We start from the raw sequence: 57,671 nt of genomic DNA, 5'->3' as shown, positions 1-57,671 counted from the left end.
CGACAATGCAAAACCCATGGTAATTGCAACAGCATAGGGAACCCCTCGCTGTTGAATATCATGTTTGTTAATAAATAAACATATTATCATTACCACGCCACCCATAATGGCGGTATAGATAATGAAATCTAGTGATTGTTCTGCGGTGAGTGCCAGCAGCAGGGCAGTAATGAGTTTTACATCGCCACCGCCGATAAGTTTAAAATGAAATATTATATAACCCATTAGTAAGGAAAAAAGTGGAATGGTGATGTTAACCGTGCTGTTTGTTGTATACCCCCATGCTATTGAGCTGAATATAATAGAAATAATAAATTTATTACTAATAATTCGATTACATATATCGCTATAACAAACGAGCAGTAGCTGTAATGCTAGCAGTATTATTAAGGATAATTTTATTATATCCATCATTTTTCCTAAAACAAAAACATGGCAACGATAAGTTGCCATGTGAAAATCCTGATAAATATTAAAATGACGGTGCGACGCTGTTACGCTTTCTTGTCCGCGTCTGCGGCCGCGCCCTCTGCTGCTGATACTGCTGATTTGGTACTAGCAACGGTATCTTTCACTAACTCGGTTAGGGTTGGCTTTGCCAAACCAATAAATACGCCCGCTAATGCAATCACCATAACGTACTCAATAATAGAACCACGGGTATCTTTTAGAAATCCGCGGGTTTTAAGTAGAGTAGCAACGCAACCTTTAGTGATTAAATCCATCATGTTAATTTTCCTTTTAAATGATAAGGGAGTATTCCCGATTTTTAAATATAAAGAATGACTTCTCTTTATTTGGCTACTATCCGACTTGACCCGAATTGATATAATCAGCCTTGCTGGTAGTGACAACTATTTAACTGTTTTTTTGGCTGGCTGGCCTTTTTTCACCATCATTTAATCTTTTTAAATTACCCTCATCTTATTATCACTATCAGAAGTGCGGTCTATCCCCATTAAATAAGATAATAATAATTAGCGTTGAGAGAAATGAGAGCCAGCAGAAAGAGAAAAAGGCCAGCAGGGAAATCAGTTTTTTCCAACGGTAACTGTGTAAAAAACTTTGTTGTGCCACGACAGGCGATATTTTGCTAGCCTCCCGCTTGAATGGTTGAGTTACTGGCGCAACCTGCTCCTTATTAGGCACTGCGATAATATTGGGATCAGCCTGCATTTGCTTTTCAGCTTCATCATTGATGACAATCTGACTAACAGAACCTGTATAACGGACACCTTTACGTGGAATGGTATGAATCAGAGATTCTTTCAGCCCAACCTGAAGAAATGCTTTTCGCAGCATATAGAGCTGCCCATAGTAGCTACTTTCACTTACAGCTCCGCGCTGTTCTTTCCAGACCTGATTAATAATCTGCTCTTTTTCTGTCACACCATTAAGTAGCAGTTGTAAAAACCTAAGATTATTTTCAGTTAATATTACCACCGTGCCGTCAGGGCCATTTAAGCAACGTTGTGTAGGGGAAAATAACACCGTTCCTTCTAATTTAAACATAATCTCATTTTTCTCCATACTAATGCTTACCTATCCTATATAAGACGTTATGTGTTTTTTCATTAATCTGATGATTATTAATAATCCCATGTTTGTCTCTATTTTAATTCTTAATCTTCTTTGACGACTATTTGTGCGTATTTTTGCATCTGATAATTATTCTTAACAAGCAGTTAATTAATTTGGTTTTGGTGTTGTTTATTATGTTTCATTATATATTCTTACCTTAATTTCATTTTCTATTTTATTTAAATGACTAAATAAATTTAGTTGCCTAGTATTCTTCTGTTTTTTCTTTTAGTCTTTCATTTTTATAATTTTACTCTATTAAATATAATATTTGTTTTTATTGGTTACGAAAGTAAATAGACGATAATTTAACAGTATAAATCTCTCTGTCGGCGCGATAACCACTGGGCTAGTCGATATGATTTGATCGCAAGTGATGGCGTGTGGGGTGAAGAGTAAACTGTTAAAGTCTTAATCGCTAAACAGTGATAACTACAATAGGTACCTTTATGACCATGGATTTATTTGATCAGTTGCCTCATGATCCCTGGATTGAAACGTTAGCGCCCGGCGCGGTTGTTTTACATCATTATGCACGGCAGCAGGCCGCATTATTATTTGCTGATGTTATTGCTATCACCACTGCCGCGCCTTTTCGCCATCTGATTACCCCTGGGGGCTACAGGATGTCGGTCGCCATGAGTAATTGTGGCCAGGTTGGTTGGGTGAGTGATAAGCAAGGTTATCGCTATAGCTCGATTGATCCTTTGACTGAGAAAAGCTGGCCCGCCATTCCGGCAAGGTTGATGACATTAGCTGTCGATGCCGCGCAACAAGCGGGCTTCTCTCAATTTGAGCCAGATGCCTGCTTGATAAATCGCTACGAGGCAGGGGCTAAATTATCATTACATCAGGATAAAGATGAGCTGGATCTGCGTCAGCCAATAGTCTCGGTATCGCTGGGGCTAGCTGCGGTATTTCAATTTGGTGGGCTGGCACGCGAGGCTAAATGCCTGAGAGTCTTATTAACAGAAGGGGATGTTGTGGTCTGGGGTGGGCCTTCCCGTTTGAACTACCACGGCGTACTGCCACTGAAAGCCGGTTTTTCCGCTACGACCGGCGCTTATCGAATTAACTTAACCTTCCGTCGCACCCGCTGATTTGAGAAGTTATAAGAAAGCGTGAGAATGCCCTCAATCTTATCTGGCAAGAGTGAGGGCGATGAGAATTTTATTGCTGTTGACGATCTTTTTTATGTAGCAACATATACACCGCAGGAATAACCAGCATCGAAAGCAGTGGTGCACTCACCATCCCGCCAATCATCGGTGCAGCAATACGTTGCATGACCTCTGCCCCTGTTCCGCCCCCCCACATAATGGGAAGCAAGCCGGCCATAATAGTAGCGACAGTCATGGCTTTTGGCCGCACCCGTAGCACCGCGCCTTCATGAATAGCTGCACTCATCTGGCTGGCCGTCATGGCAATGCCGGGTTGCTGATGTTTTTTCACCGCTTGATTGAGATACAGCACCATTATTACGCCAAATTCTGCGGCCACACCGGCCAGGGCGATAAAGCCCACCGCGGCGGCAACGGAAAAGTTATATCCCAACCCATACAGCAGCCACACCCCGCCAATCAGTGCGAAGGGAAGTGTCGCCATGATTAAAGCGGCGTCGCGGATACTGCTGAACGTGACATACAACAAGACAAAAATGATCATCAGGGTCACCGGTAGCACAATTTTCAGTTTTGCCGTTGCCCGTTCCAGATATTCAAACTGCCCAGACCAGCTAAGAGAGACGCCTTCCGGCAGTTTCACTTGTTGTGCCACCGCTTGCTGCATTTCAGTCACGGCTGATTTCAAATCTCGGCCACGTAGATCAACATAGACCCAGTCAGATAAGCGCGCATTTTCACTTTTCAGCATCGGTGGGCCTTCTGTTACCTTGATATCGGCCAGTTCCGACAGTGCAACTTGCCCACCACCGGCAGTCACTACCGGCAAATCACGCAATTTTTGCAGTGAATCACGTATTTCCCGTGGGTAGCGCAGGTTGATTGGATAACGTTCGCGCCCTTCAATGGTTTCACCGATGTTTTGCCCGCCAATCACGGTTGCCACCAGTGATTGCAGCTCTTTTACTGAAACGCCATAGCGAGCGGCCCGTTGACGGTCAATGTTAATATCCACATAGCGGCCCCCTGCTAGTCGTTCCGAGAGGGCCGAGGTCACACCTGGCACGTTGCGCACCACTTGTTCGATTTGCTGTGCCACCTGCTCAATTTGGTGCACATTTTTGCCATTCACTTTGATCCCAACCGGGCTTTTGATGCCGGTAGAGAGCATATCCAGCCGATTGCGGATCGGTGGCACCCACAGATTGGCAATACCGGGAACCTTAACGGTAGCGTCCAGTTCCTCGATCAATTTGTCCATGGTCATACCGGGCCGCCATTGATCCTTTGGTTTAAAACGAATGGTGGTTTCGATCATGGTAAGAGGGGCTGGATCTGTTGCCGTCTCTGCTCTCCCGGCTTTACCAAATACTGTCGCCACTTCCGGTATGGTTTTGATCAAGCGATCGGTTTGTTGCAGTAAATGGCTGGCTTCGCGTACCGAAATCCCCGGCAGTGTAGAAGGCATATACAGTAAATCACCTTCATCCAACGCGGGCATAAACTCGCTCCCCAAACGGCTTAATGGATACAGGGTTGCCAGCAGTAATATACCTGCGATAGCCAATGTGGTTTTTGGTCGCGCCAGTACGGCGGTTAACACCGGATGATAAAGGGCGATTAGCCCACGGTTAATGGGGTTGGCATTCTCATCAGGGATTTTACCGCGAATAAAATAGCCCATTAATACCGGTACTAACGTAATGGCTAACCCTGCCGAAACGGCCATGGCATAGGTTTTGGTAAAAGCCAGCGGAGAGAACATCCGCCCCTCTTGCGCTTGTAACGTAAAGACCGGAATAAACGATAAGGTGATGATCAGTAAACTGCAAAACAGTGCCGGACCGACTTCAATGGCCGCCTGTTCTGAAATGCGCCAGTAATCCTGACTGACAGGTGTTTTCCCCGGATTATCTCGCCGCCATTGCTCCAACACTTTGTGCATATTTTCGATCATCACGATCGCCGCATCCACCATAGCGCCGATGGCGATGGCGATCCCGCCCAGCGACATAATATTGGCATTGACCCCCTGATAGTGCATGACGATAAACGCGCCAAGAATCCCCAAGGGCAGGGTGATGATCGCCACCAGTGCTGAGCGGAAGTGGAACAAAAACAGTGAGCAGATCACCGCCACCACTAAAAACTCTTCCAGCAATTTGAATGACAAGCTGTCGATGGCTTGAGTAATCAGGTGTGAACGATCATATACCGGTACGATTTCCACCCCAGCCGGTAAGCTGCGCTGAATCTGTTGCAGCTTCTCTTTCACGCCGTTAATGGTTTCCAGTGCATTTTTGCCATAGCGCATCACAATGATGCCGCCGGCAACTTCCCCTTCACCATTAAGCTCTGCCACGCCACGGCGCATTTCTGGCCCCATCCGCACGGTAGCGACATCGGACAGTAAAATGGGGATACCTTCACGAGCAGTTATCACGATATTCCTGAAATCATCCAGTGTTTTCAGGTAACCGCTGGCGCGCACCATATATTCTGCCGCCCCCATTTCCAGCACCGAACCACCGCCTTCCTGATTGCTATCAGTAATGGCGCTGGCAATTTGTTGATGGGATAGATTCAGCGCTCGCATCCGTTCCGGGTCGAGAACAACTTGATATTGGCGCACCATGCCCCCGACACTGGCCACTTCAGAGACATTGGGCACTGTTTTCAACTCAAATTTTAGTGTCCAATCCTGCAAGGCACGCAGATCAGCCAGGCTGTGTTTGCCGGTTCTGTCGATTAAGGCATATTCATAGACCCAACCTACCCCTGTGGCATCTGGCCCCAACGAGGCTTTGGCTTCAGCCGGTAAGGTAGCTTGCACCTGACTGAGATACTCCAACACCCGTGAACGTGCCCAATAAGGATCAGTGCCATCATCAAATAGCACATAGACATAGGCGTCGCCGAACATCGAGAAACCGCGTACGGTTTTAGCACCAGGGACTGATAACATGGTGGTTGTCAGCGGGTAAGTCACCTGATCCTCGACCACTTGCGGAGCTTTACCAGGATAACTGACACGGATGATCACTTGCGTGTCTGACAAGTCTGGCAGCGCATCCAGCGGGGTTTGTTGCAGTGACCAAATGCCCCATGCGGCCATCATCACCGCGCCAAGCAGTACCAACAGCCGATTACGCAGTGACCAGCGGATAATGGCGGCAATCATAGGTGGCTCCTGTGGGTATCGGTGCTGCTATTGCTTGTTACCGGCTGGATGTGGCGGATCTGTGCCCCTTGTTCATTGAGGGTGAAAGTGAAATTAACCTGGCTACCGACGACGATTTCCGGCGATAACGGCTCTGCGGGCAGCAGGAAGTCCATCGTCATCGCCCCCCATTTCAACGCCGCGATCGGGCCATGGGATAAGGTGATTGTTGAGCCGTTGATAGCGGTGACTGTTCCCTGCACCGAGTAGATATCAACAGGTGTTGCGGCAGTGTTATTCGCTGTTGGCGTGGTATTCTCAGTTAAGGCGGGAGTATCTTCCATTTGTGGCAGAGCGCTTTGCAGACTGGCTTCTGAATCAATCAGGAATTGACCTGAGGTCACCACCAACTGACCGGCGTTAAGCCCGGATTTTATCTCTGTCCAACCGTCCTGAGTTTGCCCCGTACTGACGTCCACCGGCTTAAAGTGACCATTGCCTTCAGCCAGCAGCACTCGGTTACTATTGCCTGACATCAGCAAGGCTTCTTGTGGGATAGCCAATACCGGTTTTAGATTGTCTGCTGGCGCGGATTGTACATTCAGGTACATGCCCGGTTTCAGCTTTTGCTGCGGGTTTTCCAGGACGATACGCGCTTTTAAGGTGCGGGTAGCGAGATCCATATTGGGTAATAGCTCGCTGACGGTGCCGTGGAAGGTTTCACCCGGCCAACTGGCGGTTGTGGCGGCAATCGTACTGCCGATAGTGACTAAACTGGCTTGTGATTGCGGATAGTCCACCACTATCCATACCGGATCCAGGCTGGCTAATTCAAACAGTGATTGTGTCGCAGTCACTTGTGAACCGGCCCGAATATCCAACTTATTCACATACCCCTCAGACGGGGATCGTAAGGTGACCCGTGTTTGCGGCTGGCCGCTTTTTTCGACACTGCGAATTACCTCTTCTGGCATAAATTGCAGTTGTAGCCGTTGGCGAGCGGCGGCCGTCAGTTGGCTATCACCCAAGGTGCGGATTGCCAGATACTCTTGTTGCGCGGCACTCCAATCGGGAACCCATAGCTGCGCCAATGGCTGATTTTTACTGACCGGTTGCTGATTGGCGCGTACATACAATTGTTCAATAATGCCGTTGGCCCGCGCCGCGATAACCTGCACGCTGCGCTCATCGGTTGCCACTGTGCCATAACCGGCAAGACGATAGTTGAGTGATCGCATTTCCGCCGGGGCAGTGCGCACGCCTAAATTCTGCTGTTGGCGGGGGCTGATGCTAACGCCGCCCTGCGCTACGGCTTCATCGGCATAGCGCGGCACTAACTCCATATCCATAAATGGCGATTTGCCAGGTTTGTCGAAACGCTGACCGGGGGACATAGGATCATACCAATACAGCACCTTCCGGCTATTTTCTGCTGGGGTATTTTCAGCCACAGCGCTAGCCGTGGTGGGGTGTTCTGAGGCGGGTTTAGCCAACAGATAACCGGCAACGCCACTGATTACGGCGACGGCCACCAGCGTCAAACTAGATAGCTTTTTCATCGCATGCTCTCCTGCGGGGTCAGATAACGGATGGCAGCCCAGGTACGGGCTAATTCTCTGGCGGCATTACTGGTATTGAGCTGGCTATCGAGCAGGGCACGCCGTGCTTCCAGCACACTGCTTAAATCGCTTTTATTGGCCTGATACTGCGCCATAACCAATTTAACTCGCTGTTTTTGCAGTGGTATAACCTCATCGGTCTGGCGCTGCCATAATTGCTGTGTGGCCTGATATTGCGCCAGCAGAGTATCGAGTTGCGCCCGGTGGTCGCGGGTGAGTAACGTAAGCTGGTCGTTGGCTTCCATTGAACGCGATACATCGGCGGCATAGTCTTTATCCTGACGTTGTGAGCGGAATAGTGGCAAATCGACGGTGATCATAACGCCTGCCATATCGTCATACTCGTCTGCCCGTTTAGCGTAATAGACCTCGATCCCAACGTCCGGTGTGGCGGCAATAGCCGATTGTGCGGAGCGGGCTTTGGCAACGTCAGCTTCACGGCTGGCAAGCAACACTTCAGGGTGCTGTTGGATAGCATCATGCAATACAGTGATATCCGCCGGTAGGCGGGCGAACAGTGGTAACGGGCCGCTGATATGCTTGACCTCAATACCGGTCAACTGAGTCAACTGGGTTTGTGCCAAGGCAACGTCACGTTGTGCGGTGGTCAATCTGTCTTGCATGGCAGATAACGTCAGGCGCGCATCTAAAACACTGCTGGGTAATGCGCCACCACTGGCAACGCCGGCCCGTTGCAGTGCGAGCTGTTTTTCGCTTTCTTGTACCAGCACTTGCGCCGCACTCACCGCCTGTTCAGTTAGCGCGAGATCAAGCCACGCCTGCGCCGTCTCTTTTTGCAGCCGGGTACGGATAGTTTCACTGCCTGCTGCCGTTTTTCGCGCTTCGGCACTCAGGGTATCGGCCTTTCTTTGTCGCTTATCACTACTGATATAGTCCTGCATGATACCGACCCGCTGCATAGTCATGCCCTCGCGGGTGAAGCGGCGGGCATTACTGCCGCCGACAGGAAGGTTTTCAATACCAAATTTCAATTTTGGATCAGGCAGTTGCGTGGCTGAACTGGCCATATTTTCCAGCGCATTGACCTGATGCTGATTGGCTGACAGCTCGGCTGAGTAGCGTTCAGCGGAGACCAACGCCTGTTCCAGTGTGATATCTGCCGCGTAGCCCACTGCTGGCAGAGTGAAAAGTGCCGCCATCAACAGCGCGGCAAGACTTAATGGCAGCGCAGCCGTGGGGCGCACCTGCTGTGGGTGATTCAATAAAGGGTTCATCATTATCCCGCCTTATGGCTGCTGTGCTGAAATAGCCGTTAGCTGATAGCCTTGTTCGGTCTGGCGGAAACTGAATGTCACAGATGTACCTGCGGGTAATGGCTGTGCAGCCAGGCTCTCCGGCAGGTCAAATGTCATGGTCATCGGTGGCCAACTCAGCGCCGGAATGGCGGAATGAGCGATAGATACGCGGGTGGCATGCCAGGTTTTTATCTGGCCCTGGGAGTGATAGCTTTCTGCTGGTGCAGAATCCGCCATTATTGTATGACTACCATGAGACATCGGGCTACTTTCACTCATGGCCGGATTGGCGGCGAACAGCGGGGAAGAGAGCAATAATACAGCAGATACAGCGCTAAATAAGATACGCATAGTAATAACTCCAAAACATAGAATAAGCACAACACACCACGGTTAAGTGGCCTGAAGAAAACGGTTATTTATGTCTGGATCTATTCTCTAAAACGGCAGAAAGCAATTTCGGTGGGGGGGCCGACAATGGGGGGCGTATGCCAGTCAACGCGTTGGACGCGCGGTGTTTGCTGCCTATCAGCCAATACTAACTCCGTATTGGTAGGTAAGGCGGCCAGCACCAACATGCCGCTGTCCGACTGGACGGAGTCAGGGATGCAATGTTTTTCACATAAGGAGTTTTGCGCCTGACCATGAGACATATCCATCATTGATGGCATGTCGTGCATTTGGTTTTCTGTTGCTAAAGGGTCAGGCTGTATATGCCCTTGATGCTGGGTAAATACCGGCGAGGCAGAAGGGGCAATATCACACTGATGGCCGGCGATGGCCAACTGCGCGTTGAGAATCAGCCAGCAGGCAACCAGCAGCATACCGCACATGCGCATTTTACTGGCGCGCATCCGGTGCATAAGCTGTGGTACTCCCATAAATGCTGGCATGTTTAACCTGAATGAGTGGTGATATTAAATAATGCTGCCAGCGAGTATAGGGCTATCTCTCTGTTTTTAGAATGGTTTCATTGGGTTGCACTGAATGAAATAAAAGGTTGCTAAAACGTTAGCCTGCTGAATTTATTCTATTTATTTCGATATCTGAAGCCGCAATGGGGTTGATTAGCTGAAATATTTACTTTTCTTTAAGCTATTTTCATCGTATTTATATAAATAATAATACATATCAATACTATTTGTATTTAACTAATGCTCTTATATTAAGCTTTATATCCATTTGTAATCGCGCGCAGTAGTCGCGCTAGCAATGAATAAAAACGTAATCATAAATAGACCGTGACCGGTGTGATGACATAACGAGGGCAGCGTGTGAGAGTGGCGAGCGAATATCCAGAGAGTCAGCAGTTATTACAGGATCCTTCGGCGGGCAGTGAATCATGGTGGCAGCGCATCGCACAATGGGGAACGCCTCTGACTGAACCGGCAGCAGCCGGCAAAGTAAAGCTAACTTTCCTGTGGCGCGACCAACAAGGAAAGGCGCGCGACTCGGTATATAGCTGTGTGTATATCGATGTTAACGGCGTGACAGATCACCACAGCGTCAATCCTGAGTCGCTCACTCGGCTGGGCCAAACGGATGTTTGGTATTGGCAGGCAGAGGTAGAGTCTGATTTTCGTGGCAGTTACAGCTTTATTCCTGTCTCAGCAGAGAAATGTTTGAATTTGCCAGCCGGTAGCCCGCAACAACAGCGCCTGGCACAGCGCAATTGGTGGATCTCGTTGATGGATCTCGCTGAGAACGATCCGTTAAACCCGATCGCTGCGCATTGCAGTTATCGCGGAATGCCACTTTCTGCGGTTCATTTAGCCGATGCTTTGCCGCAAACGGCCTGGCAACCAATTGATGCGGGTAAAACGCTGTCCGCCGACCCGCAACGTTTGCAACTGATTCGCTGGCACAGCCAGTTATTGGGCAATAGCCGCAATGTGTGGATTTACTCAACGACAACCGGTACTGAAGATAAAGCCGAACGCCCATTGGCTATCTTGCTGGATGGCCAATATTGGGCACTCAGGCAGCCGGTGTTTGGCATTTTGGATAGTGAAACCGCCGCAGGGCGTTTACCTGCCAGCGTCTATGTGTTGATCGACATCATTGACCAGACTCATCGTTCGCAAGAGCTGCCTTGTAATCAGGATTTCTGGCAGGCATTGCAAACGGAATTACTCCCGCAGATTGCACTGCAACACGCTTTTACTGAACAAGCGTCTCGTACTGTGGTCGCCGGGCAGAGTTTTGGTGGGTTGGCATCGTTATACGCGGGGTTACATTGGCCACAGCGTTTTGGTTGTGTATTGAGTCAGTCTGGTTCGTTCTGGTGGCCTGATGTTGATAATTTCAAGGCACTGACGGCGGGGAGTGCTGAGCGTCAGGGCTGGTTGACCAAGCAGGTATCTCTGGGATTGGGGGCGAGCCAGCCATTGAATATCTTTATGGAAGCAGGCCGCCGTGAAGATGTGATTTATCAGGTCAATCAAGCCATGAGCGCAGCACTGCGCCAGGCAGGGCATCGATTACAGTATCGGATTTATGCGGGCGGGCATGATGCTCTATGCTGGCGAGGTGGCTTGATTGATGGATTACGCTGTCTGTTAGCGTCTTAACCGCTGCAAGCGAGCAAAAGGGCCGACTCGCCCTCCGCTCGCTTGCTGACTAAATCTTAAATCGCCCCTTCGGTATCACCAACGGTGTATGTGAAACTGGATCATCAATGATCAAACACGGCATACCAAACACTTGCTCGACCAAATCTGCCGTGATCACCTCGCGCGGGTGGCCTTGTGTAACTATCTGCCCGTCGCGCATGGCGATAATATGGGTGGCATAACGGCAGGCATGATTAAGATCATGCAGAACAGCAACCAAGGTATGGTTATGTTGCTGATTAAGGTTGCTGAATAACTCCAGTAAATCAATCTGATGGGCGATATCTAAATAGGTGGTGGGTTCATCCAACAGCAACAGCGGCGTCTGCTGTGCCAATACCATGGCTATCCATACTCGCTGGCGTTGCCCACCAGATAATGCGTCCACTGATCGGTCAGCCAGTTCACTGACACCGGTGGCTTGCATGGCATTACTGACCGCCAGTTTATCGGCCTGTGTCCATTGCTGTAATAACTTCTGATGGGGATAACGGCCACGCGCTACCAAATCCAACACGCTGATACCGTCCGGTGCTTGCGAGCTTTGTGGCAACAAACCCAAATGACGTGCCACCTGCCGGGTATCAATGCTGGCGATATTCTTACCGTCTAAAATTACCTGACCTGCTTGCGGTTTCAGCAAACGGCTCAGTGCGCGTAGCAGCGTTGATTTGCCACAGGCATTGGGGCCGACAATCACCGTAAATTCACCATCAGGAATGGAGACGCTCAGGTTCTGGCTGATTATCTTACCGTCGTAGCCCAGTGTTAGGGTGTCGGCCCGTAAGCGGGAGGGAAAAGCGCTGTGGTGTAGGGTGGTTGCAGGGGTAACAATACTCATGATCGCCCGGACTCCCGAATTAAAAGCCAAATAAGATACAGGCCGCCGATGCTGGTGGTAACCACGCCGACCGGCAATTGATTAGGTGGAAATAGGTGTTGAGCGCAGAGATCGGCGGCAACCAATAATAAGGCCCCCATCAGTGCCGACGTGGTTAACGTCACTGAGGATGTGCCCGCCAGACGCCGCGCTATTTGTGGTGCGGCTAACGCAATAAAGGCGATAGGGCCAGCGGCGGCGGTGACGGCAGCCATTAGAATGACGCCAATCGCCATCAGGCTCAGGCGAGTTTTCTCAACGGGAACCCCTAAGGCACCAGCGGCATCATCGCCCATTTCCAGCAGCGGCATGCGGCGGCTTAGCAGCATTGCGGCTATCGTCGCGGCAAAGATAAATATCAGTGATGGCAGGCCCTTAGCCCAGCTCAGACCATTCAATGACCCCGCCCCCCAAGCCGCGGCAGTCATCGCCGACTCCAGTGATGCGGTGATTGTCAGCCAGGTATTGAATGCCGTTAGCATCGCGCCAATGGCAATGCCGACAATAATTAGCCGAAAGCCCTGAATCCCTTGCCGATATGCCAGCAGATACACCGCAATAGCTGCCAGTAACCCACCAACCAAGGCACTGCTGGCAATCTCGAAATAGTTACCATTAAACAGCGTAATCGCCACTAACGCACCGGTATAGGCACCCATATTAAAGCCGATGATGTCAGGGCTACCGAGTGGGTTACGTACTAATGACTGAAATATTGCGCCACTGATACCCAGTGCGGCACCAAAAATAAGCGCCATCACTGCGCGGGGTAAGCGCCACTGATTGACGATAATATCCACCGCTCCACGGGTTTGCCCGAACAAGGCACTAAGTACCTGTTGAGGTGTCAACGCCAGAGTCCCGGCCATTAATGCCAGCAGTGCGCCCAACAAGCAGGCCAGCAGCAGCAGGCTGCAAACAACTAAACTGCGTGGTCGGATGCGCAAATTTATTGCGCCATCAGGGCGGCCAAATAGCCACGGTGAGGTGACAGACTTCATAGCGCAGTCATCCTTTTGTTACGTCGAACGAGCCAGATCAGTAAAGGCGCGCCAATAAATGCCGTTACGACGGAAACCCGTAATTCGCCCGGCACCAAGAAGCGACCAATAATGTCAGATACCAGCAACAGGATAGGTGTCATCACTAATGTGAATGGGAGAATCCAGCATTGATTTGGCCCGACAATCCAACGGGCGATATGGGGAACCATCAGGCCAACAAAGGCGATAGGGCCAACGGCTGCGGTAGCAGCACCGCACAACAAGGTAACGGCGATGACCGCCCAAAATTGGGTTTGGACAATTCTAGCCCCAATCGCGGCAGCCAAATCCTCTCCCATATGCATGGCATTGAGTGGCCGCGCCAGCAACAGGGCGATTACGCAGCCGAGCAGGATTGCCGGAGTGACGGCCAATACCACTGACATACTGCGGATATCCAATGAGCCTGCCTGCCAGAAGCGGATACGATCAAAGACCAGTGGATGTGTCAGTGATATGCCAGATGAAATCCCCATTAATACTGCGCCAATCGCGACACCGGAAAGTGTCAGGCGCAGAGGATTAACGCGCCCACCCCCCTGAGCTCCGACCCAATACACCACCAGTGTGGTTAACATCGCGCCGATAAAAGCGGAAATAAGATAACCCTGGATGGCACTAACGCCGAAAAAGATGATACCGATGGCGACGGCAAAACTGGCTCCGGCATTGACGCCAAGAATACCGGGATCAGCCAGCGGGTTACGGGTTAGGGCTTGGATAACAGCACCCGATAACCCCAGAGCCGCACCGGCAAGCACGCCAATCAAGGTTCGCGGCAGACGTGATTCAACGATTAAAATGCTATCAGCGCTGTGCTCTGTGCCAAGCAAACTCTGCCAGACCACGGAGAAAGGAATAGCTTTGGCACCCAGCATCAGGCTGGCAGCCATGACCAATAGCAGGACAACAATGCTGAACAGCAGCAGCGACCCGCGTCGGCGCGCTGGTGTCGTTGAATATTGGTCTGGGGAATAATCAAGTGGCATTGTAACTCTTTTTAATAAATAACTATTATTATCGATTTTATTACTATTACATTTCAGTAGGTTAGCACGCATTGTCGGCAACATTCCTGAACAGCCTCAACGTCAAAACCCGCACTCGTCCAATCAATGGGGCGGTGTAAACATCCCTTCAATTCGAGCTAACAGATTACTCGCACTGTAATAATCCAACCGGAAAGTGTCATAACCCACGGCATAAACCCGGTTGTGTTCAATCGCTGGAATATGTGCTAAAAATTTATTACTTTTCAATGCATCAACTGACGGTTGATCACCGGAGAAGAGTAAAATAGTCTCACCGCTCAGACCTTCAGCCAGCTTCTCGCCACCTAACTGAACAATATCCTTACGATGTCCCATACTGGTGTTACCTTTCACGGTTTCAGGTATTTCAGCGAGCCTAAAACCCAACGCTTGCAACAATTTTCCTTGTGCTGAGTCTTCGGTCCACACGTTCGCGGTGCTGCCTGCGGCCTGATAGACAAAAGCCGAGGTCGGCTGTGGTGGTAAGGTAATATTCTGTTTCACCTCATTGAGCCGGTTGGCAAATTTATCAATCACCTCTTTTGCATCGGTTTCATGACCGGTTGCCTGCCCCAATATCATTGCCAACTCTTGCCAGCTTTTATCATCGTAATTAATCACTAAGGTTGGCGCGATAGCGGATAACTGCTCATACAATTTCACCGCTGAATCCCCTCCGGTGGCAGAAATAATAATTAAGTCCGGGTTCATGCCAGCCACAGCTTCGGCGTTTGGTTCAGTCTGATATATAGGTACTAAATTTTTTGTCTGCGCGATGTCAGACCATTGAGTAAAGAACCCTTGGTTATCTGCGACGCTGGAGTTGGGGGCTGTCGCTCCACTGGCAATCACCGGCGCATTGATCGCCAGTAAGGTGCCAGTGATGGTGATACTGGTGGAGACAATCCGTGTAGGTTGCTGGATTAATGTAACCGGGCCTTTAGCCGTTTCCACCGTCCGGGACCATGTGGGTGCGCTATCACCTGCCGCTGATGTGTTGCTCTCTTCGGCAGGCTTACAGCCGGATAGCCAAAGTGTCAGGCACAGCAAGCCCAACAAAGCAGGCAAAGAACGGGATGTTTTACAGGTAGACATATAGCGGGACATAACGGCGTTTTCTCTTTCTATTTAACGATGCCAGGCCGTAATTTATCATGTCATAAGATGAATGGTAGTAATTATTATTCCTATTACCATTTGTAGTGTGATTAGTGAAAGAGATGATTGGCGTGGCCATCTCCAAGACAGGAATTCTGGCGAAATATTGCACCAACCAAACCATTTACAGGACGATCAGTTGCGTGCTGGCCATGACTCATTAGCATGATTTAAGCTAATTCAGGCTGCCTCTGGGGGCTATGAGTAGCGCAAGTTGAGGTGTAATACCGGCCTGCGATCGTTGGCCGTTCTTCTTCTCATATCACTTACCGTTGTGTTAAGCACATGCCCATATCGCAATGAATAAAATTGTCATTTCCCCAGTCTTGTTCCCTTACTAAAAAAACGCGAAACCCGCTATGGCAGATAAATAGTTAAATTTTGCTGTATAGCGTGCCTGATGGTTTGATATGAATTTTTGTTATTATTTTATTTATCTCGTCCAATCGCCTTTAATAAGATATTTAATTCTGCGGTTGCAAAAACAGGTAATTATCTATCTGTAAGCAAATTAATTGATTGGCTAACTATTCCAATAGTTAATAGGCAATGAGTCGCTGTATTTATATTCAAAATAAATACATATCTTTTGGAGAAGACTGAGCATTATTAATCAGTTTTCGATCAAAGTTATCGAACGTTATTTACATTTTAATAGGTGAAATCAATCAGTTATTTAATATTGATCGGTTATCTTGATCTTTTGTATTGGTTTTATGCTATTTTGGTGATTAATCCTGATAATTAACCTTTTTCCCTGCGGGGATTATCAGCGATAAACACCTTGAAATCTCAAGGAAATAAACTAAAAAAATAAAACACAGGGGTATTCCCGTGAATTTTCTAAAACATATCACCATCAGGATGGCGCTATTATCTATTCTTGTTATTTTTTTGTTGCTCTGGGGAGGTGTCTCGACCTTTACATTATTTTCACTTAACCAATTGACGAGTTCATTACATCTGAGTTCTAACCAACAAAAAAACATTAATATTATTAATAGAGGTAATGACCAATATTTTCGTGTGGTTACTCGTTTAAGTCGTGCTGCGGCTTATCGTCAAAGTGGGGCAACTGCCAATGCTGATCGTGAATTGGCCTCAGCAGGTGTAGCACTGAAAAATACCCAGGATGATTTGGCAAAATTCAAGCTGCAATCTCATGAGTCGATGGATCCAATCTTGACGGATAAAACCATTCAAAGCTGGTCAACACTCTTGAGCAAAGGGATCGAACCGATGGTTAAAGCGGTTACCGAAAATCGCTTTGAAGATTATAACAAGTTATTTAACAATGATTATCCGCCATTGAGCCGGGAGTTCGGTGCCACAGTCGAGAAGTACAATTCTGCGGTTGATATTGCAACAGAGGCTGCCAGTTTGCGGGTTGAGACATTAGTCGACTGGTGTCAACGGGCGCTTTTTGCTGCATTAATTGCCGGTGTTATTATTCTGTTCTTAACAGATCGCTACATCGTCAGTTATTTAGTGCGCCCGTTGGAGTCGATCAAGGTGCACTTTAAGCGCTTAGCTGAAGGGCAATTAGGCCGGCCAATGCCTGAGTTTGGGCGTAATTGCGTCGGGCAATTGATCCCTTACTTACGTGAAATGCAAAGTAGTCTGGTGAATACGGTATCAACCATTCGCAACAGTACCGATGCGATTTATACCGGAGCCGGTGAAATCGCTGCGGGAAATGCGGACCTCTCTTCCCGTACCGAGCAACAAGCGGCGGCACTGGAAGAAACCGCGGCCAGTATGGAACAATTGAATGCAACGGTGAAACAGAACGCCGAAAATGCTCATCAAGCCAGTAAGTTGGCTGAGAATGCCTCTGCAACAGCGAAAAATGGCGGGCGGATTGTCAACGATGTCGTTGCTACCATGAGCAGTATTACGGAAAGCTCACGCCGTATTGCGGATATTATCGGTGTGATAAACAGTATCGCCTTCCAAACTAATATTCTGGCACTGAACGCGGCGGTTGAAGCAGCCCGGGCCGGTGAGCAGGGGCGGGGCTTTGCGGTTGTAGCAAGTGAAGTTCGTAATTTGGCCCAACGCAGTGCACAAGCGGCGAAAGAAATCGAAGGGTTGATCAGTGAATCGGTATCCCGCGTGAATATTGGCTCACAGCAAGTTTCTGAAGCAGGGGAGACGATGAACAGCATTGTGCAGGCAGTGACCAATGTAACCGATATTATGGGCGAGATTGCCTCTGCTTCTGACGAACAAAGCCGCGGGATTGGTCAAATTGGGCAAGCTGTCGCCGAGATGGACGGCGTCACACAACAGAATGCCTCCCTGGTACAAGAGTCCGCCACCGCCGCTGCCTCGTTAGAAGAACAGGCACGGCAACTCACAGAAGCGGTCTCTGTTTTTAATTTATCAGATAATATGCAAGCCACTCATTCTTAGTTAAACTTTGATTCAATTTAAGAAATAACAATTGTTGTCGTAATAATAGTAGAGAACAGCCACCGGATTGCGCTAATAGCCAGCGCCGTCTGGTGGTTTTCTATTACCAGTTTTAGATATTTAGTCACAAAAACGATATAGTGAGCTAGGTTGTTATTAGCTTTCAATAATAAAAAATTCATGTTTTTATCGGGTTAAACAATGAGAATTGCTTACTTTCGCGGCATTTTGTTTTTACTGGCGATGATTATTTCATCGTCATCTTTTGCCATTAACTGCCAGCGTGCAGCGACACCGGTTGAATACACCGTATGCGGTGACGAAGATTTACACTGGCTGGATCAGACATTTAGCGATATCTATCAGTCCATGCTGGTTAAATATGATACAGAAACAGTGTATCAGCAACGACAAATATGGGAGAAATCCCTTAACAGTTGTACCAGTGATAGCTGTATTCAGCGCGCCTATTTTCAGGGCATTGCCTCAATGTCTGATATTGACAAAAATTTTGATTGGAACGGGCAGTGGTGGAATATCACCAAAGGGAATGACCGGGGGGGTGTTATCAAAATAACCCGGGTTGCTGAGTGGGGATTTAGTATCGATAGCCGCGCCTGGTCCGGTGAGAATACCGGTAATTTTAGAGCTGAAGCGCGTAAAATTGAAGGGTTGGCGGTTGTTGATCTTATTGAAAATACAGCAAGCTGCCGGTTATTACTGATCCCGATAAAAGATGGTTCAATTCAGGTGCACAGCAATGGCAGTTGGGGTTGCCGAATTTCGATGCCTAAAGATGTCTTTATTGACGGGCAGTATATTCGGGCTGAAAAAGATCCGCGTGAGACTCCGAGCTTACTCTCGGTCGGTATTTTTACTGATACCAAGAACGATAAACTTTTCCGTGAGTTAGTCGGCGACCATTATGCCCAGTTTGTCGCCTCAGCCAACGTCTATATCTATAGCAATGACCGGGATAACCGCGGGGCAAAAGTATTATCCACCTGGGTGCGAGGTGCAGCCAATAAGCGTGCATCAATCATTATGTATACCCGTGCTGGTTTGATGTGGGCCGCGTATGTTGCGCCTGAAAAAAATGGCACGCTGCGGGTTCACTATTTTACGAATGTGCCTGAAGATAAAGATAAAAGACCCAAAACGATTGTTGAATGGCAGCAAACCTTTATGGATAACTAATCATTTGAAATGGTAAGAATTAATGAGCCTCATCCTTGAGGCTCACCCTACTGTTACTCTAAGGTACCAATCACATTCAGCGCCATATCATCAGGCACTTCGTTATAAGACAACACATTCAACCCATTGCAGAAGAGCCGTGCATAACGTGCAATTAATGGCCGCAATTGCGGCGTTACCAATAAAATAGGTTGGTGATTCTCTGCTTTCATCTGTTCCTTAATGATCGGCATATTCTGCTGCAACTGGGTCAGGATATTTGGGTCGACTGGGAAGTTATCCAATACCACTTTCCCCGCTTGTTGCGCCTGATTCAACGAGCCAAGCAGCATGTTCTCTAATTCGTTATTAATGGTATAAACCGCCAGGTTTTTGTCATCGCCATTGATACCATTGACGATCCCGGTACGTAATGCGTAACGCACATCAGAGGTGAGGAGCAGCGAGTCTTTGGTGATAGTGGCACTTTCTACTAAGGTGGTGGCGATGGTGACAATATCTTTCAGCGACACATTTTCAGTTAATAGCTGGCGATACACTTTCAGCAATTGGCTAAAATTCAATCCAGCAGCCAAATCCTCAGCCAAACGTGGTGACAATGACTCAAGCCGTTGGTGTAATTGGGTTATATCATCATAATTAAACAGTTCAGATAAATGGTCTCGTACCACTTTATTCACATGGGTTGCGACCACACTGGCACAATCCACCACCTGATAGCCGAAGTTTAGTGCCGTGGGTTTATCTTCTGGCGCTACCCATACCACGGCCAGGCCGTAAGTCGGATCGATTGCCAGTACCCCATCAACCTCGCCGTATTGTTCCGATGTTGGAATCGCCATCAGTCTATCAATATAAACATCACCACCGGCGACTTTGACACCATTAATATTGATGGTGTATTGGGACGGTTTTAAGCGGAAGTTTTCCCGTACTTTGACTTCCGGTAATAGAATTCCGCAGGTTTCAGAGATGATTTGCCGCACCCCACGCAGCCGCTGAATCAGCGGTCGGCCTTTTGATTCATCGACCAGTGTGACCAGCTTATAGCCCAAATTCAGGCCGATAGGCTCCACTATTGGAATATTTTCCCAGTTGAGGTTCAGGGCATTATCTTCAGAAATGGCGTGGTCGAGGATTGTAAGATCGGGCTCAGCATCCGCTTGCTGAATTTTTTTACTTTGCTGCCAAGCGGCGAACAGGAGTAATCCAGTGAAGCTGAGAAAGGCAAGATGGGGCATCCCCGGCACAATGGCGAGTATGAACATCACGAATGCCGCAGCATACAAGATGGTCGGTTTTGCCAACAACTGATCTTTAATTTCATCAGTCATGTCACCGCCATCACTCACTCGAGTGACAATAATTGCCGCCGCGGTTGCTAATAACAGGGACGGAATTTGTGCGACCAGACCGTCACCAATGGTTAACAATACATATTGTTGAAACGACTGGCTGGCACTGAGATCGTATTTAAAGATGCCGATACAGATACCGCCGATCACGTTGATCACCAGAATCATAATACCGGCGATGGCGTCACCGCGAACAAACTTGGATGCTCCATCCATCGCACCGTAGAAGTCAGCTTCACTGGCTACTTCTTTACGGCGCAAGCGCGCTTGCTCCTGATTGATTAACCCGGCATTAAGGTCGGCATCAATCGCCATCTGTTTACCCGGCAGTGCGTCCAACGTAAAGCGGGCCGATACTTCAGAAATTCGCTCAGCACCCTTGGTCACTACCACAAAGTTGATTGTTGGGGTGGTATCAGAAGAGGAGCGGCAAGAAATTGTGGCGCAACTGAATGGGCAAACCATCTTTTCGCAGCAATCTTTTATTTCAATTCCCTCTAAAAGTAAAAGTGGCGGCGGCAAGTTCTCTGACAGCATTGATGGCAAGGAGCAAGCAAAAGAGACTAAAAGTAATCTGGCAGTCGAAGTGCCGGAACCGGAGCAATCTCTGGAGGAGGTGGTGGATAAATCACGTAAAGAAATGGAAGAGTTATCACGCATCATTATGCAAATTACTTCCGCTTACGATGCGCAATCCAACTTGCAAATGGAAGTGGTGCCACAAGGGCTGCGTATTTTGATTCAGGATGATAAGCAGCGCGATATGTTCCAGCGCAGCAGCGCAGTACTAACGCCGTTCTTCAACCGTTTACTGGCTGAGTTGGCACCGGCATTTAATGAGATGGACAATAAAATCATTATTACCGGCCATACCGATGCTTCCCGCTACCGTGATCAGGTGTTGTACAACAACTGGAATCTGTCGGGTGAGCGAGCGTTGATGGCCCATAAAGCGTTGGTAAAAGGTGGGTTAAGTGAGGGGCGGGTATTGCAAATCAATGCGATGGCGGACCAGATGTTACTGGACCCTGCTGAACCCCTTGCGGCGAAAAACCGCCGTATTGAAATTATGGTCTTAACCAAAACCGCTTCGGACACCTTGTATCAATTCTTTGGCAACCACGGAGAGAATGTAGTGAAACCGGCAGCGAAGAAAGCCGGATAGTTATGTTCATCTTTTCACCGCCCAGTCTACCCTCGAACCTTCAGGACTGGGCGGTGCTTTTTAACACGATGGCTTAACTTAAGTTGCCATACCAGCACGCTGAGTTCGGGCGGCAAAATCTAGCGTGGTGTGATAGTGACGGTATTCCCATGGGTTGCAATGGTAACCCGCTGCCCCGGCTGGAATTGGGTAACCCCCTGAGCCTGAACCACCAGGAAGGTGGTGCCATTATCACGGCGCACTTCCAGTTCCACACCACTACTGCGATTCATCATACTCTGGACTTGTTGCCCCACAACGCCACCGGCAACCGCGCCTGCGGCGGTACCGAGACGGCGACCAGTACCGCCGCCAATGGTATTACCCAAAAAACCACCTACAACAGCCCCACCTATAGCACCTGCAACGTTATTCCCATCTCCCCCCTGAATAGTGACCGGACGAACAGACACCAAGGTTCCATAAGTCACGGTTTGGGCCTGGCCGGCCTGAGAACTGCTAAAAGTATCGCCCGAAAGGGTATTGTTATTGGCGCAACCACTGAGAGTGGCAATGGCGAAGGTTACTGCAATGAGTGGTTTTATCATAATGCCCCTTCCTACTTGAAGTTGCAGCAGTGCTAGCTGCCTGGCTGCAACTCCAATGAGTTTGGGTCATCCCTTCCTGCTTGAAGTTGCTAGCTGATAACCGATTAAATATCGACCGGTAAAATAATCATAGCACGACTTATTTGCTGACTAATTGATTCATAGATAAAAAGTAGAGTTAACTCAAATTTTACAGGGTGGCGGATCCCCGATCAGAGAGCATGTTATCTCCTCTCTGACTGATGATTTGCCGACGAAAGTGAAATCATGGCAATTGAAACATACTTAACTCGGTATAAAGTGCAATTTATCACTCAATACACTGCTGGCGGGTTATATCTCTGGCAAGTATTCGCTATCACCGCCATCGCCACGATCCATTTTTTAACATTAAGGTTTATCGTTAAAAATGGCAAAATTGGCCTTTAGCATTCTTGATCTGAATGTAATTGATAAGAATCCTATTCTCTGACGGATTTAACAATTCGAATTAGGAATAACGTTAAATTAATAACTGTTCACCTGGTATGATTTATATCCGTAGAACTGACGGGTTTCATTTTTTATAAAATGCTCAGAAAGAGGTTAACGGTTAACACTTTTTAGGTAGAAGAACGATCTGATGAAATGTTAAAAAAAGCAGTTTTAGTTAATAATTGATAGCAACATGGCGACCTAAAGATTGTTTTTCGTACAGATTTTTACCGTTGGTGGCGAACATCCTCAAGAGTCACGGCCTGCAAGGGTTTTGTGCTTTTTAACAGTATTTCTAAATGTGTTAATTCAACGTTTTCAATGACAAAATACAATCTGATTACCCATTAAATTCACTTAAAATCGGTAATTGCTGCGTTTCATCTTTAAGTTAGATAGAATTTTCATTTCCCTTTAAATAACTAAAGTAAGTAATATATAATTAAAGTTATTGCGTTAATCCACTCTTTTGGGTTAATGATATTGAATGCCATCTGCATCTACCGCATATCTTCCTGACAGACTTTTTATTTTCTGGCAAATGAAATATTTTGCTGAAACGGTTTTAGTTCACAGATATTAATCCCTTCCTGACTCATTCAATTTCCATTGATAAAGATCAACTTTATTAAATTCTTAGAGTTACAAACTATTAACACTAGGCCGTACTTTTTATAGGGATATACCCATCATTAGTGTCGGGTATGTGAACAATATAATAATAATGACAGGGGAAAAAACATGCTTTCCCAGCATGGCGTTAACCGTCGTGATTTTATGAAGCTTTGTGCAGCGCTGGCTGCCACCATGGGTCTCAGCAGTAAGGCTGCCGCAGAAATTGCTAATACAGTCGGTTCACCACAACGGCCACCGGTCATCTGGATTGGTGCTCAGGAGTGCACTGGCTGTACTGAATCACTGTTGCGTTCAACTCATCCCACCCTTGAGAATTTGCTGCTCAGTGTTATCTCAATGGAGTATCACGAAGTGCTGTCGGCAGCATTTGGTGAGCAGGCGGAAGAGAATAAGCATCGCGCTATTGAACAGTACAAAGGGAAGTACGTACTGGTAGTGGATGGTTCTATCCCACTGAAAGATGGTGGGATTTACTGCATGGTGGCAGGCAAACCTATTGTCGAGCATATCCGCGAAGCGGCGGAGCATGCGGCAGCCATTATTGCTATCGGCTCCTGTTCTGCCTGGGGTGGCGTGCCAGCCACTGGCGGCAATCCGACTGGTGCGGTCAGCTTGCAAGCGGCGCTACCGGGGAAAACCGTCATTAATATTCCTGGCTGCCCGCCGAATCCGCATAACTTCCTGGCAACCGTCGCTCATATCATTACCTTTGGCCGCCCTCCCGCGTTGGATGCCAAGAACCGCCCAACCTTTGCCTATGGCCGCCTGATCCACGAAAACTGTGAGCGCCGCCCGCACTTTGATGCCGGTCGCTTTGCCCGCCAGTTTGGCGATGAAGGGCATCGTCAGGGCTGGTGTCTCTATCACCTTGGTTGCAAGGGGCCGGAAACCTACGGCAACTGCCCGACCCTGGAATTCTGCGATGTTGGCGGTGGCATCTGGCCGGTTGGCATTGGTCACCCGTGCTACGGCTGTAACGAAGAGGGGATTGGTTTTACCAAAAGCATTGCTCAATTAGCCAATGTCGAAAACCCAACACCACGCGCAGAAAAACCGCTGATACACAATGCAGAAGGCGGCAAAGTTTCCACCACTGCCACGGCGTTGCTGGGTGGGGTGGTGGGATTGGTCGCCGGTGTCAGCCTGATGACGGTGCGTGAACTGGGGCGGCAACAGAAACAGCGCCGTAAAGATGACGATCACTCATCGCGGGAGGAATAGCCGTGAACCGACGTCACTTTTTCAAATTAGCCTCAGGCGGTGTCTTGCTGGCGGGGCTGTCCCCCAGCAGTAAAGCTGAGGTACAAAATCGGCCACCGATCCCCGGCGCGCTTGGCATGTTGTACGACTCGACGCTATGCGTCGGTTGTCAGGCATGTGTCAGCAAGTGCCAACAGATTAATCACAGCGAGTTTGCCGCGCACGGTGAAACCTACACCGGTGGTGATGCTATCTGGTCAAACAACGACAAACTTAGCCCCTATACCAACAACATTATTCAGGTGTGGACCAGTGGTGCGGGTATCCATAAAGATCAGTTGGAAGATGGTTACGCCTATATCAAAAAACAGTGCATGCACTGTGTTGATCCCAACTGTGTTTCCGTCTGCCCGGTCAGTGCACTGCGCAAAGATGCCAAAACTGGCATTGTCCACTATGACCCGAATATCTGTACCGGCTGTCGCTACTGCATGGTCGGCTGCCCGTTCAATGTGCCGAAATACGATTACGATAACCCCTTTGGCAAGATCCATAAATGTGAGTTGTGTAATCAGAAAGGGGTGGAGCGGCTCGATAAAGGCGGCTTACCCGGTTGTGTTGAGGTGTGTCCGACTGGTGCGGTGATATTTGGTACCCGTGAAGCGTTGCTGTCAGAAGCCAAACGGCGGCTGACGTTAACACCGGGTGAGAACTACCGTTTCCCGCGGCAGACACTCAGTGCCAACGACACCTACGAGCATCCGGTTGCTCATTATGATCCGCATGTCTACGGCGAAAAAGAGGGCGGTGGTACGCAAGTGTTGGTGCTGGCGGGCATTCCAACCGAGAAACTTGATTTGCCACCGTTGGCAGAACTGGCAACCGGTGCGCGTTCGGAGCATGTTCAGCACACCCTGTACAAAGGCATGATCCTGCCGCTGGCGGTACTGGCCGGTGTGACGGCGCTGGTGCATCGCAATACCCGCGATGAGCGCAAAGACAGTGATGCCGACACGCACGATAAAAAGGACGGTCCAGATGACGATGCATAAATCCAGTCCACTGGGTGGGCGGCTGGTCAGTTGGCCGGTCATGCTGTTAGCGCCTTTTGTGGTGTTATGCGCGCTGCTGATAGTTAAACGTTTGGTGCTTGGGCTGGGTTCAGTCAGTGATTTGAACGGCGGCTTCCCATGGGGGATCTGGATCGCCTTCGACTTACTGGTGGGTACCGGCCTGGCCTGCGGCGGCTGGGCGTTGGCCTGGGCGGTTTATGTCTTTAACCGGGGTGAATATCACCCGCTGGTGCGCCCGGCGCTGTTAGCCAGTTTATTTGGTTATGCGCTGGGGGGATTGTCGATCACCATTGATGTTGGCCGTTACTGGAACCTGCCTTATTTCTTTATTCCCGGCTACTTTAACGTCAATTCGGTGTTATTCGAAACCGCCGTCTGTATGACCATTTATATCGGTGTAATGGCGCTGGAATTTGCCCCCGCACTGTTTGAACGCCTCGGTTGGAAAGTTTCGCTCAAGCGGCTGAACAAAGTGATGTTTTTCGTCATCGCACTGGGTGCGCTGCTGCCGACTATGCATCAGTCCTCAATGGGTTCATTGATGATTGCCGCAGGTGCGAAGATCCATCCGTTGTGGCAAAGCTATGAAATGTTACCGCTATTTTCATTGCTCACCGCCGCCATTCTGGGCTTCTCTATCGTCATCTTTGAAGGCTCTTTGGTGCAGGCCGGATTGCGTGGGCGAGGTGCCAATGAAGCACCGCTGTTTAGCCGGCTGACCACCATTATCGACCTATTCCTGCTGCTATTTGTCTTGCTGCGCTTGGGTGAAGTGGTAGTGCGGCACAAAATAGATTATCTGCTGCATTTCGACCGCTACGCTATCGCCTTTTGGGCTGAAATCGTACTGATGACTTTGCCGCTCATCATCTTCCGTATCCGGCGGGCCAGAGAAGACAGCCGCTTACTGTTTATCGGCGCGTTGTGCATGATTGCGGGCGCGGCGCTATGGCGGCTCAACTACTCGCTACTGGCCTTTAACCCCGGCGGTGGCTACAACTACTTCCCAACCACCAGTGAAATCCTGATCTCAATTGGCTTCGTCGCCATTGAGGTCTGCGCCTACATTTTATTGATTCGGCTATTGCCGGTGCTGCCTGCTCACGGGCAATTACATAAGAATAATCAGACAGAGGTAAAGCATGAGCCAACGCATCACCATTGATCCCGTTACCCGCATTGAGGGACACCTGCGGATCGACTGCGAAATTGAGGACGGCAAGGTCATTAAAGCCTGGTCCTCCGGCACCATGTGGCGTGGCATGGAAGAGATTTTACAAGGCAATGATCCCCGCGATGCCTGGATGATTGTGCAGCGTATTTGCGGCGTATGTACCACCATCCACGCTATCGCCTCGGTACGCGCCGTGGAAAATGCGCTGGGGATGGAAGTCCCGGTCAATGCGCAACATATCCGCAATTTGATTCTGGCCGCGCACAGCATCCATGACCATATCGTGCACTTCTACCAACTGTCCGCACTGGATTGGGTGGATGTCACCTCCGCGCTGCAAGCCTCGCCACAGAAAGCGGCAGCCATGTTGAGTGGCTTATCGAGCTGGCCACTTAACAGCGCGGAAGAGTTCAGCCGCGTACAACAGAAAATCAAAGATCTGGTGGCCAGCGGGCAGTTAGGCATTTTTGCCAACGGCTATTGGGGCCATCCGGCAATGGCGTTGCCACCAGAAGTGAACCTGATTGCGGTAGCGCACTATTTGCAAGCATTGGAATGCCAACGTGATGCCAACCGCATTGTGGCGGTATTGGGGGGCAAAACACCGCACATTCAGAATCTGGCGGTGGGGGGTGTTGCCAATCCAATCAATCTGGATATGCCAAGTGTGCTTAATCTGGAGCGCTTGATGTTGGTGAAATCCTTCATCGACCGACTGGGCAGTTTTATCGAGCAAGTTTATAAGGTGGACACGGCGGTGATCGCTGCCCACTATCCAGGCTGGCTCAATCTGGGCAAAGGGGCCGATTACTATCTCAGCGTGCCGGAGCTACCGACCGATCGCAAAGGGGAGACTTTCCTGCTGCCGGGTGGCTATCTGGATAAGGGCACCTTCCGGCCGATTGCCAATCATAACGATCCTTATCTGATCAAAGGTATTGCCGAGAGCGGCAAACATGCCTGGTATCAGGATGACGAACCGCTGGCACCGTGGGAGGGCAAAACCAACCCGAACTACACCGGCTGGCAGGAAGATGGCAAATACTCGTGGGTAAAAGCGCCGACTTTCTATGGCAAAACGGTAGAAGTTGGGCCGCTGGCATGGTTGATGTGCGGTCTGGCGGCTGACCACGCGCCGACTAAACAGCATTTCAGCGATATTGGCGCGGCCTATCAGAAATTGAGCGGGCAGGCTATCACGCAAGATCAACTGCCATCGACGCTGGGCCGCATCATTGGCCGCGCGGTGCATTGTTGCGTGCTGCATGAAACGCTGGCTCAGCAATGGACGGCGCTGGTGACCAATATCGGTACCGGCGACGTAGAAACCTTTATCAAACCGAATATTCCGTTAACTGGCGAAATTCGCGGTGTTGGCTTTGAAGAAGCGCCACGCGGCATGTTGTCGCACTGGGTGGTCATCAAAGACGGCAAAATCGCCAACTATCAGGCGGTGGTGCCCTCCACCTGGAACGCCGGCCCGCGTAACTACAATGACGAGCCAGGGCCATATGAACAAGCGCTGGTGGGCACGCCGGTTGCTGATCCGGCCAAACCGCTCGAAGTGGTGCGGACCATTCACTCATTCGACCCGTGTATGTCTTGTGCCGTACATATTGTTGATACAACGGGCAACGAAGTGACCAAAGTCAAGGTGCTGTGATGGGGATTTTGGTATTAGGTATAGGTAACTTATTACTTAGCGATGAAGCGGTGGGGGTACGTCTGGTTGAAGCATTGGAACAACGCTTTGAGATACCCCCAGGTGTTGAGGTGTTGGACGGCGGTACCGCAGGTTTAGAACTGATGGAAGCGATGGCAAACCGCGAACATTTGATTGTTGCTGATGCGGTATTCACCGGCCAGCCTCCGGGCAGCGTTGCGGTGCTGCATGATAAAGAGATACCGGCTATGTTCAGCCGCAAAGTCTCGCCCCATCAGTTGGGGCTATGCGATGTGCTGATGGCACTGCAACTGACCGGTGAATCCCCGCGCCGACTGACATTGGTGGGCGTGGTGCCAGAATCTCTGGCGCCAGGAATTGGCCTGACACCAACGGTGACACAGGCGATGGAGCCAGCATTGGAGCAGATTCTGGCCGCATTGCGTTTAAGCGGAATTACGCTCAACGTGCGGGAGCAAGACCATGTCTGACTTCCTTGATGACGCTGGCATTATCGGGCTGACACAAAACCCGGCACCTTTGCTAGAGCAGGTTTTTAGCCAGATTGCCGCAGATGAGATGCGCGGCTTGCCATTCTACCGTGACCACATTCCGCTACGCGCCTGTGGCTTTCAGTTATTTGAGCAGCAATGGGTGGGGGCGTTATTGACCCCGTGGATGCTGAGTTTAGTGGTATTACCGGGGCCGCAGCAAAGCTGGCCGCGCCGGGTGGTGGGTGAGCGCCTGATGCTGGCACTGCCATGTGGCACCATCAGTTTTACGCTCGGCGAAATAGCCGGTTGCGGCCAGTACCTGAGCCGCTCGCTGATGTCGCCATTGGACACCACGCTGCAAGCGGAACAGGCGCTGCTTCTGGCAGAACAGAGCGCTCGCATGGTGCTTTCACTGCCCATTAGCGATGCTGATGCACCGGTAAATCCACGGCGGCGGGCGTTGTTTAGTCAAATGACGAATCAGCATGCATGAAATCAGTTTATGCCTCAGTACGCTGGACCTGATTGAAACACAGGCCAGGCTTAACGGGGCCAAACGAATAACGGCGGTATGGCTGGAGATTGGCGCGCTCTCTTGTATTGAGGAGAGCGCATTGCGTTTTAGTTTTGACGCCGCCAGCCGTGAGACATTGGCCGCTAATTGCCAATTGCATATCAATTATTTACCCGCACAAGCCTGGTGTTGGGAGTGTAGCGCCAGTGTTCAGATTGAACGGCACGATGCCGGGTGCCCGCATTGTGGCAGCCATGCTCTGCAAGTGGAGAGTGGTGACAGTTTGCAGGTAAAACAGATAGAAGTGGAATAATCCTGAAGGAGTGAATTCCTATGTGCACGACTTGTGGTTGCGCCAGCGGCGAAACAAAGATCGAAGGCGACGACAGTCACCATCATGCTCACGACCATCATGATGATGGTCACGGCCACCATCACCACCATGATCAGCACCACGATGATCACCATCATGACCACCCCAACGATGCCCAGCCGCAACAGACTCAGCATAAACATAAATATGTCGCCAAAGGCACGCAGCCGGTTATTGTCCATCATCACTATTATTACCATCAGGGCGATGTTCATCATCACTACCACGGTAAAACGCCTGAACCGGTAGCGATACCACAGCCAGCGCAGCCGGAAGCTGAACCCTTTGCGCCACAAGTGCATGCCGATCAACAAGGGCTGCATTACGGACAGGGCGAGGCAGGCAGCCACGCACCGGGCATGGGCCAGCGCCGCTTGCTGCAAATCGAGCAAGACGTGCTGAGCAAAAATAACCATTTAGCCCACCATAATCGTGAGCATTTTGTCGAACAACATATTCTGGCGCTGAATTTGGTTTCCAGCCCCGGTTCTGGCAAAACCACGTTGTTGACCTCAACCTTGCAACTGCTGGCTGGGCAAGTGCCTTGCGCGGTAATTGAAGGTGATCAGCAAACCACCCATGATGCCGAACGTATTCGCGCCACTGGCGTGCCCGCGATTCAGGTCAATACCGGTAAAGGCTGCCATCTGGATGCGCAAATGGTGCACGATGCAGCACATCGTTTAGCGCTGGCTGATGATAGTCTGCTGTTTATTGAAAACGTCGGCAACTTGGTGTGTCCGGCCAGCTTTGATCTGGGCGAACGCCATAAAGTAGCGGTATTGTCAGTCACTGAAGGTGAAGATAAACCGCTGAAATACCCCCATATGTTTGCAGCTTCCACCCTGATGATTATCAATAAAATCGATCTGCTGCCCTATCTGGATTTTGACATTGAACAGTGCATTGCCTATGCCCGTCAGGTGAATCCTGATATTCAGGTGATTGCACTGTCTGCCAGCAGCGGCGAAGGGATGGATTTGTGGCTGGAATGGCTGGAGACACAGCGATGTGCATAGGCGTTCCCGGCAAAATTGTGGCGGTGGGTGAAGACATTCACCAACTGGCATGGGTGGAAGTGAGCGGAGTGAAGCGTGAAATCAATATCGCACTGATATGCGACGATACCCCGGCGGCATTGCTCGGTCAGTGGGTATTAGTGCATGTCGGGTTTGCCATGAGCTTGCTTGACGAAGAAGAGGCGCAACAGACACTGGTCGCGCTGGAACATATGCAGGCAGTTGGACTGGATTGGGATGCCACCGCGGTGAGCGAGGCACGCGATGCGTTACGTTGATGAGTTTCGTGATCCCGCATTAGTGAGCGCATTATTGCAACGGATCGAACAGTTATTGCCGCAGATCGCGGATCAACAGCGCTTGCCACTGCAAATTATGGAAGTCTGCGGTGGGCACACTCATGCGATCTTCAAGTTCGGTCTGGATCAACTGCTGCCTGATGGGTTGGAGTTTGTCCATGGACCGGGCTGCCCAGTGTGTGTATTGCCGATGGGCCGCATTGATAGCTGTTTGGAAATTGCCGCGCACCCTGAGGTGATTTTTTGCACTTACGGTGATGCGATGCGTGTGCCGGGGCGCAATGGCTCGATGCTGGATGCTAAACGGCGCGGCGCGGATATTCGCGTGGTCTATTCACCGTTGGATGCATTGACGCTGGCACAGCATAATCCTGATCGCCAGGTGGTGTTTTTTGGCCTCGGTTTTGAAACCACCATGCCTGCCAGTGCCTTAACCCTGCAACAAGCCAAACGGCTTGGGTTGACCAATTTCACCGTGTTCTGCCAGCACATCACCATCATTCCTACCTTGCGTAGCTTGCTGCAACAACCGGATGTGCGTATCGACGCTTTTCTGGCTCCAGGTCATGTCAGTATGGTGATTGGCACCACGCCGTATGGCTTTATTTGCGACCAATTCCACAAGCCATTGGTGGTTACCGGTTTTGAGCCGCTGGATATCTTGCAGGGGCTGGTAATGCTGCTTGAACAGATGGTCAGCGGGCGTTGTGTGGTAGAGAACCAGTATCGGCGCATTGTGCCGGACAGCGGTAACTTACTGGCACAACAGGCACTGACAGAGGTTTTTGTTGCTAAAGCCAGCAGCGAATGGCGTGGCTTGGGTGAAATAGCGGATTCCGGCGTACAACTCAGCCCTGACTATATCGCTTTCGATGCCGAGTTACGTTTCAAACCGCAACAGCAGCAGGTGGCAGATTCTCCACGATCTCGCTGTGGGGATGTGCTGACTGGGCGTTGCAAGCCTGATCAATGCCCACTGTTTGGCGGCGAATGTACGCCAGACAATGCCTTTGGCGCACTGATGGTGTCATCCGAAGGGGCCTGCGCCGCTTATTATCAGTATCGATAACCCTTGGTACTTGAAGCTGCTGGGGGGAGCTGCATTCGCTTGCAGCGCCTACCTGCAACTCCAATGACTTTGGGTTATTAATAAGGTCACAACTAAATGAATAAGAAAGAGATTACTCTGGCCCACGGCAGCGGTGGTCGGGCAATGCAGAGCTTGATCGAATCACTGTTTCTGGCGGAATTTTCCAATCCGGCGCTGAATGAACGGGAAGATCAGGCGCGTATCGCGCTGGCGGATCTAACCATACAGGGCGATCGGCTGGCGGTATCCACCGACAGCTATGTTATTGATCCGATCTTTTTCCCCGGCGGCGATATTGGCAAGTTGGCCGTGTGCGGCACAGCAAATGATGTGGCAGTCAGTGGCGCAACACCACGCTACCTCTCCTGCGGTTTTATTCTGGAAGAAGGTTTGCCGATGGACGTTCTCACGCGCATTGTGCAATCAATGGCGGCTACCGCGCGGCAAGCAGGGATTCAGATAGTTACAGGTGATACCAAAGTCGTGCAGCGCGGCGCGGCGGATAAGATCTTTATTAATACCACCGGCATAGGAGTGATCCCCGCAGATATTCACTGGGGAACCGCGATGATCCGTGCTGGTGATCGGATCGTTGTCAGTGGCACTTTAGGTGATCATGGCGCGACCATTCTGAACCTGCGTGAAGGGTTGGGGCTGGAAGCAGAGCTGGTGAGCGATTGTGCACTATTGGCACCGTTGATCGCTCCGCTGCGATCTATTCCCGGAGTGCGGGCGTTACGTGATGCTACCCGTGGCGGCGTGACGGCGATCTTACATGAATTTGCGGCCGCCAGCGGTTGCGGCATGGAGATCAACGCGTCAGATCTCCCCCTGAAACAGGCAGTGCGGGGTATTTGCGAATTGCTGGGGTTGGATGCACTCAACTTTGCCAACGAAGGTAAGCTGGTGCTGGTGGTGTCACCAGAGGCACAAGAATCGGTATTAACCGCGCTCCATAACCATCCACTCGGCCAGGATGCCGCCGTTATCGGGCAGGTGACTGAGAATAAGCAAGTACGCTTATGCGGTGCGTATGGTGTTTCGCGTAGATTGGATTTGCCTCTGGATGAGCCATTGCCGAGAATTTGCTGAGCCCATTCGTCCTTGAAGCCGCAGGGGTGTTAGCTGCGTTCGCTCACCCGAATCACTGACTGATGTCAGCTCATCGGGATTTGCTTACTTGCTGCCTACCCGCAACTCCAATGACTTTTGGGAACCCATTCGCACTTGAAGTGACAGGCGATTAACCAGTTGATAAGTGGGGAAATGTGCCGAATGGGTCGTAACGGCGTGAGCCGTCGAAGTGCCCATCGGTGCAGTCGCCCCGCAATCTCCGAGCTATAAAACAGGTTGCTGGCAGCCTTGTGAAGGAGTTTCTGTGGATAAAAATGGCCTCTGCCTGCGGGTAAAAGGCAAGGTGCAAGGCGTGGGGTTCCGCCCTTATATCTGGCAGCTTGCCCACCGCTTTGCGCTAAGGGGCGATGTCAGTAACGACAGCGCGGGCGTGACGATTCACCTATGGCAAACCCCGGCGGTGGCGGATTTTTTACAAGCATTGCCACAAGATTGCCCGCCATTAGCGCAAATTGATAGTGTCACCACTTCACCCTACCATTGGGCGCAGCCGCCGCTGGATTTTGTGATTCATCACAGCGGTGCCGGGCAGATGGATACGCAAATTGTACCGGATGCTGCAACCTGCGACGCCTGTTTGGCTGAAATGAACCATCCTGCCAATCGCCGCTACCGCTACCCGTTTATCAACTGCACCCATTGTGGCCCGCGTTTTACTATTATCCACCGCATGCCCTATGACCGGCCATATACCGCCATGCGCGAATTCCCGCTGTGTGCCGCCTGTCAGGCAGAATACGACCATCCGGCCGATCGCCGTTTTCACGCCCAACCCAATGCTTGTGCCGATTGTGGCCCGCAATTGTGGCTAACGGGGCGAGAGGGACAGCCGATTGCGCACAACTTCGCGGCGCTAGAGCAAGCCGCAGCCGCTCTGTTGGCAGGGGATATCGTTGCTGTCAAAGGGTTGGGGGGATTCCATCTGGCGGTAGATGCCACTAATGCTGCCGCTGTGGCCCGTCTGCGGCAACGCAAACAGCGACCTTCCAAGCCGCTGGCGGTGATGTTACCGCACGCCGACTGGTTATCACGCTGTGTGCAAAGTAACGATAGCGCCGCGTTATTACGCGTGTTACGTAGCCCTGCGGCCCCGATTGTGTTGGTTTCGTCGCGGGCTGATAGCCCGCTGTGTGTGGCGCTGGCACCGGGCTTACCTGAAATTGGTGTGATGCTACCCGCCAATCCGTTACAACATTTGCTGCTGCAACAGGTCGGGCGGCCTCTGGTGATGACCTCCGGTAATGGCCGTGGTAAACCCCCAGCGTTGAGTAATGAGCAGGCGCTTGGTGCCCTGAGAGATATTGCTGACCACTGGTTATTGCATGATCGGCAAATTGTGCAGCGAGCCGATGACTCATTAGTGCGACTCACTGGCAGCGGTGCTGAAATGCTACGCCGGGCCAGAGGGTATGTGCCAGATGCTTTCGAGTTACCTCCGGGATTTAGCCAGCAGCCAGCAGTTCTGGCGCTGGGTGCGGATATGAAAAACACGTTTTGCCTGCTACGTGATGGTAATGCGGTGTTAAGTCAACATCTGGGGGATCTGGAAGACTGCGATATCGCACAGCAACAGCAGCAGTTAGTGGCGCTGTTTTGCGATATTTACCATTTCACACCACAGACAGTCGTGGTGGATGCTCATCCCGGCTACGTCAGCCACCAATTAGGGAAAACTCTGGCTGCACAGTGGAATATCCCTTGTGTTGACGTGCTACACCATCATGCACATCTGGTGGCTTGTCTGGCAGAGCATGGCTGGCCTCGCGAGGGTGGGGCAGTGATTGGTGTGGCACTGGATGGGCTGGGTTATGGCGCTGATGGTCAATTGTGGGGCGGTGAATGCCTGCGAGTGGATTATACGAGCTGTGAATACATTGGTGGCTTACCCGCGGTGGCACTACCCGGTGGCGATCTGGCCTCGCGTCAACCGTGGCGCAACCTGCTGGCTCAGTTACAGCGCTATGTCCCCAATTGGCAACATCTGCCTGAGAGTGCGGCGATTCCTCAGCCGGAGGGAAGGGTATTGGCGCGGGCGATTGAGCGGGGGATTAATGCGCCGTTGGCCTCCTCCACTGGGCGCTTATTTGATGCAGTAGCGGCGGCACTCAATCTTGCCCCGCTATCAATAAGCTGGGAGGGCGAAGCCGCCTGCCAGTTGGAAGCACTGGCGCGACAAAGTGCGGTTTCAGTTCCGCCGGTGACGATGCCACTGTGCGATAACCAACTGGACTTAGCCACTTTCTGGCAGCAATGGTTGGCTTATGATGCCACTCCGGCGGAGCGGGCCTACGCGTTCCACTTTGCTCTGGCACAGGGATTTGCTACTTTGGCGCGGCAGGCGGCCCAGTATTATCGTATTGATACTATTGTCTTTTCAGGTGGGGTGCTACATAACCGGTTACTGCGTGAGTTACTTAGCGCACAATTGCATGATTTCCAACTGTTGCTGCCCCAGCGCCTGCCTGCCGGTGATGGTGGCCTGGCTCTAGGGCAAGCACTGATTGCCGCTGCGTCAAAATGCCATAAGTGATGATTATGGCTAATAGTGTTTGATTACCGTTAATTGTGTTAATAATAAAGCTCGTTGACTCGGGGTGCCTGCCGCTAAATGCGTAATGGCTGAGATTTTACCCGTATTACCTGATCTGGATTATACCAGCGGAGGGAAGTCGCGGTATCGTTGTTGAGTCCATAAACAACGGTCCCCCTTCTTGTTCGCTGGTGGGGGATATCATGAATACTATTCGCTCTGACTTTTCAATCGTTCCTCTCCCGTTCCCTGATGCACTGGCGGCGGCCTGCTTGCAGCAATTCCAAACTACGCCACCATTAGTCCATTGCCTGACTAACGAGGTAGTACAGTCCTTCACTGCCAATGTGTTACTGGCATTGGGGGCTTTTCCTGCCATGGTGGTTGAAGCTGAAGAGGCCGCACAATTTAGTACCATAGCGAACAGTTTACTTATCAATATCGGCACGTTACACCACTCGCGGGCCGAATCCATGTTGGCGGCAATCCAGGCGGCAAATCAATCTGCCACTCCTTGGGTGCTGGACCCCGTCGCGGTCGGTGGGCTTACCTATCGCACTGATTTTGCTCATCAATTATTATCACTAAAACCGGCCGCGATACGGGGTAATGCCTCGGAGATCATGGCATTAAGTGGTCTGGCGACCATGGGGCGTGGCGTGGATAGTGTCGATTCCTCGGTAAGTGCACTGCCTGCTGCTCGCCAATTGGCGCTACAGGTGCAGACGGTGGTTGCGGTTACCGGTGAGGTGGATTATATCACCGACGGCCTGCGTGATTTTGCCGTGACCGGTGGCGATAAACTGATGACTCGGGTGGTGGGGACGGGGTGTGCACTTTCTGCCGTGGTTGCGGCATTTTGCGCACTGGAAGGTGACCGTTTACATCATGTGGCAACGGCTTGTCGAGTGATGTCACAGGTCGGCGGGCAGGTATCTCAGCAGGTAGCAGGCCCAGGTAGCTTTATCCCCGCCTTTCTGGATGGCCTTTATCAACTAAAAATAAGCGATCTGCTTTAGCCTCTCCACGGTCAATCGGTTAAAAAAGAGTGCTACCGTTCAGCCTCGTCGCCAGCGACTGAACGTGTTGCTAGTCGTAATGTGTATTACGGATAAGAATTGATAAATCATTCAGTTTCATTGGTTTACCCAGGAAATAACCCTGAACTTCATCACACTTCAGGGTTTGTAACTGCCTGAGCTGTTCGGTGGTTTCTACCCCCTCAGCGGTCACCGTCATGGACAGCGCATGGCCGAGGTTAATGATCCCTTCCACGATTGATTGGCCTTCATGTGACTCGGCCAATTCATCGATAAAGCTCTTATCAATTTTCAATCCATCGAACGGGAAGCGGCGCAGATAATTAAGTGAAGAATAGCCGGTACCAAAGTCATCCATCGATAAGCGTACACCCAGAGTTTTTAATGCTGTCATCGTTTTATATGCACCATCAGCATCTTCAATCATTATCCGCTCGGTGATTTCCAACTCCAGTCGATGGCTCGGTAGCCCGGTGAGTCGCAGGACTTGTCGCACTCGTTCGATCAGGCGCTGGTTCCTGAATTCAACCGCAGAAATATTGACGGAAACGATCAGTGATGAGGGCCATGTCGATGCATCCTGACATGCTTGTAACATGGTCCAGTCGCTAATGGCGGTGATAAGCCCCGTCTCTTCGGCTAGCGCAATAAATTGATCCGGCATCAGCAGCCCCAGAATCGGGTGGTTCCAGCGCACCAAGGCTTCAGCACCTGTCAGTTGGGTTCCCTCAATACGGTAGCGTGGCTGGTAATAAAGGTTAAATTCGTTGTGCTTAACGGCCTGACGTAAAAAACGCTCTAGTTCACTGCGTTGCATCAGGCGCTCATTCATTTCACTGGAGTAGAAGCTCCAACGGTTACGGCCACTGTTTTTAGCTTCATACATGGCAATATCTGCAAATCGTAATAGTTCTTCGGCTTGCATTGAGTCTTGAGGTGCCAGTGCAATACCAATGCTGGCACCGATATAAATATCCTGATCATTTATCACGTAGGGACTTTCGATTCGGGCGATAACGCGTGCACAAAGCTGTTCAATTTCTTTGCGTGACGAAAGGCCGGTGATGATCAAAATGAACTCATCTCCTCCCTGGCGCGCCACCAGATCATTATCACGTAAACAGCTTCTCAGGCGCTCAGATACCTGGTGCAGCACCAGATCCCCGGTAACGTGACCAAATGTGTCATTAACCGGCTTAAATTTATCCAGATCAACATTGATGATCACCAGTGGATGCGGTGCGGCAGCTAAATGGCGTAACTTATTTTCCAGAAACTCTTTCATCCGCAGACGGTTGGGTAAACCAGTTAAAGCATCATGCAGAGAGAGGTGTTGGATCCGTTCTTGCGCTTCTATTTCACGGGTGATATCCGATGCGGTGCCACGGAACCCAATGGTTTCGTTGTTTTTGATAATAGGTTTGGCATAAATACGGCAAATGCGTTTATCGCCTTTGGCGGATAAATAGGTGCATTGCAGTTCATTACGCGATTCTGTCAGATGAGTGTGTTGTAACCAAGGGCGCAGCGGAATAATGTCACAATTTAACAGTGAATCAAGATTGTGCCCCAGCCAGTGTTCCACACTTAACCCAGTAATAGTCAAAAACCGTTGCGACAGATAGGTGATGCGTAAATCGGCATCGGTTTCCCATAACCAGTCGGTAGCCGCTTCTGCTACATGGCGAAAACGCTCTTCGCTGGCGATTAATGCAGATTTGTTTTCATCCGCGATCCGCGCCTCTGACATCGCCCGCCGCAATACTAACCAACCGGCCAGTCCAAGGATCAACGCCACCAGCGTCAGGAGTGGGAGTAATATGTTGAGCAGTTGTGCGCCTGGCATATTCTGATCCCAGTGCAGCGTCAATGCGCTGTTATCACTGGCAGATAATAGGACTGATGGGTCGGATGCCGCATCTTTTTTATCTTGCGGCGTTCGGAGTTGATGAATACCGTAATCTTCGCCCAAGGTATTCAGCTCTGTTTGTGTCAGTAAATCGATAAACACCAGAACGGAAGGTACTCCCGCCACTGATTTAACGCGCGGATCACCGCCAGTAGTTAATGCCGCCGCCGCAACAATGCCCGGTTGCCCGGCAATGTCGATGGTTTCAGTTGCAATATATTGTTTGTCTGCTCGCGCTCGGGCTGCGTCAATCAACGGGGTTATATCTTTGTTGAGCCAATCGGGCAGGCTAATATTCTTTAGTTGCCCATTGATAACCGAATACCGGGTCTTTCCTTGCCCATCAACGACAAACACTCCCTCATAATTAAAGTCGTTATACAGTGATGGCCCCAGATTTTGGCTGACAAAAGCCCAGTCAGGATCGACTGTTACATGCAAATGTTCATAAGCATCACCCCAGAAAGCATTGTCTTTTATTCTGGTTTTTATTGAGTCTTGGCGCATTTTCCACGCTTTTTCCACCAGAAAACGGCTTTGAGATATCGCTTGTTCATTTAATTGCGAAGCGATGTAGAAAATGCCAACAGCAGCAATAATGATAGTTGCCCCAACCAGCAAGGCCATAGCCTGTAAAGTCTGTTTTGCAAAGAAAACATTATCTCCTTTTGCCCGTGATACTGATTCTGACTGGCTGGAGTCTGTCATAGTGAGTTCCCTTGGCACTTACAACGTTTGGGCTGATCCCGAGTAGGATAAAAGATCCATTTAATTAGCAGAAAGCGAAAACTCAGAGGCAATATAAACTAACATAAATATAATCTTAGTCTCTTATCATTATATAGTCTGTTCGCCCTCATTCTGGCGTCAGCAACCCAGCAGGCGATGAGTCAAAGTGAAAACCCGCCGCTGGCGGTTTTTTTGTATTATGGCTCAGGTTTTGCGGTAACTCAGGTGCTTTTGCCGTTATTGCGGGGCGGTATTATTAACCTAATCCCCGTAACGTGGGTTCTCCGCAGCGCAATGAAACACAGCGCTCTAACGATGCTGCATCTTCGTGCATTTGCCTCTAAAAAGTGCGAGAAAAGCGCATATACAGTGCTATCTCCCGTTATATCTCCTTTTCCCATTACTCAAAGTGCGTGTATTTCCGTGGTTCAGCGGCTATCTATCATTTGGTACAAACATTGCTTTACCCCTAGACCGCACTATTACCATTACATTTCTTTGATAGGGATAAGGTATGTCACAGGCGAAACAAGCACCGGAATTAAAACGTACATTGGGTAGTTTTCAATTATGGGGTATTGCCGTCGGGTTGGTGATTTCCGGCGAATATTTTGGTTGGAGCTATGGGTGGGCACAAGCAGGGACTTTAGGGTTTTTGTTTACCGCTCTGGGTGTGGCTGCGATGTATACGGCATTTATTTTTAGTTTTACCGAATTAACCACCTCTATTCCTCATGCCGGAGGGCCATTTGCTTACGCTCACCGCGCTTTTGGCCCAACGGGTGGCTTTATTGCCGGCCTTGCGACCTTGATTGAGTTTGTGTTTGCCCCGCCCGCTATTGCTATGGCGATTGGTGCTTATATTAATGTTCAATTCCCCGCGGTTGACCCTAAGTGGGTGGCGGTTGGTGCCTATCTGATATTTATGTCATTGAATATTCTGGGTGTCAGTATTGCTGCAACCTTTGAACTGTTGGTCACGATATTGGCCATTTTTGAGTTGCTGGTATTTATGGGCGTGGTTGCGCCGGGCTTTGAAATCAGTAACTTTGTCAGAGGCGGTTGGGCTGGTGCGGATACCTTCAGTATCGGGTCTTTATCGGGGATTTTTGCCGCGATTCCCTTTGCTATCTGGTTCTTTTTGGCGATTGAGGGGGCTTCTATGGCCGCAGAAGAAGCCAAAGAGCCGCAACGCACCATTCCGCGCGCCTTCATTGGTGGTATTTTGACCTTAGTGGCGCTGGCATTAGGTGTGATGGTATTTGCTGGTGGGGTGGGTGACTGGACTCAGTTATCTAATATTAATGATCCGCTACCACAGGCAATGAAAATTATCGTTGGCAGCGATAGCGGTTGGTTACACATGTTGGTATGGCTTGGGCTATTTGGTCTGATAGCCTCGTTCCATGGCATCATTATGGGCTATTCCCGCCAGATTTTTGCCTTGGCCCGTGCTGGTTATTTACCTAAGCCACTGGCTAAAGTAAACCGCCGTTTCCGTACTCCACACCTGGCTATTCTGGCCGGTGGTGTTGTCGGGATTGGTGCTATTTTCTCTGACTCGTTGATTATTATTGGCGGCATGCCACTGACGGCAAATATTGTCACTATGTCAGTGTTTGGTGCCATCGTGATGTATATCATCTCAATGTTGTCATTATTCAAACTGCGACAGACAGAGCCACGCCTGACTCGGCCATTCTCCGCGCCGTTCTATCCCTTTGCGCCAGCACTGGCATTAGTTTTGGCGGTTGTTTGTCTGGTGGCGATGATTTATTACAATCCGCTGCTGGCTTTGATATTCGCTGGCATGATGTTGGTTGGTTATATTTATTTTCGTCTGACCCACCGTTCACGCGCTGCTGCTGCATTTGATCCACAGCTCAGTGCTGCTGAGTGATCCATTCTTACTCTCTATGTCATCATTGTTCAGGCTGCTTTTGCAGCCTGTGCGGCTAAAGGACGCGGTATGTACCAGACAACACTGAGCCATCGCAGTTACCACTTTGGCGATTTACGGGATTTAATGGCTAAAGCTTCACCGGCACGTTCGGGCGATTATCTGGCGGGCGTTGCGGCAGAAAGTGCTGAAGAACGTATGGCTGCCCGTATGACGCTGGCAGATTTACCGCTAAAAACATTTTTACAGCAAATGCTGATTCCTTATGAGCAGGATGAAGTCACACGGTTGATTATTGACAGCCATGACCCGCAGGCTTTTGCGCCAATAGCGCATCTGACCGTCGGTGATTTTCGTGATTGGTTACTCAGTGAACAAGCCGACAGCGCGACGTTAGCGCAAATCAGTGCTGGTATCACCCCAGAAATGGCCGCCGCTGTCAGTAAAATAATGCGTAATCAGGATTTGATTCTGGTGGCAAAGAAATGCCGTGTGATTACCCGATTCCGTAACACAATTGGCCTTGCTGGTCACTTAAGTGTACGGCTACAACCCAATCATCCCACGGACAGTTTGCAGGGGATCGCCGCCAGCATGCTTGATGGCCTGCTGTATGGCAGCGGTGATGCTGTGATTGGCATCAATCCCGCCAGTGACAGTTTACCCTTGTTAGAAAAACTTAATTATATGTTGGATGATGTGATAAGCCGCTTTGAGATCCCCACACAATCCTGCGTATTAACGCATGTTACTAACACGATTAAGTTGATTGAACGCGGAGCGCCGGTTGATTTGGTGTTCCAGTCTATTGCGGGCAGTGAAGCGGCAAATGCCGGTTTTGGTATCAATCTGGCATTGTTGGAAGAAGCACATTGTGCGGCATTGAGTCTCAAGCGAGGCACTGTCGGTGACAATGTGATGTATTTCGAAACCGGGCAGGGCAGTTGTCTCTCCGGTAATGCCCATTTCGGGGTTGATCAACAAACTTGCGAGGCGCGCGCTTATGCAATTGCTCGCCGCTTCTCACCGTTACTGACTAATACTGTCGTCGGGTTTATCGGGCCAGAATATCTTTATGATGGTAAACAGATTATCCGTGCCGGTTTGGAAGACCATTTCTGTGGCAAGTTACTGGGTGTCCCACTCGGTTGTGATGTCTGCTATACCAACCATGCTGAGGCGGATCAGGATGATATGGATACTTTGCTGACCTTACTGGGGACGGCTGGGCTGACCTTTATGATGGGGATACCGGGAGCTGATGACATCATGCTTAATTATCAAAGCACGTCGTTTCATGATGCGTTGTATATCCGGCAATTGCTCGGTCTGAAACATGCACCAGAGTTTGGTCTGTGGCTAGAAAAAATGAATATTATGGATGCTCAGGGGCGCTTGCGTGATACCGCGGCCAATCATCCGTTATTAGCGCAGTTGCCACATATGGGAGCATTCTGATGAGCGGAAATGAGATAATAACCGGAGTGTTACATCGCAATTCGTGGGCGGTTTTGCGCCAGTTCACGGCGGCGCGTATTGCTCTTGGCCGTACAGGAGCAAGTTTGCCTACTGAAGAGCTGTTGAAATTTGGTTTGGCACATGCGCAGGCACGGGATGCCGTGCACCAGCCTTTTATCAGCGAGGATCTTGCTAATCAACTGGCAGATTCAGGATTACAGACACTTACCGTCAACAGTGCTGCGCCGGATCGTGCAACTTATCTGCGCCGCCCGGATCTTGGCCGAAAATTATCGTCGCAAAGCCGTGAACAGTTGTGTGCATGGCCTGATAAGCAAGCCGATATCCTGTTAGTTATTGGTGACGGTTTGTCATCGAAAGCGGTACACCGGCAGGCAATTCCTTTGGTGATGGCCTTACGACCTTATTTGCAAACGCTTGGCTTATCATTGGCACCGATAGTATTGGCTCATCAATCACGGGTAGCATTAGGGGATGATGCAGGTGAATGTTTACAAGCCAAAGCCGTTGTTATGCTGATTGGTGAAAGGCCGGGGCTTTCTTCCCCTGATAGTTTGGGTATTTATATGACTTGGGGGCCGAACACGCGGCGGTTGGAGTCTGAGCGCAATTGTATTTCTAATATCCGGCCAGAAGGGTTGGATTATCCACAGGCTGCTTTTAAGCTGGCTTGGTTGTTGGAGCAATCTTTCCAACGGCGCTTATCAGGGGTGCAGCTTAAGGATGAGAGCGATAATCCGGCATTGCACGTGCGTGTAACACCCACTGATCTTACTGGTAATCATGTAAGGATTTTAAGCTAGTTATTTTTGTTAGTATGGCATAAATATCTATTTATGCCACTTATAACCCGTAATTCAGCATGCATTTACGATAATGTTAAGTTATTCTGTCTAAAGGTGGCAGGCTGTTCTACCCTACATATCTCCTCGTTTTACAACAATTCTTATAAATACCTCACTAAATTTGAATTTTTTAACAGGTATTACTGCGCGTCATCATTTTCATGCTTTATGCAGTGGAGCTATTGGGAACATAAGGAAGAAAAAATGGGACTACGAAGAAAGAGTATTAAACCTATGCAAATCAATGATATTACCATCATTGATGATGCCAAACTGAAGAAGGCAATCACCGCAGCGGCGTTGGGCAATGCCATGGAGTGGTTCGATTTCGGGGTGTATGGTTTTGTCGCATTTGCACTTGGTCAGGTATTTTTCCCCGGTGCTGATCCTGGTCTTCAGATGATTGCTGCGCTGGCGACCTTTTCCGTTCCTTTCCTGGTTCGCCCCCTCGGTGGCTTATTCTTTGGTGCGTTAGGGGATAAATATGGGCGGCAAAAAGTCCTGTCTGTCACCATCATTATTATGTCGATCAGTACGTTCTGCATTGGTCTGATTCCCTCTTATGCCTCGATAGGTATTTGGGCACCCATATTGTTGCTATTGGCAAAACTGGCGCAGGGGTTTTCGGTTGGCGGCGAATATACCGGAGCCGCTATTTTTGTGGCGGAATACTCACCCGATAGAAAACGGGGTTTTCTTAGCAGTTGGCTAGATTTTGGTTCCATTGCTGGCTTCGTTTTAGGGGCTGGGGTCGTTCTGCTGATTTCCAGTATTGTGGGTGAAGCCAGTTTCCTTGAGTGGGGGTGGCGTATTCCGTTCTTCGTTGCTGCACCATTAGGATTAATCGGTATCTATTTACGTCATGCACTGGAAGAGACACCGACCTTTCAACAGTACGTGGATAAAATTGATAATGATTCGCGCCATAATATTGCCGAACCACCTAAAGTTTCTTTCCGTGAGATCTTAACCAAACAATGGAAGAGCCTGATTATCTGTGTCGGGATGGTTATTGCTACCAACGTCACCTATTACATGCTACTGACCTACATGCCAAGCTATCTATCCCATAGTTTGCATTACTCTGAAGATCACGGTGTATTGATCATCATTGCAATCATGCTGGGTATGTTATTCGTTCAGCCTGTTATGGGGTTAATGAGCGATAAGTTTGGCCGTAAACCTTTTGTTATTTGCGGCAGTATTGGGTTGTTTATTCTCGCTATTCCCAGCTTTATTCTAATTAATAGTGGCATCATCGGGTTGATATTTTGTGGTTTGTTGATCCTGGCTATTTTGCTTAACTGTTTTACTGGCGTGATGGCCTCAATATTACCCGCGATGTTCCCAACCCATATCCGATACAGCGCATTAGCTATCGCGTTTAATGTGTCGGTGTTGGTTGCAGGGCTGACACCAACAGTGGCTGCGTGGTTGGTTGAAACAACGCAAAATCTGTTTATGCCAGCTTATTACTTAATGGTGGTGGCGGTTATTGGTTTGGTTACCGGGATATTTATGAAAGAGACTGCCAATATGCCGCTGAAAGGTGCAACGCCAGCAGCGTCTGATCGGGCGGAGGCTAAAGAGATATTGCAGGAACACCATGACCATATCGAACATAATATTGATGATATTGATCAGCAAATAGTCGAGCTTGAGAAAAAGAGAAAGAATCTGATCGCTCAACATCCTGATATTAATTAATCAGTTTTGGGCTGTGCGTCAGGGTGTTAATTTGATTTACATCAATAAAATTCATTTCTATACAATAGCTTACCTTTCTATTCAAATCTGCCTTTGACCCTCCCCTAAGGGGAGGGTTTAGATTATCAGTCACTATTCCAACTTATCTGGAACATTTCCTCTTACCAGAAGGATACCATGACAGTGAAAAAGACATTTGCTTCAACTGCCCGGCTGACTATTGTTGCTTTAGCTGCAGTCACTTTTAGCCATTTTGCCTCGGCGGCGACACAGACTGAATTTTTGGCTCAACATGGCTTAGCGGGAAAAACCACTGAGCAGATGGTTGATGCTATTGATCAGTCAAAACAAGAACGGCCTCTGGCATATTCAGCCTCGGTAACGGGTACTGAACTCACTTTATCCGACGGGCAGCAGCAGTATTCCTTCCCCTTGGGTGATAAGTTTTATCTCTCATTTGCCCCCTATGTAAACCAAACTCATCCATGCTTTAATCACAGTTTGTCTGGCTGCCGTGGTGAACGAGCAAATACCCCATTCGATGTAAAAATCACCGATAAAAACGGGAAAGTCATCGTGCAGGATAAGCTAACCAGCTATCAAAATGGATTTATCGGGGTTTGGTTACCACGCAATATTGAGGGCGTTATTGAAGTGAGTTATCAAGGTCTTAAGGCTGTATCACCTTTTGCTACCCATGCTGAGAGCCAAACTTGTATGACCACGCTACAACTAAAAAAATAAACGATTTAAGGGCGTAAGTCGTAAGATTTGCCAGAATAATAACAACCAGCTTAACGGCTGGTTTTTTATTTCCCGCAGGAAGAATGGATGCTTTCTTACCACTTATCAGCATTTTTTTAATTATTAAATCCTGCTTATATTCCTTATGGCGAGGGATAATACTATGGTTAGGTGGTATTAAGTTTAAGTTGTGCTAAATGAAATGGCTGAGAAAAATATAATTATTTATAAATTATTAATTTTACGATATAGTTCACTCCTTTATGATTGAACGCGTAAAGTTAAAGAAAACCTACAATATTACGTTATAACTTTCCTTTTTCTGTGTACTTGGCTACCACTCTCTATAGCCGAGTTCATTAAGTGTAGAAGATTATATTATGTTTCAATTGATGCAGAGTGTTTTGACAAGTTCCTTTAATGCGGTCTGCATTATCTATCTTTGCATATCATTACCTTATCTTTATATTATTACCAGACAAAAACCGAATCAGTTACATTATAAAATTCTAATGGGAGTGATTGCTGGACTGACCGCAACCTATCTTGCTGATTTTCATAACCAAACTAGCGCTACGCTCTTTGGGTTAATTATTAGCCCTATTGTACTGACAGCATTGATTTTTGGTCCCATTCCGTTATTGATAAGCTACGCTATCCATGCTGTGTTTGTATTTGGTTTGTCGCCATTTTATGATATTTTTATTATGTCATTTATGTTCTTATCTATAGCGTTAAAGATTTGGGATAATAAAAAATATTATACTTTCTTCCTTTCTGTTTTTATTCCACAATGTATCAATATTGCTTTGAATTTTGATCGGTTAGTTTCTTTAGGCTACCTTTATCGCTCAATATTTAAATCATTAATGAGTATTATTCTACTCTCGATACTCTATTTTATTTTTAGCCGTTTTCAAAAGACATTTAGTAAATTTTCTATGTTGCAATTTCAATCCTCGACAGATCAACTGACGAAATTACCCAATAGATTCAGTATTAATCGGCATCTGGATAATTTTAAACAAACGCGGAAGGACTGTTTTATTGCTTTGATTGATATAGATTTCTTTAAAAAGGTGAATGATAGTCATGGGCATTCTGCCGGTGATAAAATTTTATATGATATCGCGCAGGAACTAAAATCGGTGATTAGAGGGAATGATTTTCTGGCGCGGTATGGCGGTGAAGAGTTTTTGCTGTTAATTCATACCGCAGATAACAAAATTGCCCGCGAGATCTTGGCGCGGATTATCACACATATCCGCGATACGCTGTTTATTACACCTGACAACCATTCCCTTAATATTACGATATCTATCGGTGCGGCTTTATATGTTAAAGATACCTCATTTGATGATGCGATTAAATCAGCCGATAAAGCACTCTATCAAGCGAAAAATGGCGGTCGGGATGAGGTTGTTTTTCATTAGATTTTGTATCAGTGGGCGACTGCGGAAGCCAAGTTTTTTAACTTAGCATAGGGTTTTACCCTAAAATCTGTTTTAACTTAACGGTGGGTTCACATACATCATAGAGGCTGGCGGTGATCAGAGAAAATGTTGTTATTGTTATTGATATGCAAAACGGAGTTTTTGCTAATCCGCGTTTTGACCGTGAAGGTCGCGTTGTTCGCATTAATCAACTGATCGACCATGCCGACCAGGTTATTTTCATCCAGCATGCAGAAGATGAAATGACGCAAGGGAGTGAACTGTGGCAAATCCTACCGGAATTACATTATCCACAGAAGGCTATTTCTGTTACCAAAACAGCGTGCGACTCGTTTTATCAGACACCGCTCGACACGGTTATTGCTCAGCTAGGGGCAACTCATCTGACTATTTGCGGTTGTGCCACGGATTACTGTGTTGATACCACTATCAAAATTGCTGCCAGTAAAGGATATGCGCTGACCATCGCATCTGATGCCCATACCACTGCTGACCGGCAATATGTCACGGCTCAGCAGCTTATCGCGCAACATAATGAGGTGTGGGCTGAGTTGTCCATTCCGGGGAACCGCATCACAGTAAAAACGACGCAGCAGATCCTTGCGGACTGGCTGGATTAAAATTAGCCGTTATAAGCCATGCACGGTACATATCATCAGGTATGTGCCGTTTTTTATGGTTAAAATTTGCTAACAAAGATAAGTAACACCTGTAAACGTTGTTTATTCCTTTGGTTTTATATTTTGAATTTATTCTGTTGGCAGCTTATTAACCTGACGTGCCTTTTTTTACGATGCTAAATTAATATCATTATCTAAATTATGGTACTTAGTATTGTATTAAATTAAATGTGTAATGAAATTAAATTGACGATTTACAGTTTTTGTTATAAAAAATAGAACATAAAAATATTATATTATTCATTAAGTTAGATTGGTTTTATTGGCCGGGTTTATTGGCTTCTTACCCCGTTCGATATTGGTTTTGTTTTCCCCACACCCCGCAATTACTCTCTCGCGACAGGAAGTCACACGTATTTCTTGTCCGTTTTGGCCTCGGCCGCTTTACAGGGAAAGGACAGGATATGTCAGCTATAGAACCGCAGGAAAACCGGCAGACCGGAATACTGAATACCATTGAACGTATCGGTAATGCGATGCCGGATATCACTATGTTGTTTATTTATGCATTGGGTGTGTGCTGGGCTCTCTCCTTTGCATTGTCATTTATCAATTTCGACTATTACCACCCTCTGACGGGCGATCAGATAAAAGTGACCAATATGTTGGCACCGGTTGAGTTGGTGACCTTTATTACCACTATGGTCAAAAACTTTATCAACTTCCCACCACTGGCTATCACTATTGTGGCCACGTTAGGGATTGGGGTTGCTGAGGGCAGCGGCTTTATTCAGGTGATGCTGAAAAAGATGCTTAACGTCACGCCACAACGAATTTTGACACCCGCAGTAATATTTATCGGGGTGGTGAGCCACGTCGCATCTGACTCGGCGTATGTCATTTTGATGCCGGTGTCTGCCATGATGTTCTATGCCAGTGGTCGCCATCCGCTGGCAGGCATCGCCGCCGCTTTCGCGGGCTTGGCTGGCGGTTTTTCTGCCAGTTACACGCCATCGATTATCGATCCGATCATGCAGGGTTTCACCCAAGGGGCGGCACATATAATTGACCCAAGTTATAACGTCAACGTGTTGTGTAACTATTTCCTGAGCTTTGGCAGCACCTTTGCGGTGATTCTGGTGTGTTGGTTTATTACCGAGAAAATTGTTGAGCCACGGCTGGTTAAGTCGATGCCATTAAATGATGACCTCAGTGTGCTTCACAACAGTGATGAACTGCAAAAAGTGACACCTCAGGAGAGTAAAGCCTTTAAAAAAGCCGGTTTGACCATGTTGTTTATGTTGATTGGTCTGGCGGCAGCGCTTTACCCAGAAAATTCCTTACTGCGTTCGCCGGAGGGGAGCCTGACCCGCCCTGATGCCCCGATTATGCAGGCGATAGTGCCCTTGCTGTTCTTTATGTTTGCCATCCCAGGGCTGATTTATGGCTTTAGTGCCGGTACCTTCAAAAGCACGAAAGACATTACCAGTAGCATGGAAAATATTACCCGTTCATTGGTTTCGTTTTTAGTGTTCAGCTTCTTCTGCGCCCAGTTTCTTTATTCATTCAGCCATTCCAATATCGGCACGTTGTTGGCAATTTCTGGGGCGGATTTCCTGCGTACCCTCGCAATGCCAGCCGGTTTCACTATTCTTGGGGTGATTCTGCTGTCTTGTACATTAGATATTATTATCACATCGGCTTCATCTAAATGGTCTATTTTGGCACCGGTATTAGTCCCGATGCTGATGGCAGTTGGTATTTCCCCGGAACTGACGCAGGCCAGTTTCCGAGTTAGCTCCACGGTGAATATCTCGACTCCGATGTTTGCTTTCTATCCATTGATCATTATGTATTGCCGTCAGTATTGTTCTAAAACTGGGGTTGGGACGCTTTGCGCCATGATGTTGCCTTATACTCTCGGACTGACCATTGTATTAACCCTGATGCTGTATCTGTTCTGGGGGTTGGGTATCCCGCTAGGGTTCCAGAGTGGGTATACCTATCCGGCTGGCAGTTAATTCCCTGTTTACCTGTAATGCTGATGATATGAATTAAGTCTATAAGGAATAAAAAATGACAATGGCACTCTCAGAACAACTGACCCAACGCTTCTTCCGTTATCTGGCGGTGAGCAGCCAGAGCGATGGCGCTTCAGTGACGCTCCCCAGCACTGTAGGGCAGCATAAGATGGCGCAAATGTTAGCAGAAGAACTGCGCCAGTTAGGATTGGAAGATATCGTCATTGATGCCCATGCGACGGTAACTGCCCGTAAACCAGGAAACCAACCCGCCGCACCACGAATTGGTTTCATTACGCACATTGATACCGTCGATGTTGGTTTATCGCCTGATATCCACCCGCAGCGGTTGCGGTTTACCGGCAGTGATCTCTGCCTGAATCCTGAACAGGGTATCTATCTGCGCACATCAGAGCACCCGGAAATCCTTCGTTACCAAGATGAAGACATTATTTTTGGCGATGGCACCAGCGTATTGGGGGCGGATAATAAAGCAGCGGTAACGGTAGTGATGACGCTGTTGGAGAACCTGAGTGCTGATGATTGCCATGGGGATATCGTGGTGGCGTTTGTGCCGGATGAAGAGATTGGCTTGCGTGGTGCCAAAGCGTTGGATCTGGCACGGTTTGATGTTGATTTCGCCTATACGATTGATTGTTGCGAACTGGGGGAGGTGGTATTTGAGAACTTTAACGCCGCCTCAGCCGAGATTGATATTGTCGGGGTAACCGCTCATCCTATGTCTGCCAAGAATGTGCTGATCAACCCTATCCGCGTAGCTTATGACATTATCAGTGAGTTCGACCCACAGGAAACACCGGAACATACTGAAGGGCGGGAAGGGTATGTCTGGTTTACTGATATGGTTGCCAACCCGAATCACGCCAAACTGAAAATTGCGATTCGCGATTTTGATAATGCGTTATTCGAAGCGCGCAAAGCACGAATTGGTGAGGTGGTTACACAGGTTGCAGCGAAATATCCACGTGCAAAAATCAGCTATTCCGTCACCGACGTTTACAGCAATATCAGCAACTCGATAGGTGAAGATACTCAGGCGATTGATTTGATTTTCTCTGCCATGGCCGCGTTGAATATTGAACCTAAGGTGATCCCAATGCGTGGCGGCACAGATGGTGCAGCGTTATCGACTCAGGGATTATTGACACCCAACTATTTCACCGGAGCTCATAACTTCCATTCACCGTTTGAATTCTTGCCAATTAGCTCCTTTGTAAAATCGTATGAGTTAACCCGAACTATCTGCTTGTTAGCGGCTAAATAGGCGGTGGTAAAATAGCGTATCAGGGGAGGGCCGGTATATATAGCCGCCCTCCTCAATGTAAACCCCACTATTACCTTAATCTAATGACTCTTCCTGCACTTCTAACACATGGTATGCGGTTGAGCAGAACAGTGAATTCAAACGTTTCATATCACCTAATAGCCCCATGTGCAGACTGCTGGTTTCAATACTCTGCACATTTTGTTGATGCAGGCGTTCAACGTGCGAGTGAGAATAGCGGCGGTTTAACAAACGGAAACGATGCTTGGCACGGCGTAGGCGTTTGGCGTTATTGATATCGCGGGATAAAAACACCGACATTCCTAAATCCAGATTGGCTACCAGGCGGGTGTGCAGAGTATTTAACTCTTCAAATCCCTCGGCCGAAAATGGCTTCCGCGCATTGAGTGACTTAGCTGCCACATCAGCAGTCATGCGGCCAATAATATCGCCGGCTTGTTGCAGATTAACCGCTGTATCAATAATTTCAGCCCAACGGCGGGAATCAATCTCACCCAATTCATCCTGCTGAATTTGCGCTAAATAGAGTTTAATGGCGCTATACAGCATGTCGACTTCATCTTCCAACAAACTGACTTCATGCTTTTGCTGTTTATTCCCCTCCAGTACTTCTTTAAACCGCACTAGCATCTGCTCCAGCACATCACCCATTCGCAGGGTTTCCCGCACGGCGTTTGCTAAGGCTAACGAAGGGGTATCGATGGCGCTAATATCAAGATAGCGCGGGGCTGAGGGTTGTAGGGCGGTTTGGTCATCGCTGACTAATCGGCTACAGATACGAGTCATCACTCCAACAAATGGCAGCATCAACAAGCAGCGCAGCAGGTTATAGAATACGTGGAAGTAAATGACCACTTCGGCTGCGGGCAAGTTACGGCTAATGAGCCACTGCCCTAACATATTGACCCAAGGGACGACTAAAATACAGCCGATCACTTTAAACAGTAAGCTCCCCAGCACCACTTGTCGGGAGATGGCGTTCTGCCCACGGCTGCTGATCAGCGCCAGCAAACCACTGCCAAGATTAGATCCAATCACAATACAGAGGGCGATATTCAGCGGAACCAAACCTGTGGCAGCCAGTGTGGCGGTCAGTAATACTGCCGCCAGACTGGAATAACTGATCATGGCGAACAATGCGCCAATCAATAATGCCAGAATGGTATCACCAGTCAGGGATGAAAAAATGGCTTGCACGGCGGTCGCTTGTGTAATCGGCCCGGCGGCAGTGACAATCAGTTGCAGTGCCAGAATAATCAGCCCAAGACCGATGCCTACCCGCCCCATCTGACCAACCCGACTTTTGCGCTGGCCGAGGAAAACAATAACCCCACCCAAGATTAGCAATGGTGATAGCCAGGAGAGATCAAATGTTAGCACCCGCGCCATCAGCGCCGTCCCGACATCTGCCCCTAACATAATCACTAAGGCCGGCGACAAGGAGATAAGCCCTTGCGATACAAATGAGATAACCAGTAACGCGGTAGCATTACTGCTCTGTACCAGTGCCGTGACCCCAATGCCTGCGATAAAAGCAGTGGGTTTTTTCTGGATACTGGCGCTCAGAACCCGGCGCAGATCGGCACCGTAAACACGCATGATACCGGTGCGAACGATGTGTGTTCCCCACACCAGCAGGGCGACAGAAGAAAGCAGATGAAGCAGAGTCAGCATAGTTAATCTCAGTTGTGGCAAGACCCATTATCGTTGAACTGCCTCAACGATGGTTGAACACACCTGAAAAGGCGGTTGGGCCTGGCTCTGTGTAAATTCGATCCTATTTAAGTCTGTACAGTTTGAGGTTACGGCCATTTGGCGATAAAACGGCCCGTTGATGGATGTTGCAGTGTTTTAACAGGGTTACCTTGTTGTGCAGGGCGACCGGCATCTAAACGTGGGTTATTTAGGGTTAGATGTAAGGTCATTCCCCAGATCAGGGGGAGCTTGTAAGACGATATCGACACTAAACATGCCCTATTATAGCAATTTTTGCCGCCGGTGACGCATTTAATCTATCCAGAATGGTTTTATATTAAATAAATACAATGAGTTACCGTTAGCTTGCACCATGGTTTACCCCACTCAATGCATCTTAATAGACTGTTAATCCTATTAATTTATCAAAAGATTGATCACGTAACCTGTTCATCGGATATATAGATCGGTATCATCCCAGAATTGGTAATGCAAATCATTAGTGTTAGCACTCAAGGATATTTACATCCCCACTTTTCAGGAGAGAAAATGCGATTACGTCTGGCTTTATTTTCGTCATTATTGGCGGCAACTGTTGCGATTACCGGGTGTGATGATTCATCCGCAACCCCGGAAGAATCAGCAAAAATCAGTATTGAGCATGCGCAAGGAACCACTCAGGTTCCGCTAAACCCGCAAAAAGTCATCATATTGAACCCCTCCGTGCTCGATACTGCCGATGCCTTGCACATTAAAGTCGCCGGTGTCCCGCAAACCAGCGCCCATCTGCCTGCATTTTTATCCCAATATAGCGGCACTGAATACCTGAATGCTGGCACATTATTCGAACCTGATTACGAGGCATTAAGTCAGGCTAAACCTGATCTGATCATCGCGGGCGGTCGTGCTCATGATGCCTACGACAAACTTAGCGCTATCGCACCGACCATCGCACTCGATGTGGATACTCAGCACTTTACCCAGAGTTTGGCTCAGCGTACTGAGCAACTGGCCTCTATTTTTGGTAAAGAAGAAGAGGCGAAAGCACTGCTGAGCAAATTCTCATCCCAGATAAATGAGATAAAGCAAAAATCAGCTAATGCCGGTTCAGCCATGGTCGTGATGGTCAGTGGCGGAAAAATGTCGGCCTACACGCCGGGCTCCCGTTTTGGTTTTGTGTTTGATGAGTTAGGTTTCACCCCAGCGGCCACTTTTACACAAACCGGTAGTCATGGGAATGTAGTGACCTCTGAATTCATTCTTAATGCTAACCCTGAGTGGCTGTTTGTACTGGATAGGGATAATGCCATTGGGCGCGCTGAAGGCCAGTCGGCACAGCAAGTCCTTGATAATCCGCTGATCCATAAAACTAAAGCATGGCAAAATGATCACGTTATCTATCTCGATTCTGCCTCGCTCTATATTGCCGGTGGCATACAGAGCTATACAAAATTGATGGATAAGGTCAGTGCCGTGTTGGATAAATCCGCACCAGCGCAGTAATTTTACTGATGAAAAATCTTAGTTTTATAGCAGGCCTGGTTATTTTACTGGGCCTGATGGCGTGTAGCCTGTTTATCGGTGCTGGTCATGTCACTTTCGCGGATGTCTGGTCTGATCCTGATATGCGCGACATCTTTATACTCAGCCGAGTGCCGCGCACGCTGGCATTAGTCCTTGCTGGTAGCGCCATGAGTGTTGCTGGCCTCATCATGCAGATGCTGACGCAGAACCGTTTTGTCGAACCCTCTATTGCGGGTACAACTCAGTCCGCTAGCCTGGGTCTATTACTGGTCATGGTGTTCAGCCCATCGGCTCCGGTGATGGTGAAGATGTTGGTGGCTACGGTCTTCGCGATGGGGGGGACTGCACTCTTTATGATGCTACTGGCGCGGATGCGGATGAAATCAGCGCTGATGGTACCGCTGACCGGCATTATGTTGGGCGCGGTATTTAGTGCGGTAACAACCTTTCTGGCAATGGAGTTCGATCTTCTGCAATCGTTGGGCAGTTGGGAGTCAGGCGATTTCTCTGGTGTGTTGCAGGGCCGCTATGAACTGCTGTGGATCGTGGGCGCTTTAACATTGATTGCTTGCCTGATAGCAGATCGTTTTACCGTGGCAGGCATGGGACGGGATTTTTCGGTCAATGTTGGACTCAATTATCAACGGGTTATGCTGATAGGAATGTCCATTATTGCCATCATCAGTGGCGTGGTGGTGGTCGTGATTGGCGTGCTTCCTTTTCTCGGTTTGATTGTACCCAATATTGTCAGTATGGCGATGGGGGATAACCTGCGCCGAACCATACCTTGGGTAAGTCTCTGTGGCGGTGGTTTGGTTGTGTTATGCGATATTATCGGTCGGTTAATTAGCTACCCATTTGAAATCCCTGCCAGCGTTATTTTAGGCGCGATTGGCGCACTCGTTTTCCTATTATTAATTGTTAGGACAAAACGCCATGCAGGTTAATGAGCTTTTATCAAAAGGGAATTGGCTTTCGAGCGCCAATCGGGCGTTAAGCTTACCGGCAAAGCGGTTGTTACTATTGAGCATCATTGCACTTACTGCGATTGTTATCTTTATGACGATTAATTTAAGGGGCAATATCCAGTATATTCTGGTGCATCGTGGTCTTATTTTAGCCACCATGTTATTGGTTGCCTTTGCTGCAGGAGTCGCCACTGTCTTATTCCAAACAGTAACCAATAACCGTATTTTGACGCCATCAGTGATGGGATTAGAAGCACTGTTTATTCTCATCCAGACCATGTTGGTGTTTTTTGTTGATGCCGATGGTTTCAGAGTGTTAGGTATTACGGGGAAATTTCTCTGTGAGTCGGCACTGCTGTTACTGTTCTCGGTGTTTCTTTACCGTTGGTTACTGACCGGCGTGGGGATCAATCTGCATAAGGTGCTGCTGGTTGGCTTGGTTTGTGGCACGTTGTTCCGCAGTCTATCGAGCCTGATGCAACGTCTTCTTTCGCCGGGGGAGTTTGCCATATTGCAGGGGAGGGTGTTTGCCACCTTTACTCGAGCACCAGCAGAGATTATTGCCGTATCTACGGGGATAATTGTGATTGTGGCTCTCATCGTTTGGCGCATGCGCCATTGCCTCGATATTATCGCCCTTGGCCGAAATACCGCGATTAATCTCGGTGTTGCCTATCAGAAAAAAATAACCACTATTTTGCTGCTGGTCTCGCTGTTGGTTGCCATCTCTACAGCACTGGTGGGGCCGCTGACATTCTTAGGTTTGCTTATCGCTAATTTGGCTTATCCAATTGTTGGTTCATTCCGCCATCAATATTTACTCCCCGGTGTATTTCTGCTGGGAACCATTACATTGGTTGGCGGGCAATTGATTTTGGAGCGCTTACTGAATATGTCTGGGACATTATCGGTGGTTATTGAGTTTATTGGTGGTGCGCTGTTTATATATCTTTTAATAAAGAAGGCTCCGGTATGATTGAAATTAATGACATTAATAAAAAATACCAGGATACGGCGGTTCTCAATAATATAAATGAGAGCATTCCTTCTGGTGGTGTTACTTCAATCATTGGACCAAACGGTGCGGGCAAATCGACTTTATTATCGATTATGAGCCGGTTGTTAGCACCTGATATCGGTAGCGTGCGGTTTAATGGGTTGGATGTGGCGAAAACCTCCGGTGATAAACTGGCGACTATTCTGTCAGTTTTACGTCAGGAGAATCACTTCACCAGCCGCCTGACCGTGGCAGATTTGGTTAGTTTCGGGCGCTATCCCTATTCCAAAGGGCGGCTCAACGAAAATGACCGTCAGTATATTGATGCTGCGATGGAGTTTCTTAATCTGGTGCCGCTGAAGGATCGCTATCTTGATGAGCTATCAGGCGGGCAACGGCAACGCGCCTATGTAGCAATGGTGCTTTGTCAGGACACGAAATATATCCTGCTGGATGAGCCATTAAATAATTTAGATATGAAACATTGCGTTGCGATGATGAAACAATTACGGCGTGCCGCAGATGAATTGCACAAAACCATTATCCTCGTTATCCACGATATCAATTTTGCTTCTGCGTATTCTGACCACATTATTGCGATGAAGAATGGTGAGGTTATTTATCGAGGGGCACCCGCTGAGATTATGCAACCCGATATTCTTGAAGAGATTTTCGATATAAAAATCCGTATCGAAAAAGTGCAAGATCAGCATATCGCGGTTTATTACCGTTAAGGTGAAAAAACGGGCGTAACTACATGTTTACGCCCGTTTTTATCCCGTTATTAGAACAACACAGAGTAGTTCACACCAAAGGTACGGCCACGTCCTTTGTAGGTATAGAGATCAGGTGCTCCGTAGGTGGGGCTATACAGAATCGG

Annotated in this window: 47 protein-coding genes, 2 pseudogenes and 1 riboswitch (2 of these 50 running past the window's edge); of the genes and pseudogenes, 31 read left to right on the top strand and 18 right to left on the bottom strand. The window is 48.8% G+C overall.

Translation table 11 applies throughout. The features are described from left to right. The 3 genes from A6J67_RS23165 to A6J67_RS23155 form a co-directional block, all read right to left on the bottom strand. A protein-coding gene (locus A6J67_RS23165; protein ID WP_050296957.1) for a prepilin peptidase crosses the window boundary here: on the bottom strand, window positions 1–411 show its 5' portion. It extends 12 nt beyond the left edge of the window; 411 of the gene's 423 nt are visible here — the first part of the coding sequence; the start codon lies at window positions 409–411; its stop codon lies beyond the left edge, outside the window. Window positions 412–494: 83 nt separating this feature from the next. Then, a complete protein-coding gene (locus A6J67_RS23160; protein ID WP_005188175.1) occupies window positions 495–728 on the bottom strand; it encodes a hypothetical protein in 234 nt (77 codons plus the stop codon). Window positions 729–936: 208 nt separating this feature from the next. Next, entirely contained in the window at window positions 937–1,530 is a 594-nt protein-coding gene (locus tag A6J67_RS23155) for a winged helix-turn-helix domain-containing protein (RefSeq protein WP_050296926.1), read from the bottom strand. Between the two features lie 500 nt (window positions 1,531–2,030). On the opposite strand from A6J67_RS23155, the gene alkB reads away from it, so the two are divergent. Continuing rightward, window positions 2,031–2,681 carry a DNA oxidative demethylase AlkB gene (gene alkB / locus A6J67_RS23150; RefSeq protein WP_005188171.1) on the top strand — a complete coding sequence of 217 codons (651 nt, stop codon included), beginning with the start codon at window positions 2,031–2,033 and terminating at the stop codon, window positions 2,679–2,681. Window positions 2,682–2,751: 70 nt separating this feature from the next. On the opposite strand, the gene A6J67_RS23145 is transcribed toward alkB, so the two are convergent. From A6J67_RS23145 to A6J67_RS23125, 5 genes are all read right to left on the bottom strand, one after another. Then, on the bottom strand, window positions 2,752–5,883 hold the full coding sequence (locus A6J67_RS23145) for an efflux RND transporter permease subunit (protein ID WP_032906929.1): 3,132 nt from the start codon (window positions 5,881–5,883) through the stop codon (window positions 2,752–2,754). After that, the gene (locus A6J67_RS23140; RefSeq protein ID WP_050296928.1) at window positions 5,880–7,421 is read right to left on the bottom strand and encodes an efflux RND transporter periplasmic adaptor subunit; all 1,542 of its coding nucleotides are present in this window, start codon (window positions 7,419–7,421) and stop codon (window positions 5,880–5,882) included. Before A6J67_RS23140 ends, A6J67_RS23145 begins: the two co-directional genes overlap by 4 nt. Continuing rightward, entirely contained in the window at window positions 7,418–8,716 is a 1,299-nt protein-coding gene (locus A6J67_RS23135; RefSeq protein ID WP_050073948.1) for a TolC family protein, read from the bottom strand. The genes A6J67_RS23140 and A6J67_RS23135 overlap by 4 nt, the downstream gene beginning before the upstream one ends. A gap of 12 nt (window positions 8,717–8,728) precedes the next feature. After that, on the bottom strand, window positions 8,729–9,088 hold the full coding sequence (locus tag A6J67_RS23130; protein ID WP_050296929.1) for a copper-binding protein: 360 nt from the start codon (window positions 9,086–9,088) through the stop codon (window positions 8,729–8,731). A gap of 80 nt (window positions 9,089–9,168) precedes the next feature. After that, on the bottom strand, window positions 9,169–9,600 hold the full coding sequence (locus tag A6J67_RS23125; RefSeq protein ID WP_005188166.1) for a hypothetical protein: 432 nt from the start codon (window positions 9,598–9,600) through the stop codon (window positions 9,169–9,171). A 411-nt stretch (window positions 9,601–10,011) separates the two neighbouring features. Here A6J67_RS23125 and fes point away from each other — a divergent pair, with 411 nt between their 5' ends. Continuing rightward, entirely contained in the window at window positions 10,012–11,307 is a 1,296-nt protein-coding gene (fes, locus tag A6J67_RS23120; protein WP_050296930.1) for an enterochelin esterase, read from the top strand. A gap of 49 nt (window positions 11,308–11,356) precedes the next feature. Here fes and A6J67_RS23115 read toward each other — a convergent pair whose 3' ends face one another. From A6J67_RS23115 to fepB, 4 genes are all read right to left on the bottom strand, one after another. Then, a complete protein-coding gene (locus A6J67_RS23115) occupies window positions 11,357–12,190 on the bottom strand; it encodes an ABC transporter ATP-binding protein (RefSeq protein WP_050296931.1) in 834 nt (277 codons plus the stop codon). Then, window positions 12,187–13,230, bottom strand: a complete 1,044-nt coding sequence (gene fepG / locus A6J67_RS23110) for an iron-enterobactin ABC transporter permease (protein ID WP_032906926.1) — start codon at window positions 13,228–13,230, stop codon at window positions 12,187–12,189. The genes A6J67_RS23115 and fepG overlap by 4 nt, the downstream gene beginning before the upstream one ends. After that, window positions 13,227–14,261, bottom strand: a complete 1,035-nt coding sequence (fepD, locus tag A6J67_RS23105) for a Fe(3+)-siderophore ABC transporter permease (protein WP_032906941.1) — start codon at window positions 14,259–14,261, stop codon at window positions 13,227–13,229. The genes fepG and fepD overlap by 4 nt, the downstream gene beginning before the upstream one ends. Window positions 14,262–14,384: 123 nt before the next feature. Then, entirely contained in the window at window positions 14,385–15,410 is a 1,026-nt protein-coding gene (gene fepB, locus A6J67_RS23100; RefSeq protein WP_050296932.1) for a Fe2+-enterobactin ABC transporter substrate-binding protein, read from the bottom strand. Window positions 15,411–16,295: 885 nt separating this feature from the next. Here fepB and A6J67_RS23095 point away from each other — a divergent pair. Both A6J67_RS23095 and A6J67_RS23090 read left to right on the top strand, forming a co-directional pair. Continuing rightward, window positions 16,296–17,876 carry a methyl-accepting chemotaxis protein gene (locus A6J67_RS23095; protein WP_080608446.1) on the top strand — a complete coding sequence of 527 codons (1,581 nt, stop codon included), beginning with the start codon at window positions 16,296–16,298 and terminating at the stop codon, window positions 17,874–17,876. Window positions 17,877–18,077: 201 nt separating this feature from the next. Then, a complete protein-coding gene (locus tag A6J67_RS23090; protein WP_050296933.1) occupies window positions 18,078–19,073 on the top strand; it encodes a lysozyme inhibitor LprI family protein in 996 nt (331 codons plus the stop codon). Between the two features lie 53 nt (window positions 19,074–19,126). On the opposite strand, the pseudogene A6J67_RS23085 reads toward A6J67_RS23090, so the two are convergent. Next, a pseudogene (locus A6J67_RS23085) lies at window positions 19,127–20,830 on the bottom strand (flagellar biosynthesis protein FlhA); the annotation flags it as partial. Between A6J67_RS23085 and lafU the strand changes: the two are divergent. Beyond that, a complete protein-coding gene (gene lafU / locus A6J67_RS23080; RefSeq protein ID WP_313770027.1) occupies window positions 20,793–21,593 on the top strand; it encodes a putative lateral flagellar export/assembly protein LafU in 801 nt (266 codons plus the stop codon). The pseudogene A6J67_RS23085 and the gene lafU sit on opposite strands and share 38 nt — an antisense overlap. 119 nt (window positions 21,594–21,712) lie before the next feature. On the opposite strand, the gene A6J67_RS23075 is transcribed toward lafU, so the two are convergent. Continuing rightward, window positions 21,713–22,180, bottom strand: coding sequence for a glycine zipper 2TM domain-containing protein (locus tag A6J67_RS23075; RefSeq protein ID WP_005188115.1), 468 nt, complete (start codon window positions 22,178–22,180; stop codon window positions 21,713–21,715). Window positions 22,181–23,378: 1,198 nt separating this feature from the next. Here A6J67_RS23075 and hybO point away from each other — a divergent pair. From hybO to thiM, 13 genes and pseudogenes are all read left to right on the top strand, one after another. Further along, window positions 23,379–24,511, top strand: a pseudogene (hybO, locus tag A6J67_RS23070) (hydrogenase 2 small subunit). Window positions 24,512–24,513: 2 nt separating this feature from the next. Next, window positions 24,514–25,542, top strand: coding sequence for a hydrogenase 2 operon protein HybA (gene hybA / locus A6J67_RS23065; protein ID WP_050296934.1), 1,029 nt, complete (start codon window positions 24,514–24,516; stop codon window positions 25,540–25,542). After that, on the top strand, window positions 25,529–26,728 hold the full coding sequence (hybB, locus tag A6J67_RS23060) for a Ni/Fe-hydrogenase cytochrome b subunit (protein ID WP_050296935.1): 1,200 nt from the start codon (window positions 25,529–25,531) through the stop codon (window positions 26,726–26,728). The genes hybA and hybB overlap by 14 nt, the downstream gene beginning before the upstream one ends. Beyond that, window positions 26,706–28,400, top strand: a complete 1,695-nt coding sequence (gene hybC / locus A6J67_RS23055) for a hydrogenase 2 large subunit (RefSeq protein WP_032906922.1) — start codon at window positions 26,706–26,708, stop codon at window positions 28,398–28,400. Before hybB ends, hybC begins: the two co-directional genes overlap by 23 nt. Further along, entirely contained in the window at window positions 28,400–28,891 is a 492-nt protein-coding gene (locus A6J67_RS23050; protein WP_042569074.1) for a HyaD/HybD family hydrogenase maturation endopeptidase, read from the top strand. The genes hybC and A6J67_RS23050 overlap by 1 nt, the downstream gene beginning before the upstream one ends. Further along, window positions 28,884–29,387, top strand: coding sequence for a hydrogenase-2 assembly chaperone (hybE, locus tag A6J67_RS23045; protein ID WP_032906918.1), 504 nt, complete (start codon window positions 28,884–28,886; stop codon window positions 29,385–29,387). Before A6J67_RS23050 ends, hybE begins: the two co-directional genes overlap by 8 nt. Continuing rightward, the gene (gene hypA, locus A6J67_RS23040; protein ID WP_032906916.1) at window positions 29,380–29,721 is read left to right on the top strand and encodes a hydrogenase maturation nickel metallochaperone HypA; all 342 of its coding nucleotides are present in this window, start codon (window positions 29,380–29,382) and stop codon (window positions 29,719–29,721) included. Before hybE ends, hypA begins: the two co-directional genes overlap by 8 nt. A 20-nt stretch (window positions 29,722–29,741) precedes the next feature. Next, on the top strand, window positions 29,742–30,800 hold the full coding sequence (gene hypB, locus A6J67_RS23035; protein ID WP_050296936.1) for a hydrogenase nickel incorporation protein HypB: 1,059 nt from the start codon (window positions 29,742–29,744) through the stop codon (window positions 30,798–30,800). After that, window positions 30,791–31,078, top strand: coding sequence for a hydrogenase maturation factor HybG (gene hybG, locus A6J67_RS23030; RefSeq protein WP_042569076.1), 288 nt, complete (start codon window positions 30,791–30,793; stop codon window positions 31,076–31,078). Before hypB ends, hybG begins: the two co-directional genes overlap by 10 nt. Beyond that, window positions 31,065–32,168, top strand: coding sequence for a hydrogenase formation protein HypD (gene hypD / locus A6J67_RS23025; protein ID WP_032906912.1), 1,104 nt, complete (start codon window positions 31,065–31,067; stop codon window positions 32,166–32,168). Before hybG ends, hypD begins: the two co-directional genes overlap by 14 nt. Before the next feature lie 96 nt (window positions 32,169–32,264). Continuing rightward, window positions 32,265–33,281, top strand: a complete 1,017-nt coding sequence (gene hypE, locus A6J67_RS23020) for a hydrogenase expression/formation protein HypE (RefSeq protein ID WP_050288733.1) — start codon at window positions 32,265–32,267, stop codon at window positions 33,279–33,281. A 286-nt stretch (window positions 33,282–33,567) separates the two neighbouring features. Next, on the top strand, window positions 33,568–35,853 hold the full coding sequence (gene hypF / locus A6J67_RS23015; RefSeq protein WP_050296937.1) for a carbamoyltransferase HypF: 2,286 nt from the start codon (window positions 33,568–33,570) through the stop codon (window positions 35,851–35,853). Window positions 35,854–35,903: 50 nt separating this feature from the next. Further along, a riboswitch (TPP riboswitch) is annotated at window positions 35,904–36,007 on the top strand. A gap of 49 nt (window positions 36,008–36,056) precedes the next feature. Continuing rightward, on the top strand, window positions 36,057–36,872 hold the full coding sequence (gene thiM, locus A6J67_RS23010; protein ID WP_042569079.1) for a hydroxyethylthiazole kinase: 816 nt from the start codon (window positions 36,057–36,059) through the stop codon (window positions 36,870–36,872). Window positions 36,873–36,942: 70 nt separating this feature from the next. Here the strand turns inward: thiM and A6J67_RS23005 are convergent, their stop codons facing one another. Next, the gene (locus tag A6J67_RS23005; protein ID WP_050296938.1) at window positions 36,943–39,510 is read right to left on the bottom strand and encodes an EAL domain-containing protein; all 2,568 of its coding nucleotides are present in this window, start codon (window positions 39,508–39,510) and stop codon (window positions 36,943–36,945) included. Window positions 39,511–40,045: 535 nt separating this feature from the next. Here A6J67_RS23005 and eat point away from each other — a divergent pair. The 9 genes from eat (at window position 40,046) to pepT (ending at window position 51,586) form a co-directional block, all read left to right on the top strand. Then, window positions 40,046–41,431 carry an ethanolamine permease gene (eat, locus tag A6J67_RS23000; protein WP_042569081.1) on the top strand — a complete coding sequence of 462 codons (1,386 nt, stop codon included), beginning with the start codon at window positions 40,046–40,048 and terminating at the stop codon, window positions 41,429–41,431. Between the two features lie 69 nt (window positions 41,432–41,500). After that, window positions 41,501–42,889, top strand: a complete 1,389-nt coding sequence (locus A6J67_RS22995; RefSeq protein WP_050296939.1) for an ethanolamine ammonia-lyase subunit EutB — start codon at window positions 41,501–41,503, stop codon at window positions 42,887–42,889. Beyond that, window positions 42,889–43,713 carry an ethanolamine ammonia-lyase subunit EutC gene (gene eutC, locus A6J67_RS22990; protein ID WP_050088471.1) on the top strand — a complete coding sequence of 275 codons (825 nt, stop codon included), beginning with the start codon at window positions 42,889–42,891 and terminating at the stop codon, window positions 43,711–43,713. Before A6J67_RS22995 ends, eutC begins: the two co-directional genes overlap by 1 nt. Before the next feature lie 246 nt (window positions 43,714–43,959). Further along, entirely contained in the window at window positions 43,960–45,462 is a 1,503-nt protein-coding gene (gene proP / locus A6J67_RS22985) for a glycine betaine/L-proline transporter ProP (RefSeq protein ID WP_032907756.1), read from the top strand. Between the two features lie 183 nt (window positions 45,463–45,645). After that, window positions 45,646–46,206 (top strand): copper-binding periplasmic metallochaperone CueP, encoded by a 561-nt coding sequence (cueP, locus tag A6J67_RS22980; RefSeq protein WP_032907774.1) that lies wholly within the window; start codon window positions 45,646–45,648, stop codon window positions 46,204–46,206. Between the two features lie 380 nt (window positions 46,207–46,586). Continuing rightward, window positions 46,587–47,639 carry a GGDEF domain-containing protein gene (locus A6J67_RS23780; RefSeq protein ID WP_226967871.1) on the top strand — a complete coding sequence of 351 codons (1,053 nt, stop codon included), beginning with the start codon at window positions 46,587–46,589 and terminating at the stop codon, window positions 47,637–47,639. Between the two features lie 113 nt (window positions 47,640–47,752). Then, on the top strand, window positions 47,753–48,280 hold the full coding sequence (locus A6J67_RS22965; RefSeq protein ID WP_005191726.1) for an isochorismatase family protein: 528 nt from the start codon (window positions 47,753–47,755) through the stop codon (window positions 48,278–48,280). Between the two features lie 464 nt (window positions 48,281–48,744). Continuing rightward, window positions 48,745–50,301 carry an AbgT family transporter gene (locus A6J67_RS22960; protein WP_005191724.1) on the top strand — a complete coding sequence of 519 codons (1,557 nt, stop codon included), beginning with the start codon at window positions 48,745–48,747 and terminating at the stop codon, window positions 50,299–50,301. Between the two features lie 55 nt (window positions 50,302–50,356). Further along, window positions 50,357–51,586, top strand: a complete 1,230-nt coding sequence (gene pepT / locus A6J67_RS22955; RefSeq protein ID WP_050088470.1) for a peptidase T — start codon at window positions 50,357–50,359, stop codon at window positions 51,584–51,586. Window positions 51,587–51,661: 75 nt separating this feature from the next. On the opposite strand, the gene A6J67_RS22950 is transcribed toward pepT, so the two are convergent. Together A6J67_RS22950 and A6J67_RS23840 are read right to left on the bottom strand one after the other, a co-directional pair. After that, complete coding sequence (locus A6J67_RS22950) at window positions 51,662–53,281, bottom strand: Na/Pi cotransporter family protein (protein ID WP_005191719.1); 1,620 nt, start codon at window positions 53,279–53,281, stop codon at window positions 51,662–51,664. A 128-nt stretch (window positions 53,282–53,409) separates the two neighbouring features. Next, the gene (locus A6J67_RS23840; RefSeq protein WP_005191716.1) at window positions 53,410–53,532 is read right to left on the bottom strand and encodes a hypothetical protein; all 123 of its coding nucleotides are present in this window, start codon (window positions 53,530–53,532) and stop codon (window positions 53,410–53,412) included. Window positions 53,533–53,851: 319 nt separating this feature from the next. Here A6J67_RS23840 and A6J67_RS22945 point away from each other — a divergent pair, with 319 nt between their 5' ends. The 4 genes from A6J67_RS22945 to A6J67_RS22930 are packed head-to-tail and all read left to right on the top strand — an operon-like array spanning window position 53,852 to window position 57,525. Beyond that, window positions 53,852–54,805 (top strand): siderophore ABC transporter substrate-binding protein, encoded by a 954-nt coding sequence (locus A6J67_RS22945; protein ID WP_050296940.1) that lies wholly within the window; start codon window positions 53,852–53,854, stop codon window positions 54,803–54,805. Window positions 54,806–54,813: 8 nt separating this feature from the next. Beyond that, a complete protein-coding gene (locus tag A6J67_RS22940) occupies window positions 54,814–55,773 on the top strand; it encodes an ABC transporter permease (protein WP_042569085.1) in 960 nt (319 codons plus the stop codon). Further along, window positions 55,763–56,770 carry an iron chelate uptake ABC transporter family permease subunit gene (locus A6J67_RS22935; RefSeq protein ID WP_032907752.1) on the top strand — a complete coding sequence of 336 codons (1,008 nt, stop codon included), beginning with the start codon at window positions 55,763–55,765 and terminating at the stop codon, window positions 56,768–56,770. The genes A6J67_RS22940 and A6J67_RS22935 overlap by 11 nt, the downstream gene beginning before the upstream one ends. Next, the gene (locus A6J67_RS22930) at window positions 56,767–57,525 is read left to right on the top strand and encodes an ABC transporter ATP-binding protein (RefSeq protein ID WP_032907750.1); all 759 of its coding nucleotides are present in this window, start codon (window positions 56,767–56,769) and stop codon (window positions 57,523–57,525) included. Before A6J67_RS22935 ends, A6J67_RS22930 begins: the two co-directional genes overlap by 4 nt. Before the next feature lie 50 nt (window positions 57,526–57,575). Here the strand turns inward: A6J67_RS22930 and A6J67_RS22925 are convergent, their stop codons facing one another. Then, a protein-coding gene (locus A6J67_RS22925) for a TonB-dependent siderophore receptor (RefSeq protein WP_032907747.1) crosses the window boundary here: on the bottom strand, window positions 57,576–57,671 show its final stretch. The gene runs 2,091 nt beyond the window's last position; the window shows 96 of its 2,187 coding nt (coding positions 2,092–2,187); its start codon lies off the right edge, out of view; its stop codon occupies window positions 57,576–57,578.

Source organism: Yersinia sp. FDAARGOS_228 (assembly GCF_002073315.2).
Classification (GTDB): Bacteria; Pseudomonadota; Gammaproteobacteria; order Enterobacterales; family Enterobacteriaceae; genus Yersinia; species Yersinia intermedia.
The sequence above is the reverse complement of the archived record's forward strand: the minus strand, read 5'-3'. Positions and strand labels throughout refer to the sequence as shown.

What these genes read in the sequence shown, in the direction of transcription:
- A6J67_RS23160 (WP_005188175.1), bottom strand. Translation starts at nt 728, where the DNA reads ATGATGGATTTAATCACTAAAGGTTGCGTTGCTACTCTACTTAAAACC.
- A6J67_RS23155 (WP_050296926.1), bottom strand. Translation starts at nt 1,530, where the DNA reads ATGGAGAAAAATGAGATTATGTTTAAATTAGAAGGAACGGTGTTATTT.
- alkB (WP_005188171.1), top strand. Translation starts at nt 2,031, where the DNA reads ATGACCATGGATTTATTTGATCAGTTGCCTCATGATCCCTGGATTGAA.
- A6J67_RS23145 (WP_032906929.1), bottom strand. Translation starts at nt 5,883, where the DNA reads ATGATTGCCGCCATTATCCGCTGGTCACTGCGTAATCGGCTGTTGGTA.
- A6J67_RS23140 (WP_050296928.1), bottom strand. Translation starts at nt 7,421, where the DNA reads ATGAAAAAGCTATCTAGTTTGACGCTGGTGGCCGTCGCCGTAATCAGT.
- A6J67_RS23135 (WP_050073948.1), bottom strand. Translation starts at nt 8,716, where the DNA reads ATGAACCCTTTATTGAATCACCCACAGCAGGTGCGCCCCACGGCTGCG.
- A6J67_RS23130 (WP_050296929.1), bottom strand. Translation starts at nt 9,088, where the DNA reads ATGCGTATCTTATTTAGCGCTGTATCTGCTGTATTATTGCTCTCTTCC.
- A6J67_RS23125 (WP_005188166.1), bottom strand. Translation starts at nt 9,600, where the DNA reads ATGCACCGGATGCGCGCCAGTAAAATGCGCATGTGCGGTATGCTGCTG.
- A6J67_RS23115 (WP_050296931.1), bottom strand. Translation starts at nt 12,190, where the DNA reads ATGAGTATTGTTACCCCTGCAACCACCCTACACCACAGCGCTTTTCCC.
- fepG (WP_032906926.1), bottom strand. Translation starts at nt 13,230, where the DNA reads ATGAAGTCTGTCACCTCACCGTGGCTATTTGGCCGCCCTGATGGCGCA.
- fepD (WP_032906941.1), bottom strand. Translation starts at nt 14,261, where the DNA reads ATGCCACTTGATTATTCCCCAGACCAATATTCAACGACACCAGCGCGC.
- fepB (WP_050296932.1), bottom strand. Translation starts at nt 15,410, where the DNA reads ATGTCCCGCTATATGTCTACCTGTAAAACATCCCGTTCTTTGCCTGCT.
- A6J67_RS23090 (WP_050296933.1), top strand. Translation starts at nt 18,078, where the DNA reads ATGAGAATTGCTTACTTTCGCGGCATTTTGTTTTTACTGGCGATGATT.
- A6J67_RS23075 (WP_005188115.1), bottom strand. Translation starts at nt 22,180, where the DNA reads ATGATAAAACCACTCATTGCAGTAACCTTCGCCATTGCCACTCTCAGT.
- hybB (WP_050296935.1), top strand. Translation starts at nt 25,529, where the DNA reads ATGACGATGCATAAATCCAGTCCACTGGGTGGGCGGCTGGTCAGTTGG.
- hybC (WP_032906922.1), top strand. Translation starts at nt 26,706, where the DNA reads ATGAGCCAACGCATCACCATTGATCCCGTTACCCGCATTGAGGGACAC.
- A6J67_RS23050 (WP_042569074.1), top strand. Translation starts at nt 28,400, where the DNA reads ATGGGGATTTTGGTATTAGGTATAGGTAACTTATTACTTAGCGATGAA.
- hybE (WP_032906918.1), top strand. Translation starts at nt 28,884, where the DNA reads ATGTCTGACTTCCTTGATGACGCTGGCATTATCGGGCTGACACAAAAC.
- hypA (WP_032906916.1), top strand. Translation starts at nt 29,380, where the DNA reads ATGCATGAAATCAGTTTATGCCTCAGTACGCTGGACCTGATTGAAACA.
- hypB (WP_050296936.1), top strand. Translation starts at nt 29,742, where the DNA reads ATGTGCACGACTTGTGGTTGCGCCAGCGGCGAAACAAAGATCGAAGGC.
- hybG (WP_042569076.1), top strand. Translation starts at nt 30,791, where the DNA reads ATGTGCATAGGCGTTCCCGGCAAAATTGTGGCGGTGGGTGAAGACATT.
- hypD (WP_032906912.1), top strand. Translation starts at nt 31,065, where the DNA reads ATGCGTTACGTTGATGAGTTTCGTGATCCCGCATTAGTGAGCGCATTA.
- hypE (WP_050288733.1), top strand. Translation starts at nt 32,265, where the DNA reads ATGAATAAGAAAGAGATTACTCTGGCCCACGGCAGCGGTGGTCGGGCA.
- thiM (WP_042569079.1), top strand. Translation starts at nt 36,057, where the DNA reads ATGAATACTATTCGCTCTGACTTTTCAATCGTTCCTCTCCCGTTCCCT.
- A6J67_RS23005 (WP_050296938.1), bottom strand. Translation starts at nt 39,510, where the DNA reads ATGACAGACTCCAGCCAGTCAGAATCAGTATCACGGGCAAAAGGAGAT.
- eat (WP_042569081.1), top strand. Translation starts at nt 40,046, where the DNA reads ATGTCACAGGCGAAACAAGCACCGGAATTAAAACGTACATTGGGTAGT.
- A6J67_RS22995 (WP_050296939.1), top strand. Translation starts at nt 41,501, where the DNA reads ATGTACCAGACAACACTGAGCCATCGCAGTTACCACTTTGGCGATTTA.
- eutC (WP_050088471.1), top strand. Translation starts at nt 42,889, where the DNA reads ATGAGCGGAAATGAGATAATAACCGGAGTGTTACATCGCAATTCGTGG.
- proP (WP_032907756.1), top strand. Translation starts at nt 43,960, where the DNA reads ATGGGACTACGAAGAAAGAGTATTAAACCTATGCAAATCAATGATATT.
- A6J67_RS23780 (WP_226967871.1), top strand. Translation starts at nt 46,587, where the DNA reads ATGTTTCAATTGATGCAGAGTGTTTTGACAAGTTCCTTTAATGCGGTC.
- A6J67_RS22960 (WP_005191724.1), top strand. Translation starts at nt 48,745, where the DNA reads ATGTCAGCTATAGAACCGCAGGAAAACCGGCAGACCGGAATACTGAAT.
- pepT (WP_050088470.1), top strand. Translation starts at nt 50,357, where the DNA reads ATGACAATGGCACTCTCAGAACAACTGACCCAACGCTTCTTCCGTTAT.
- A6J67_RS22950 (WP_005191719.1), bottom strand. Translation starts at nt 53,281, where the DNA reads ATGCTGACTCTGCTTCATCTGCTTTCTTCTGTCGCCCTGCTGGTGTGG.
- A6J67_RS23840 (WP_005191716.1), bottom strand. Translation starts at nt 53,532, where the DNA reads ATGACCTTACATCTAACCCTAAATAACCCACGTTTAGATGCCGGTCGC.
- A6J67_RS22945 (WP_050296940.1), top strand. Translation starts at nt 53,852, where the DNA reads ATGCGATTACGTCTGGCTTTATTTTCGTCATTATTGGCGGCAACTGTT.
- A6J67_RS22940 (WP_042569085.1), top strand. Translation starts at nt 54,814, where the DNA reads ATGAAAAATCTTAGTTTTATAGCAGGCCTGGTTATTTTACTGGGCCTG.
- A6J67_RS22935 (WP_032907752.1), top strand. Translation starts at nt 55,763, where the DNA reads ATGCAGGTTAATGAGCTTTTATCAAAAGGGAATTGGCTTTCGAGCGCC.
- A6J67_RS22930 (WP_032907750.1), top strand. Translation starts at nt 56,767, where the DNA reads ATGATTGAAATTAATGACATTAATAAAAAATACCAGGATACGGCGGTT.